The following is a 57,671-nucleotide window of genomic DNA, read 5'->3' as shown; positions in this document are numbered from 1 at the left end:
TCGATAAAGGGGCAGATCGTCATCAGCAACACCTGGCTGTTGACGCCCTTTATTTTTTTGATGAGCGTCGACAGGTTTTCGCGGTACTGCGGCAGCGGGATGTACTTGCGGCTGTTCATGTCGTTGGTGCCGATCATCAGCACGGTCAGGGCGGGTTTGTGGGCCAGGCAATCCCTGTCGATGCGCTTCAGCAGATCGGCGGTGGTATTGCCGCCTACCCCTGCATTGATGACCGTATAATTGTCCGCGGCCATGGCCGGCAGTTTCACTGCTGTGGCCAGTGCGCCTAATATCGACGTGGAGAGGAATGTTCTTCTTTGCACGGTACTGTTGTTTGATGCTACAAATTCACTTTGGCGGTTGCTGCCCTGAAGGTATCAATTGCATTCGGCACGGGCAAGTACAAAGTCTGGAATTCCACGCTGCCGGCCTGCACGGCGCCGGTGATCAGCGTTGTTTTTTCCGTTGCCGGCACGCGGCGCGTTTGTGGCTGACCGGCCGCGTCTTTATACCGCAGGTCCACGCCGGGCGAACGGGGATCGGATTCGTCCCAGTCGAGCTTCGTGTTGCCGCCCGTTATCACCGCGCTTTTCAGGGTGCGGTTCACGAGGTTGCTTTCGTAAAAGCTGCCATATACATCGCCGTTCGCTTCGGCTTTGATGGAGCGGTCGCCCTGTGCGTTGAATGTGTACACTTCAAACACATACGGCCCTTCGCCCATATCGCCGAGCGTGTGGCGAATGGTGTCTACGCCCGTGGTGCGGGTAACGTTGACGTCGGCGGAGTCCGCCCTTCTGTTCCAGTATATCCGGCATTTGACGATGCGCGAATCCGTTTTAAGCAGCCAGGTGAGCTGGGCGCGCTGTTTGCCGGGATTCACCTTGAGGGAATCCGCCTTGCCGGGATAGGTGATCTCACCGCCGGGCGCAAAGTCTTTGTAAGCTTTGTCTGTTTTATCGCAGGCTGCGAGGGCGAAGCCGGCGGCCAGTACGAAACAGATATATCGGATGCATTTCATGTTTGTTCGTTTTAAAATCTGCTACTGTATTTCACCGAAGAAGCTCATTTCCGCCATCCAGCAATAGTCCGCGTTGCCGAAGGTCTGCAGCATGCGGATGCGCAGGTAACGCACGGGCGGCGCACCGGCGGGGATCTTGAACTGGTGGCCGGCCTGGGCGCGGGCCACGTCTTCGTTGGAGTTAACGCCAATGGAAAGGCCGGATACTTTCACCACCTCGCAGTCGGCCAGTTTGGTCCAGCCGGTGTAGCTACCGTCCGGCGCGGGACTGGTGGCGCCCCAGATTTCATACAGCTGCGGGTCGCCGGCGCTGTAGAGGAGCGATTGTTCGTCCACCGCGCCGCGGGGAATTTCGATGAAGCGGCTGAGCCGGGCCGTTACGCCGAGGTCGAAGGTGACCTGGTGTGGCATACCCGAGCCGTTCACGGTGCGGAACCAGGTATCGCTGGAGCCCTGCCCGCCGGTGATCTTATTGTTCCAGAGGTTATGCAGCGCGCCGGCGGCCACGGTGGTGGCGTCAGTTGGCAGCTTCATGGTTTTGAAGAGTTTTTTATCGAGTTGCTGTTCGAAGAGCGGCGTTACTTTTTTCCAGAGCGTGTCCGAATAATTCAGCCAGCGGTCGCGCACATATAGTCCGAACCAGCGTTCCTTGGCATCGAAGCCCCTCACCGAAAACTCGCCCTGTTTCTGCGCGGTGTAATACATGTCGGCCGGAACCGGCGCGTCCTGCTGGTCGCGCGTCAGTACCCCGATCACGATGTTGGCGGAGTCTTCATTTTTGAAGGTCACCGAAATGCCGCCGAAGTCCGCATTAAAATCGAGCGAGTTGAACGCCGCTTCCACGGGGGGCGTGAGGGGTTTCACCTTCACGGGTACCGCGGCCGAGGCCGCTTCCGATTTGCTCACGGAATACAGTTTCACTTCGCGCTCGTCGGTGTTGCCGAAGCCTTCGAGCGTCATGGTGTTGTTGTAAAAGGTGGAGATCACTTCCATTTTGTTGCCCGGCCTTGTTTCATATACCGCTTTCACGTAGAGCAGTTCCGGATCATTGGGGATATCGTACCGCAGCACCACCCTGCCCCGCAGGTTTTCCACGGTCACATTGGAAACCGTGCCGGGTGCTTTCCCGCCTTTGGTGAGCGGCTCCAGTTTTTCTTCCTTACAGCCCATGGCCAGTAAGAAAATACCAAGTATGATGAATGAATATTTGCGCATTGTTGTTTCGTTAATTGGTCAGGTAAAAGATGATCACCAGCCCGGGCTCTGTACCAGCTGGTTGTTTTCAATCAGGTCTTCTTCCTTCACCGGCCACAGGTAATCGCGTTTCCGGAAAGTCTGCGTGTAGAGGTATTTCACCTGGTAATAAGCATCCGCGGTTTTACCGAAGTAGTTCCAGCCGGTGATCGGCTCGTTCATCACACGTTCCGCTTCTTTCCAGCGGCGGAGGTCCCAGAAGCGGGAGCCTTCGAAAGCCAGCTCTATCAGGCGTTCCTGGTGAATGATCTTGCGCAGGCCTTCTTTCGTATTCGGCGCGCCGGCGTTGATGGAAAACTGCGCCCAGGATTCGGCTACGCCTTTCAGCCCCGCACGCGCCCTCACCAGGTCGATCCATTTGAACGTTTCCACGCCGGGCCCCTGCGATTCGTTGAGCGCTTCGGCGTACAGCAGGTACAGGTCGGCCAGGCGCATCAGCGGCCAGGGATAATTCTGCACGGTGATCTCCGTAGCGGACGACACCGTCTGCGGGTTCACGAGTTTCTTCGGCCAGTAACCGGTGATGGAAAAGGCCCAGGCGTGGTTGTTGGCGATCTGCCCGAGCTTCGCTTCCACGTACACGTTATCGGCATCGTTAAAACGGCCCTGCCCGAACCAGCGGCTGCCGTCGAAACCCAAACCGGCGTAATAACGGGTCTCGCGGTTGAAGTTGAGGTTGGCCGTTACATAGTTCGGTTTCAGCCGGAGCGCATCTGCCGTGGTGGCGGTGCGCGTGGCGTAACGGGCGTTGTAGTTCCAGGTTTTGTCTTCCGAAATCGGTACGCCGTTACGGGTATAATATTGTTCCACCACTTTCAGCGGCACCCCGAAAGAGGCCAGCGTGGTGCTTTGTTTGTCGCTGGAATACAGGCGGGGCAAACTCTCCAGCTGCAGCGTGGTGGCGCGGTTGCCGGTACTGGTCCAGATCACTTCGGGATTCCACTTCTCGCACACGGCATTGCGTATGCTCATTTCCGTGATGGTTTCGGGCGAAGCGGGGAAAGGTAAAAAAGCAGGATTAAAATAGTACAGCCGGTGCCCGCCTCTCTCCGCTTCTTCAATAGCGGCCTTGCAGGCTTCCGCCGCCACCGTCCATTTGGCGGGCTCGTACGTGCTGTTGAACAGTTTGACGCCGCCTTTGCCGGTATAGGTAGCATAATCGCCGTTGCCGTTGAACAGCGGGCTGGCGGCGGTTACCAGCAGCTGCGCCTTCACGGCCAGGGCAACGGACTTCGTCACGCGGCCCATCTCCGTCGCTTCGGCCGTGATACGGTCCGGCAGGTCGGCCGCCGCTTCGTCCAGCAGCTGGGCGATATACGCCACGCAGGTATCCACGGGCTCCTGTTTCACTTTCACTTCCGCAGTGGTGCTGGTAATGGGGAGGTTTTTGCGGATAAGGGGAATGGGGCCGTACATCCTGAACAGGTAAAAATGATAAAACGCCTTCAGGAATTTGGCTTCAGCCGCCCAGCGCACTTTTTCATAATCGTCCATATCCGGCACCTTCCCGATGTTGTCGAGGAAAGTATTGCAGTCGCGGATGGCGACGAACATGCCGCGGCCGCCGTTGGCGCCGCCCCAGTAATTGGAGTACGGCTCCACCACATTCTGGAAACCTTTGGCGATCTGCCAGGCGGGCTTCACCAGGTTCACGGTAAATTCATTCGCCCACAATTCATCCCCGCCCAGAAAAGTGGGATAGTTGTAGGCATCGGTATATTTCGGCTGATAGCTGTAAATCGTGAACAGGTATTGTTCGGCGGTATTGCGCATGCGGAAAACATTATCGATGGTGGCGATGTTGTCCGGCACGATATCGAGGTAATGGCAGGAAAACAGGAACGGTCCCAGTAACGCTGCCAGCCATATTTTGATATGTTTCATAACAGTCTCTTTTAAATGCATGATCAGAACGACAATTGTGCGCCCATGTTAATCACCCGCTGTACGGGATATCCCAATCCGTTGCCTCCCATTTCCACGTCCCACAACTTGAACCGGCTCAGCAGCAGCAGGTTGACGCCGCTGAGGTAAAAGCGCGTTTTTTCCACTTTGATCCGGCGGGTGAGCGCTGCTGGCAGCGTGTAACCCAGCTCCAGCGTTTTCAGGCGGATAAAGGCGCCGTTGCGCATGAACCAGGTGCTGGTCTGCGAGTTGTTGCTGATGGGCCGGGTGCTGAGACGCGGCCAGGTGGCGTAGAGGTTCCGGTTGTCTTCAGACCAGTGGCTGTCTGCATACGCTCCCATCAACGCCCTGTTGTTCACGAACGGCGCGGTGGAGTCTGCATCGATCCAGAACGATTCCCGGGCCAGGCCCTGGAAGAAAGCGGAGAGGTCGAAATTCTTATACCCGATGGAGAACCCGAAGCCGTAAACGATTTCCGGCGTAGTGGGGTAACCGATGGGCACTTTGTCGCGGTTGGTGATCTGCCCGTCGCCGTTCACATCGCGGTATTTGATGTCGCCGGCACGGTATTCCCCGAACGATTGCAGCGGCGAATTGGCCACTTCCGCATCATCCGCGAACAAACGCTCGGCGATGAAGCCCCACTGCTTGCTCAGCGGGTAACCTACGCGCGAGAGGTATTTTTCGGTGTAGTCCGGCTCCTCGTACACGTCAAACGAGCTCGTGGCATAGGTGAAGTTGCCGCGCGCCTGTATCCACCAGTTGCGGTTGAAGCTGTGGTTGTAGTCGACCGACAGGTCGAAACCCTTCCCCGTCGCCTCACCGAGGTTGGCCTGGATGTCAGCATTGCTCAGCAGCCCCATGGTAACGGGGATGTAAGCGCGTTTCATCAGGATGTTCTTTCGCCTTTCCTTGTAGATATCGAGCAGGATATTGATCTTATTGAACAGGCTGAGCTCCACGCCCCAGTTGGTTTTCGCGGCGGTTTCCCAGGTGATGTCGTTATTGCCGTAGCGATGGATGAAGATGCCGTCGCGATAGTACGCATAATCGGTGCCGAAGGCAATTCCACGAACAGGGTCTTTCATGTTCACATCAGCCAGGTAAAGGAAACGCGTTTTCGGGTCGCCGATCGCATCGTTGCCCACCAGGCCGTATGTACCGCGGAGCTTCAGGGTGGTCACCACATCCTGGAGCGGTTTGAACCAGGGCTCGTTGGATACGAGCCAGGCGCCGCCTACCGACGGGAAGAAACCGAATCGTTTGTCCGCGTAGAACCTTTCCGTACCGTTGTACCCGAAGTCATATTCGAGGAAATACCGGTTGTCGTATGCGTAGGTCAACCTGCCCGATACACCGATGTTGCGATGCGGCAGCGAGAGCTGCAAAGAGCCGGCGTTGGCGTTCACCTGGTTGTTCATCAGGAACACCACCATGGCGCTCACATTGTGCCGGTCGTTGAACGTGCGGCTGTAGTTGGCCGTGGCCTGGATATACGTGGTGGAATTCACCTCCTTCGGCCCTTCCCCATAGTTCAGGTATTCCGTGCCTGAATTGGGGTTCAGCATGCTGAGGGTATACTGATCGGTATACTTGTCGTAGCTCCCCAGCTGGTACCAGAAAGGATTGTAAAAACGGTTGATGTCGTAATAGGATTTCCGGGTGGTGTTGAACAGTGCATGCAGGTTGAGGCCTTCGGTGATGAAGGAAAGGTTCTGCTTCAGTTCGAACTGCGCCAGCACCACGGAACGGTTGTATTCCTTGTATCCTTTCACCATTTCGGCGTAAGGGTTGATGTAGTTGCCGTCGCCGTAGTTGCCGAACATGATGTGTTTGACATAAGCGTGTTCGTCATCCACCGGGTAATAGGCGGGAAACAGCACGGGGTTGGACTGTATCACTTTTTTATACATCTCCGTGCCGCTGCTCACCGGGCCGTTGTAATCATCGAAGGTGCCCGACAGGCGGATGCCTACTTCCGTGGTTTTCGTCAGGTTGATGTTGACGTTGGAGCGCATGGAGTAGGTCTTGAGCTTGATGTTGTTGTTGAAGTTGTTGCGCTTGTCCACTTTCAGCATCCCGTTATCCTGGTTCATGGTGGCCGCCAGGTAATACCGCGCCACCTTGCCGCCGCCGCTCACGTTGAAGTTCACGCGCTGGTTCATCGTATAGTCCTTGAACAGCTCTCTGCGCCAGTCGGTAGCCGGATAGGCGTACGGATTGGTGCCGGCGACGGTGTTGTCGATTTTCGATTCGGGGTAAGGCAGCACGCCCAGCGGGTCGCGCGTGAGCACCGCTTCGTTGCCCAGCCGCATATACGTCACCGGGTCGGCGAGTTCCACGTTTTTGGTGGGGGCCGACATGGAATTTTCCAGGCGGACCGACACGCGGGCTTTGCCTTCCACCCCTTCCTTGGTGGTGATGAGGATCACGCCGTTGGCGCCGCGCGCGCCGTACAGCGCGGTGGAGGTTGCGTCCTTGAGGATGGAGAAACTTGCGATATCGTCTACCTGCATGCGCGACAGTTCCGTGGTGCTCACTTCGATGCCGTCGATGAGGATGAGGGGATCTTTTTTGTATCCGAAAGTGGTGACGCCGCGGATGAAGAAGTCCGCATTATCCGCGCCCGGCTCACCGCTCCGCTGATAGGCGATTACGCCCGCCAGCCTGCCCGCCAGTGCCGTGGTCAGGTTGCTGGAAGGAACTTTCAGTTCTTTGGGGTTGATGGTGGTCACCGCGCCCACCACTTCTTTTTTCTTCTGTTTGCCGAAGCCCACGATCACCGTTTCTTCCAGCTGGTTGGAGGCCACGGCCAGCTGCACGTTGATCACGTCGCGGCCGTTCACCGGTATTTCCTGTTTATCGTACCCGATCATGCTGTAGATGAGGGTGGTGGCGTTGGCCGGTAGGTCGAGCACGTACTTGCCGCTGAGATCGGTAGTGGTGCCTATGCTCGGCGCTTCCTTCACGGCGATGGTGACGCCCGGCAGCGGTGAGCCCGTGGTATCGGTAACCGTACCGCGCACGTCTTTCCTGACCGTCACCTCCTTTTCTTCTTTGGCGGTGATGGCGATGAGGTTGCCTTCCAGCAGCCGGTATTCCAGGTTGGCCATCGGCAGCACGGTTTCCAGCACTTTGAACACCGACTCGTCTTTTACGGAGAGGTCTATTTTTTTATCGATGCGCACTTTCCGTTCGCTGAAGATAAAGTGGTATTTCGTTTGCGCTTCGATCATCAGCAGCACCTTCCGCAGGTCGGCGGACTGCAGGTCGAGCGACACCTTATCCTGCGACCGGACCGCCGCTGATACATGCAGAAAAGACAGGAGCAGTAAGAAAAAGGTTAGTTTCATAATCACGATGGCCTTTATTAGCGCACGCGGCGGACTGTAAGCATGCGCTAAATGCTTTTTTTTCATAACTTACGTAGAATTAGTTGTTAAGAATCGGGCACAGCCATCCCACTACAGAGACTGTACCCATTGGAAACTAATGACGGGGAATGCTGCAACATTTCCCGTTTTTTGTTGCTGTTTACTTCAAGCGTTATCTGATTTTGGTGACTGCTTAATAAATCACGATAGCATCGTCTGCCTGCCTGTAATGAAATTTTTCCGTGAGCTGCAGCGCTTCCAGCGCCTGCATCACCGATTCGTTCCTGAACATCCCGGAAAAGCGCAAATGTCCGATGGCCGCATTCTCGAAGCGGATAGTGACATTGTACCAGCGTTCCATACGGGTGGCCAGGCTGGTGAATGATTCGTCGTGGAATATGAGTTTGTTATCTATCCAGGCTGTTTCGATGATCGCGCTGTCTTCTTTTGAAAAATACGTGGCTTTGCTGATGATGGGCTGGCCGGCGGCGGGCTCGGGCAGGGAATCTTTGCCGTTAGGCACTACCAGTTTTTCCGCCGGTTTCAGGCGGATCCGTTTATCCGCCTGATTTTTCAGCTGTACTTCCACCACCCCGCTGATGAGGGTGGCTTCGCTCACATGGTCGCCGGGATAAGCTTTGACGTTAAAGCTGGTGCCCAGCACGTTAATATGCATGGTTTCCGTATGTACGATAAATGGTTTCGAAGCGTCGGGCGCTACGTCGAAAAAGGCTTCTCCTTTCAGGTGAACTTCACGGGTGCCGCCTTTGAAGCGCAGGGGGTATTTCAGTTCGCTGTCCGCGTTCAGCCACACCGAGGTGCCGTCTGCCAGTTTGATATGGGAGCGGGTGCCGCGGATATTGTATTCCGCGCGGATGCCGTCTTCCTTACCCGGGAGCACACCGGCCCTGTCGAGCAGGTAATAGGTGCCCACCAAAAAAAATATCGCCGCGGCCATGCGCGCCAGCAGCATGTACCAACGGGTGGCGGGAGGCGATGGCCGCTCCGGCCAGAGTTGCGGATCCGTTGCCTGCATCTGCGCCGTGAGCCGTTCGAATGCTGCCTGCGTGCCGTTGCGGTCGTTCTGCTCCCTGTTATGGTCCCAGTAGGCCTGCAACAGCTCGTTTTCCTTGCGCAGTTCCGGGTGGGCACGGATGAGCGCATCCAGCTCCCGCTGTTCTTCCGGGTTTATTTCACCGGAGAGCATCCTCGACGCCAGCCATAAATACCTTTCTTTGTCCGTTTCCATAAGCGCAGCAATTTGCCTGCTGCTATATAAGACACATAAAAAAGCGGGGTTACGTATCGGGTTGAAAAAAAAGTTTTTGGGGGGTAGCGTTTCCTGGGAAAACAGACGCTTCGAAGGGAATTTACTTAACCAGCGGGCCGCGATCGGGAAGCATGACCCAATGCAGGAACACCGGTCTAAGTCATCATCCTGACCGTCCGTCAGCACAAGACCGCGTGTAAGCCACAGGAATAGCTATCCCGGAAAGAAGATTCGCGGAACGGTCTGCAAGCGGATAACAACAACCGGGAAAAGCGGGATAAACGGACAGACCCTTGATACGATGAATAACTTTAGCCCTGCGCGGAGAGCAGCAACGTCAATACCAGCGCCGCGTCCACTCCCCCGGCCGGTGCCGATTTGCGGCGGGCCGTCAGGTAAGGTTGTAATTCTGCGTGCAGTGTTTTGACCGCATTGAACAACTGGGTTTCTACGGTGCGGTGGGAAAGATTCATGATTTCGGCCACCTCTTTGGGTTTGAACCCTTCTTCGCGAATGAGTCGGAATATTTTGCGGCGGCGCGGCGGCAGCATTTCCACGGCGGCGTCGAGGCGGGCGAGAAGCTCCTTCCACTCCGAAGCTTTGTACGGATCGTGGCTGGATACGATATTCAGCTGGCCCGCTTCTTCCGTGGCCACTACCCTGTACCCGGAAAACTTGCGGAGATAGTTCAGCGACTGGTTGCGAACGGCCGTGAACAGGTATTTTTCGATATGCAGTACATCCTGGTAAGTATCCCGGCCGGCCCACAGCTTCATAAAAATGTCCGATACGATTTCTTCGGCCGATTCGTGGCTGTTGACATATTCCTCCGCAAACCGCACCAGCCGCTGGTAGCAGCCATGAAACAACTCTTCAAACGCCCGCTGATCGTTCTCCTGCCATACTTTTTGCCATAAAGTGTTCACGCTGGTTTTACCGGATCTCATACGAGGAATGTTTTTTCATGAACGCGTTCTCTGTAGACATAGCACCAGAGGGAAATTGGTTGATAAATCGAATCGTGGAATTGCGGCACACCGGTTCGCACCCCGGCAGCCGGCCAGAGAACCAAAGTAATGTTTAAAAATTAATTATGCAAGCAGGGGTGTGTTAAATGTAAGCCGGCTTATCTCATTTTCGTTGCTGCTCCATTCCGGCCATTGCGCATGCCGGGGCCGCTGTCTTATTTTTTTGCCACCACCGTTCTGGTGAATTTATCATGCCAAAGCGACCCGCCCAGCGCACTCAGGGGCTCAAAGGGAATTGCCCGGCAAAGGCCGCGCAGCAAGGCTTCTTTAAAGGTGATGCCGGTACCGTCTTCTTTTAACGCAACCGTTCCCGTCACCAGCTTTCCCAATGACCGTCCGCTGGTGAGGCCCTCCAGCATGGCGCAATAACCGCAGAAATAGAACCAGGCGGTCCAGCCGGTAGGCAGCAGCACTACAAGCCACAAATAAGGATATGGCATCACAAAGGGTTGCCCGCTATACCAAAAATAAGCCAGTACAAACAGGGCGTGCAGCACGCAGAAACCGGCGAAGTCGATCAGGTAATTGGCAAACCTTGCCCCCATGGAGGCGTATTGATAATCGGTTTCCGGTTCGAATCCATCCAGAACGTCGATGGGATTTTCATTCATACGGTATAGTTATGTCGGAAAGATAATGGAAAAACGCGAGCCTTGGCCCCAAACAGAAAAAAGGAACGCCGTTCGCAGCGTTCCTTTTTCCTTATCAGACTTGCAGGCCTATTTTTTCACGTATGCCTGTACGGCGCCGGGCGCCTTGTTCTTTTGCAGCTTCACATCTTTGCTCTCCGCGCCTTCCGCCTGCACGAACGATTGGAATTTACCGTCCGCCTTCACGCCGCTGATCACCGCTTTGCTCACATTCTCCAGCCTGATCACCGCTTCCGCGCCGTCGGTGGCGGGAATGTTCCAGTTGCTGAGGGAAACGTTCCGCCCGTCTTCGCACACAAACGCAGGGCGTAGGTCGTTGGCCGCGAGTTTGAACGTAATGTTGCGCAGTTGCAGGTTTTTCACATGCCGCGCCCAGATGCCGTATGCCGGCACCAGCGGGCCGAAGGTTTTTACCTCAGGGTATTTGTCGATCGCCTCCGGCACCACCTGCCGCGCATGCGTGGCATCGCCGCCGCCGGCCAGGTCGATCTCTATGTTTTCGAGGGTGAGGCCGGTGATGTAATGCCCCGGTACGCCGGTGATCAATATTCCGCTGGGAGGTTTCAGCTGCGCATTGGCGGAAGCCTGCGCCTTCACATTGCGCACCGTCACGTTTTCCATCGTACCGGTTGGTTGCTGTGTGTCTTTCCCTTTCCGGAATACGCTCAGGCGGGAGCCGAGGCGGAACAGCATGGGCGTTTTTACATTCACCATCGTGATGTTGGAGATGTCCACGTTGCGGAGATGCGCCCCGTCCACCGTCAGCAGTTTGATGCCGCCGTTGTTCGTATCGTAGATGTAACAGTCGGAGATTTTGATGTTTTCAAACGGCGCCATCGATTCGGTGCCCATTTTGATCGCGCCGTGCCCGCTTTTCAGGCGCATACCGGTCACCACGATATTTTTGCAGGCCATCTTGCTGGAAGTGGTTTTAAAACAGAGCGCGTCGTCACCGCTTTCGATGTCGCAGTTTTTGATGCGCACTTCCTGGCAACCGTCGATGTCGATGCCGTCGTTATGGGCTACACCGTGGCTGATGATTTTTACATTTTCGATGTCGACGTTTTTACACTGGAAGTAATGCGACGTCCAGGCGGATGCAAACTTCAAGGTGATGCCGTTCACCTTAACGCCCTCGCAGCGCACGATGCGCACGAGGAAGGGGCGGCGGCCCCAGCGCAGCGATTCGGAGCGCGTGTCCGTCAGAATGTGGGCGGCCTTCAGTTTGGAGCCCTGTCCGTCGATCTCCCCCCTGCCTTCGATGCCGATGTTTTTGGCGTCTACCGCTACCAGCAGGGCCCAGCCCACGTCGATGCCGAGGCCGTCTGTAAACGGATCCAGGTTTTTATAATCATTCACGTCGGTACTGCCCAGCAGTACGGAGCCTTTCTCGAAGTGAAGCGTCACATTATCTTTCATCGCAACGGTGCCGGAGAGGAAAGTGCCTTTCGGAAAAATCACCTTCCCGCCGCCGCTGCCGTGGCAGGCGTCTATCGCTTTTTGAATGGATGCGGTGTTGAGCGTTTGGCCGTCGCCTACCGCGCCGTGCGCCGTAATGTTCACATCGGCCGCCGCAACGCGCAGCGACAAAGCCGTGAGCATGCAAAGGAAAAATCGTTTCATCGTGTAGTCTGTTTGGTTGAATGCCTGCTTGTATCGCCAAAGGTGGAAGATGCCGCTAAAAGACGCCGCGGGCGCCCTTCCGCGAAGCAATACGCTGCTTTCATAACGTGTAAAATCATCCGCGCAACCTGTCAATTACAATCGGTTGCAGAAAATTAGGTTTTCACGATTGAATAATCAAAAGCAGAACGGCAAATGGATAAAATACATGCACTCTTTGATACGATGCCGTTAATGGAGGCTGACCACACGGGTGATTTTCCATTCGTTGTCAGCGTGCCGCCAGAGAACGATGAACTTGGACGGCCGGGATACGCCGGGCTCGGCAATGTTGCGGAACGAGTGGTAACCGATTTCCACCGCGCCGTACCCTGCGATGGGGTATACTTCGATGCTGCCTTTCACCAGTTCCCGCGTTACTTTACCGCATATGTTTTTGCGGATGGAGGCGAGGTTTTCCGTTTTGGAAGTGGACAGGCCGCCCCGGTCGTGGTAAAACTCGAGTGTATCGGACATCATCGACGCCATTTTTTCGATGTTGCAGTTGTTGTAGGTATCGAAATAGATGCTGTCGAGGCGGACGATGGTGGCATGCAACTCAGCGGATGGAGGGGTATACGGCTCAGGCTGGTAGCGTACTTCCGCGGGGAAGCTGTTCTTGACCATGTAATCCGTTTCGCGGGCGAGTTTCCACTCCGGCCCTTCCTTGCGCCAGGTACGGAAGAATTTGGACTCCTCCACCTGCCGTTCCGGCTGACCGGGAGGCGTCACGAAAAAACGCTGCACGCCGGTTTGGGTGGCTTCCCGCTCACTGACGGGGAATGTCTGCAAACTTTGCTGAACCACCTCCCGCCGCATCTTCACCGGTTTACTTTCACACGTTTTTTTGATGAACGCCAACAGGTCGGCGTACGGTTGGGCGGTAGAGGGATTCCCGTACCCGTTGTCGTGGTACATCACAAAATCTTTCGTGAAAATGTTGTCCAGCGCCTGCAGATTGCAGCTGCCCATGGCGATGGCGAAAAGCAGGCTGTCTTTCCGGGCCAGTTCGTTATGAAGAGGTGTTGTTTGGGCCATTGCACCGTTCGCCAGCAGCAAAGCCAGGATAAAAGTCTTGATACGCATAGTTGTCATGTTTAACATAGTAGTGTGTAATACTTACTACAAGGTAATAACAACTCTCTTTGCTGCCAAGTTATTTCTTTAAAAAATGTATTTTTATCGGTTAGGCAACATGGGGGCAACAGGCGCAAATACAGACACGGATGCAGTATTGCTGCATAGACTGAGAGAAGGCAGCAGGGATGCCTTCAACGCCCTCTATGACCGTTACTGGCAAACCGTGTATGCGGCCGCCTTCAAACGTCTGGGCAGCACCGACCAGGCTAAAGACATTACCCAGGATTTCTTTTTACAGTTATGGCTGAAGCGGCAGGACCTGCACATTCTCCACCTGCCGGCCTATATCCACACCGCGGTGCGCAACCGTGTTTTAAATGTACTGGAGGCGGAAAAGAAGTTTCTGCCTTTCGCCGGTCTGCTGCTGGAGGAATTGCCCGGCACGGAGGGCAGCGACGCGTTGGCGAGGCGCAACGAACTGCTGCAGGCGTATCACCGGCTGGTGGATGCCCTGCCGCCTGCACGCCAGGCGATTTTCCGGATGAAGTTCGACGAGGGCGCCAGCTCCGACGAGATCGCGCGGCAGCTGAACATTTCCCGCAAAACGGTGCAGAACCAGCTGGGGAAGGCATTAGCCAGGTTGCGGGCTTCACTGGCGCAGGTGTTCTGCTGGATGTTTGTCTGAAAAGAATGATCAGCGATCGCTCCGATAACCGGACATGACAATGATACCCCACCCCGACCGGTCAACAGGAAGGCCGGCCCACGCTCCTGAAAATATTTTTTCCCACACGATGGGGCTTTTTCTTTCCCGGCTGTCTTATCAGTATGGACACCGCCTATTTTCTGGAAATTCTCCAAAAATACCGGGAGGGCACCGCCTCCCCGGAAGAAGAACAATTCCTGCTTGCCAGCTACGAAGCATTCGAATCGCAGCCCGACATCGTGGCGCTGCTGACGGATGCGGAAAGGGAACGCCTCAAAAGCACCATGCATGCCGGCATCATGGAACAGATCGCGCGCCACGAAGGCGTACCGGCCAGACCGCGACGCGCCTGGCTGAAAGCAGCGGCAGCGGCGGCCGTGCTGGCAGGCGGCGTGGCTACCATATTGCTCTGGCCCGGCAAGGAACCTGCGGCGCCGGCAATTACCGCCAACCAGCAAAACATCCAGCCGGAACATGAGAATAATTTCATCGCCCTGCCCGACGGCAGCAGCGTGCTGGTGAGCGCGGGCAGCCGTTTACAATACCCGGCCAGTTTCGAGGGCGGCAAACGCGAGGTATACCTCGAAGGGAAAGCCCTCTTCACCGTGCAGCAGCAGTCTTCCCGGCCATTCATCGTGCATACCGGCGCGCTGCAAACCACGGTACTGGGCACCACCTTTGAAATCAACGCACCGGCCACGGGCGATATCACGGTGACCGTACTGAACGGCCGCGTACAGGTGGCCAGCGAAACAACAACGCTCGGCGTACTGTCTGCCAACGAACAGATGATCTACAACACGGCCAGCCGCGCCCACCAGCAGCTGCAACTGGCCACCCCGCCGCAGCCCGCCTGGCAGCAGCAGGACCTGCTGTTCGACGACGTGACGCTGCGCCAGGCCGCCGGCCTCCTCGAGGAACGATTTGACGTACACATTTCCATACCAGACGAAACACTGCAACAGCAACGGTTTACCACCACCTTCGCCAGGGAGGAAAGCCTGGAACAGGTGCTCAAAAGCATCTGCGATTTTAATCACGCAGCATACAAAAAAGACAAGGAGAACAACACGATTATCATTTACAGGCCGTAGTACCGCGGCACAGCCAGAATCACAACATGCAACGAACCAGCCAACCGCCGTAAAACAAAAAACCTCTGCGGAAGCAGAGGCTGCCGCCTTTTTCAACGGGAATTGAGAAAGGCCGGCTTCAGTTTCAAAAGCCCGCGCGAACGGGTACTTTCTTCACTTGCAATCACTAAATTATGATTTTTTCCGCACACGTGGCGGGGAGCGGGCGCGCTTTCCCTTCGCATGGCCTCACACTTTTCGTTTATCGATGTATGCGTATTTCGTTCCTTGCATTTTTCCTGGTCGTATTATCCGTACAGCTGCTGCCCGCCGCCTCTGCGAGCGCACAGCGGCTGCGCGACCAGGTGGTGCAGCTACCGCTGAAAGATGAGTCGCTGCTGGGCGCTTTCAAAAAAATCGAAAGCCAGACGGGATTCCGCTTCATGTACCGTAAATCGGACGTGCGCCACATCCTGCACCTCAACATGCCGGCCGGCCAACAATACCTGGCCGACGTGCTGGAGCACCTGCTCGCGCCCAATGCCCTCACCTTCCGGCAGGTCGATAACCGCATTCTCATAGAGCCCGCCGCCACGATCAAACCGGCGGCCGCTGCGGCCGACAGCACAACTTCCGTTACCGGCCGCGTAACCGGCGACGACGGCAACCCCGTGATCGGGGCCACCGTGATCGTAAAAGGCACCCGCAAAGGCGCCATCACCAATGAAGACGGGCAGTTCACCATCCGTGAAGTTCGGGAAAAAGCGGTGCTCGTGGTCACTTCCCTGGGGTACCGGCAAATGGAATTTCCCGTGAACGACCGCGCCTACCTCTCCCTGCAACTGCCCCTGCAAAGTGGCGGCGCGCGGTTGAATGAAGTGGTGGTGGTAGGGTACGGCACACAGCAGAAACGCGAGATTTCCGGTTCCATCGGTAAAGTGGGCGCACTCAAACCGGAAGAAAACATCGTGAGCAATTCCATCTCCGCCCTGCAGGGCCGCGTGGCGGGCCTGCAGATCACCAATACCAGCGCAGAGCCGGGCCGCATGCCCCACTTTTCCATCCGCGGCGTACAAACCACCCAAAGCAATTACACCGGCAGCGGCAACAACCCGCTGATCGTGGTAGACGGGCTGGTGATCGACGCGGGGCCGGAAGGGGAAAACGCCAACTTCAGCATGTTCAACCTCAACCCGCAGGACATTGCCTCCATCGAAGTACTGAAAGACGCCGCCTCCGCCGCCATCTACGGCGCGCGCGGCGCACAGGGCGTGATCATGATCACCACCAAAAAAGGCACCTTCGGCGCCAAACCGGTAGTCACCATCAACAGTTACGCCGGCACCACCCGCTCCCACTTCGACTACCGCCCCCTCAACACCGCGGAATACGGCGCGCTCTTCACCGAAGCACGGCGGAACCGGATGGGCGACATCGACCGCCTCATCAGCGCAGGCGGCCTTCCTCCCGCCGAAGAAGCACAGCTCAACGACGAAAAAGAACTGCTGGCGCTGCAGATCGATCAGCTCGATTTAGGCGCCTCCGACATTAACTGGTTGAAACGCGTGGTGCCCCGCAACGCGGCCACCCACAACATCCAGGCGAGCGTGAGCGGCGGCAGCAACCAGACGAGCTATTATCTTTCTTTCGGGAAATTCAGCGAAGAATCCGCCGTAGGCCTCGGACGCCTCGACCGGTACACCGGCAAGCTCGCCCTCACCCAGAAAGTGAACCGCTGGCTGAAAGCGGGCGCGGATATCAGCGTATCGAAGGTGAAGCGCGACGGTATTTTCGAAGCCATGGGCGCCGCCATCAAAGCGCGGCCGGACACGCCGGACTCCCTCAAAAAAACAGGCGCCGGTGCATGGGACTATTCATACGGTTACCAGGAACATCCCCTGGGCGCGCTGCATACATACCATAAAAACCTCAGGGAAACCTGGAACTATACCGGCAACTTTTTCGCGGAAGCCACCTTCAGCAAAAACTTCTCCCTGCGCTCTATGATCGCTGGCTCGCGGAGTGAAGACGAGCAGGAGTATTTTATGTCGCCTTTCAGCTACCAGGGTCAGGCCACCAGCGGCAACTACACCAGCGAAGGCAACAAGGGCCTGCGTTACACGCTCAACAACGTGCTCAGCTACCGCTTCAATTATGCGAAGCTGCATGCGGACGTGCTGCTGGGCCAGGAGTTCACCGGTAACCAGTACCGCACCGCGGCCTACAATTACCAGGGCTTCCCGCTGATCGAAGCGTTATGGCAGCCGGGCAATGCTGCCGTTGCGACGAACTTCTATGCGTCCGGTAACCGCTTTTACGAAGAATATTCGGAATCCTACTTCCTGCGTTCGAACATGAACTGGGAGGGCAAATACCTGTTGAGCTTCAGCCTCCGCCGCGACGGCACCAGCAAACTCTCCAACAACCGCTACGCCTGGTTCCCCGCCGTTTCCGGCGGCTGGATCATTTCAGACGAAGCGTTCCTGAAAGGCAACCCGCTGCTGAGCTACCTGAAAGTAAGGACCAGCTACGGCATCACCGGCAACATCCGCCCCATCGGCCTGTACGACACCCGCGACCTGGCGAACAGCGTGCTGTATCTCAACGAACCGGCGCTGCGCCTGCATACCATGCTCGGCAATCCCGATCTGAAATGGGAGCGCACGCGGCAGCACGACATCGGCCTCGAAACCCGTTTCTTCAACAACCGCCTCAGTATCACCGCCGAGTACTACGTGAAAAAAACAGACGGCCTGCTCACCAGCCGCCAGATACCTTTTTCCAGCGGCGGGTTCGTGTCGCAGCGCGTGAACGTGGGCGCCATGACCAACCGCGGCGTGGACCTCGCGGTATCGCTCGCCAGCCGGCCGGGTAATTTCCACTGGGAAGTCAGCGCGGTGGCCAACATCAACCGCAATAAAGTGACAGAGCTGCGCGACAGCATCATGGGCTACGGCATTTATTTCGCCGGCGGCCCGCAGGGATATGTGCAGATCGGGCAGCCACTGGGTTTGCTGCAATTGTATAATTCCCTCGGCGTGGACCCGCAAACCGGCGACCTGGTGTATGAAGACCGCGACAAAAACGGCATCATCAACCAGAAAGACATGGTGTATGTGCCCGTAGCGCAGCCCAAAGCCAGCGGCGGCTTCACCATCGACCTCGGCTGGAAAAACTTCAGCCTCAACACCCAGCTGGCCTTTACGCTCGGCAACAAGATCTACAACTTCAGTGAACAGGTGTACCGCAACTACGATTACGACATCTACACCGGGGTGGTAAACAACAAACCCACCTGGGTGCTCGACCGCTGGCAGAAACCCGGCGACCGCAGTTATTATCCGCGGGCTGTGGTAGGGCCGCACGGCGCCGGTCAGACCACCGACTGGAACGTTCAGCCTTCCACCCACTACCTGTTCAGCGGCTCCTATCTGCGCTGCCGCAACATCACCTTTGCATACAACCTGCCATCGGCGCTCATCGGCAAAGCCGGCATGCAACAGGTGCGCCTCTACGCCGCCGCGCAGAACGTATTTACGGTAAAAGACAAACGCCTGCTGGCCAACGACCCGGAGCAGATGATCGAAACGGGCATGCAGCAGGATGTGGCGCCGTTGCCCCGCACATTTTCCGCCGGCATCGACCTGCGTTTCTGATTCACTTAAAAACAACGACACATGTTACGTAACTATAAAAACATTTTACTGATCGCAGGTTTCGCAGGTTTGTCCGCCTGCGGGAAGTACCTCGACCGGCCGGCGCCCGACCAGGCTGTCGGCAAAGGTCAACTGACGGACGCGGACATTCCCCTGTTGCTGAAAGGCGCTTATTACAGCATGCCGGGCACGTGGCCGCCGCAGTCGTACCCGATGACGGATATTTACAGCGATGACGTGATTTCCATCCAGGGGGGCAATCCCACCCAGTTCAACCCGCAGGCTTACGAATCCTGCAATCCTTCGCCCACCGACGGTTTCGGTATCGGGCGCGGTTATTCCGCCGCGTACGCCGCCATCGGCAATTCGAATTTTATCATTGCGCTGATCGGCAACCGCACCACGCCCCCGCTGCAACAACCACTGGGCGAGGCATTGACCATCAGGGCCAACGCATATCTCACCCTTGCAGACGTTCATGGCGGCGTGGTGCTGACCACTACCCTGGAAACCGACATCAACCAGATACGCAAACCCAAAAGCACCGAACAGGAAGTGATGGACGCGGCGGAAAAAGATCTGCAGACCGCCATTCCCCTGCTGCAGAATTTCAGCAACGCAAAGACGGTATCCAAACAGGCGGCGCAGCTGCTGCTGGCGAGGTTGTACCTGCAGCGCGGCAAATACCCGCAGGCGAAAGAACTGGCGGAAGCGGTGATCGGTTCCGGCACCCGCAGCCTTTCCACGGCCGGTTTCTCCGGCATTTTCCGGTACAACAGCGCCGAAAAGGAAATGATCTGGACCATGGCAGAAGGCCCGCTGCAAAACGCGTACGACCGGTATGGGCTGTATACCTTCTATAGTCCGGGCGCACCGTTCAGGGGCACCGGCACCGGCCTCACCTGGCTCGATGAAACCCTCGTGAATTCATATGAAGCGGCCGATGTGCGCCGCAAGATCATCCGCAAACAGCGGAACAACGCCACCGGGCAGGAAGTGAACTACCTGCTCAAGTATTCGGGCGATACGCTGCAGCCCAGTTCCGCGGCATATGCCGTGTATCCTTTGCTGCGCGTCAGCGAGGCGTACCTCATTGCCGCGGAAGCCGCCGCCAGGCAAGGCTCCGTTGACGTCACCCATTACAACACGCTGCGCGCCGCCAGGAACGCGAGCACCAAAACCGCCGGCGATTTCGCAGGCGCCGCCGCCTTTCTTGTCGAAATAGAAAACGAGCGCCGCCGTGAATTCGTGGGCGAAGGCCGCCGCTGGCAGGATATGAAACGCTTCGGTAAGGCGCTGCCGTTCCTCGTCTCGAAAGGACAGAATAAAACGCGGCTGTATTTCCCGTTCACGACGACGGAGCTTTTGCGTAACAACAAACTCGTGCAGAATGAAGGGTATTAGCATCGTTACGCTGCTGTGCTGGAGCATGGCGGCACAGGCGCAAAGTTTCACCGTGCAGGGAAAGATAGACGGGCTGCAGGATGCGGTCATCTACCTGTACCATGATAAAACACATGATTCCACCGCCCTCCGGAACGGCGCCTTTACTTTCAAGGGCAGTGTGCCGCATCCGCAGGAAGCATTTCTTTTTACGAAGGACCATGGCTTCAGCATCATGTTATACCTTGAAAATACGGCGATGACGGTGAAGGGTCGGGCCGATGCGCCGGAGAAGGTGGCCATCGCAGGTGGCGCGGCACAGCGCGAATACGCGCAATTCCTGCAAACGGTCAAACCCGTGACGGACAGGATGGACCCGCTGTATGCGCTGCTGCAAAAAGACCGTTCGAAAAAAGACAGCGTGCTGGAGATCACCGGCCGCATGATCGAAGAAGAATACAACCCGCTGTGCGAACAATTCATACAGCAACACCCCGCCAGTTATGTGAGCCTCTATAAGCTGAAAGACCTGCTCCGCAGTAAGCCCCTCGCCGACATGGAGCAGGCTTTTGCACGCCTTGCCCCACAGGTGAGGGCGTCCGCCGCGGGGAAACTGCTGCAGGAGGAATTCGATATCATGCACAAAACCGAGCCCGGCCAACCGGCGATGGATTTTACCATGAACACCCCGGCGGGCAAACCGCTGCGCCTCGCATCCTTCAAAGGCAGTTATGTACTGCTGGATTTCTGGGCAAGCTGGTGCAAACCCTGCCGCGAGGAAAACCCGGCGCTCAAAAAGGCCTACGACCGTTTTAAAGACCGCAACTTCCGGATACTGGGCGTGTCGCTCGACCGTGATTCGACAGCCTGGGTGAAAGCCATCGCCACCGACGGGCTGCCCTGGGAACATGTGTCCGATCTCGGGCTGTGGGACAATAACGCGGCGAAACGCTACAACATCAAAAGCATTCCGTCGAACTTCCTGATAGGGCCCGACGGTGTGATCATTGCCAAAGACCTGAACGGGCAGCAGCTCGAAGAAAAGCTGTCCAAACTGCTTCAATAAACGGAGACATATGCTTGCCAGGCCGGGTGGATTTTTCCGCCCGGCTTTTTGTTTATATTTGGCCGGCCTATACAACAATGCCATGCAAAAACCGCTCATGTATCTCGTCGTTGCCGTTTGTTTAGTCATTTCCCTGTACATGGCTAAAAAACGGATCGACCGCAGAACGGCCGCACTTACCGCCAATGCGCCCACGGAAGGAAAAAGCCGGACGGACGTAGTCCGGCGCATCAAGGAAGGGGAAGCATTCGTGCTGAAGCTGGATGAGCTGGGTTATTTCAAATACACGGACTCACAACATCTCAGCGCCCTGCAAAACTACATGGCAAAAAACTCCGATCCCGCCACCGGGTTCCCAGGCTGTTTTACTGACGGCGACAGTACTTCTTATTCCGTCAGTTTCCGTTGCTTCGGTGCGGACAATGAAGATTTGTTCGAGGAAGGCGGTTTTACCGGTCTGCTGCGCGATATGCAACCTGTGTTCGATAAAATGGGCGTTGCCATGAAAGTGACCGCGCACCGGGAAGTATGGGACGATAAAAACCACTGGCTCAACCACAGCATTTCCCTGAACGGCAGGCCCTACACGATTTTCAAAAACTTTAAAGGATATGGTTGGGGGGAGGCGATGGCAAAGTTCACACAGATCGTCAATACCGAACTGGAGATACAGGGCTCCGACGAGCGGCTGTATCCCTGGCGGGCCGCCAACGACGGACTGGTGGCGCTGCTGACGGAACAACAGCTCCAATACATCCACAGCAAATTCCCCGGCAAACACGACAGACCTTTACCGCTGCGGGAATGGTGCGACCTGTACCAGGTCACTATCCCGGAATAAAAGAGGCTGTATCAAAAGTTTGATACAGCCTCTTTTTATTCAGACACCTGATGGAGACATGTAATCATTCAGGCGACTCCCGGCACCTTCTTTTCTGACACATCCCTTTTTTATCAGCTGACGGTCTTGATCACACCCCGGAAGAAACCCGCAGATTCTGCGATGCCCGGTAAAGGATCAGCCATGTCTTTTTCATATTCTATACTGGAAATACCGCTGTATTTCGCTTTGCGCAGCGCCTTGACGAGCGCCGCGAAATCGATCACCCCGCGGCCTATTTCCGTGGCCTTACCGGCGTTGGAGCCAGCCGTCACATCTTTGATATGGAGGTCGAAAATGCGCTCTTTATAGGCCAGTATCGCCTTGGCGGGGTCTTCCCCCGCCCGCTGGGCGTGCCCGATGTCGAGGCAGATACCCATGCGTGCATCGCGGTTTTTGATGAGGTCGTACACATTTTTCGGGCCGGGATAGAGTTTGTCTTCCGGGCCGTGATTGTGAATGGCCAGTTTGATATTGTATTGTTTGATCTTCGCTTCGGTGTAGTCCAGCAGCTCCGGGTTGGGCACGCCCACGATCAGCGGCACGCCTACCCTTTTGGCGTATTCGAAGGCTTCATCCACCGCCTTTTCGGACTTCATGTAAATCACCCCCACGCCGTATACGTGGATGCCGGCGGCGGCAAACTGCGCCAGTACGCCCTGGATCTTTTCCGGTGTGCTGTTCAGGGGAAGATGGATATCCTTGATGGAAATGTTCCTGATATCCACCCGCTTCATCATGGCGATGGCCTTTTCCAGGTCGAACTTGGCAAAGGTGTAGCCGGCCATCCCGATGGGCAGGTCTTTCCCGTCCGGGCGCGCTACGGCGGTACCGGCGGCTGCCGCCAGCGGAGCGGCCGTTACGGCTGCTATTCCCATGGCGGTTTGCAGTATAAAGTTTCTTCTCGACGACATGTATTACTTCATTATTTACACTAATGATAGTAAAAGATGCTGAAAACCGCAACTTCTTTATGCAAACGGTTTACTTCTTCTCCAGCCCGAGCTTATAGAGGGCCTTGATGTGTGCGTCGGTGAGGCAGGCGTTGTAGATGCGCACCTCGTCTATATTGCCCGTCATGGGTGCGAAACTCACGTCCGCATTCACCGTTTTGCCGGGGATGGTATTGTAATTCCCGCCGATGATCACCTCGTTGGGCTCATGCGATTTGAAGAAGTTGGCGCCGCGGTTCTGGAAAGCAGGCACCCCTACCCGCACCCCGTCGGCCCAGATCTGGATGTTGTTGTTCACCCCGTCGTACGTCACCACGATGTGCGTCCATTTCGTCATCCCGATCTTCGGCGACAGGAAAGGAAAACTCCCGTTGGCGGTGTTCAGGTTGTCCTGCATCCCGTTGTTGGCTGCGGTAAAGGTGGGGTGAATGGTGAGCTTTTCCAGTTCGGTGGCGGGATACCTGTTGGTTTCCAATACCACGTTGATGTTGCCGTTAAAGATGCCGGGCCGCGCAAGCTGCACGAGCATTGTTTTCTTGGAGCCATTGTTCAGGATCTGCACCCACTGGCTCACGGTAAAACTTTTCAGCGCATCGGTTTTGAATGCCGGGAACTGCGTGGCGTAATACACATAACCGGCGTTGAGGCTGAGCGCCTTGCCCAATACCCCGCCGTCTACATACGCGTCGCCTGCAGACGCAGTGGGCGCCGTACCGGAGATCTTTTCATTCTTCGATCCGTCGAAGGGCCAGTACGCCACGAGGGCGGCGGCGTACACCTCGTCGGAGCTGGAATAACCGTCTATTTTACCGGCATAGTTCCCGGGCGACACGTCCGGCAGGTTATGCGGGTTACCGTCTTTTTTGCAGGCGGTGATGGCGGCGGCCAGGCTGATGTATATCAAAAGTCGTTTCATGCTGTTTGTTTTAAGGGATCAATAACCGAAGTTCTGGGTGAGCACGCCTTTACTCAGGTCCAGCTGCGTTTGCGGAATGGGCAGCAGTTCGTGTTTGCCGGTCACGAAGTTTTTACCGGCGGCCTGCAACACGGGCCCTGCAATGCCCCAGCGCACCAGGTCGAAGAAACGTTCATGCTCCATAGCCAGCTCTACCCGGCGTTCGCGGCGGATGATCTCGCGCAGCTGGTCTTTATCGGTCACCGTGATCTGCGGGAGAATGGTAGTGCTGGCGCCTCGTGCCCTTTTGCGCACGAGCTCCAGTTTCGCGAGCGCTTCGGCGGTGTTGCCGGTTTCGTTGGCGGCTTCGGCGTACATGAGCACCACGTCCGCATACCGCAGCAGGCGCACGTTCATCCAGTAGCTGAAATTGTCGAGGATGTTGTTACGCATGGTAGGACTGCTGTGCGCTTTATGATTGTACCGCGGATTGGGCAATCCTGCGGGTACCGCTTCACCGTATACCGACACGCCGCCGGCGTACAGGATGGTACGGTCTTTCCGCGGATCGCCTGCTTCGTAGGCCGCTTCCAGCGCGGTGCTGGGCACGTTGAAACCCCAGCCGAGGTTCCAGATGCCGGTGCCTCTTACACCCTGCACGCTTGCGTACTGCGAGCCGTTCTTGCGTTTTTCGTTGAGGGTGGCCACGGCCTGTACTTCAAATATGGATTCGCGGCTGTTCTCGCCGTCTTCCCCGAATATTTTCGCGTACGGGGTAGACAAATCATACACGTTGGAACCGATCACCTGGTTGGCCGCGGCCATGGCCAGCGCCCACTTCTGCTGGGTGATGTACACTTTCGCCAGCAGTCCGTTGGCGGCGCCCTGGCCGGCACGGCCGACAAAACGGGCGTCCCAGGTCAGCGGCAGGTTGGCGGCGGCAAACTGGAGATCTTTTTCGATCAGCGCATAAATCGCCGCGGGCTGGCTTTGCGGCACGTTCGCCTGCGCGGCGGGATCGGTCAGCACGGAATCGATCAGCGGCACCCGGCCAAACAAACGCACCAGCATGAAATAACCATACGCACGGAAAAACTTCGCTTCCGCTTCAGCCTGCACTTTGGCTTCCTGCGAGGTGGACGGGCTCGGATCGGATTTGATCTGCGCCAGCACGATGTTGCTTTTGTTGACCAGGTTGAAATGCCCCAGCCACAATGAATTGCACATGCTGTTAGACGCGGTGATGGTGAAGTTGTCCATCTGTATGCTGTTCGCATCGTCGGCAGGGGTACTGCCCTTGTCGGCATCATCGCTGCGGATGCTCACGGCGCCCACAAAAGGCATCACGCTTACATCGAAGCTGCGCATCACGTCGTAACAGGCGAACAGGTACTGGTCGTACGGGCCGGAACCCGCGGGGTGCGGATAGGTATCTTCGGTGTACTCACCCTGCGGGTAACGGTCGAGGAAATTCCTTCCACAGCCGGCAGACAGCAGGGAGGCTGCGGCTGCGCAGATCAGGAAGGCGGTATATTTTCTGTATGCTTTCATCGTATCAGCATTTAATCGGTTCTGTTAAAAAGTTACGTTCAGGCCAAAAGTATACGTGGCCGGCAGCGGGTACACGCCATTGTCCGCGCCCGCGCCCAGGATTTCCCCGATCGGCGCTTCGGGCGAATAACCGGTGGTCCGGCTGAAGGTGTACAGGTTCTGCCCGCTCAGGTAAAAACGGCAGCCTTTCAAACCGGTTTTATTCAGCAGCCGCGGCCCGAAACTGTAACCCAGCTGCACCGTACGGATGCGGAAATAATCGCCGGGCTCCAGGAAATAAGTGCTGAACAGGTAATTGTTGCTGCGGGTATTGTCGAGGATGGGCTCCACGTTGCTGGTGCCGGGCGCCGACCATGCCCTGAGGCGGTTGCTTTCATAATTCACCGTAGCGAAGTTGGCCATCCGGCGCTGGGTATACACATAGTTGCCGGCTACGCCCTGCCCTTCCAGCACGGCATCAAACTGCCTGTACCGCAGCGACACGTTCACCCCGAAGCTGTAGTCGGGGAACGGCGAACCGAGATTGGTACGGTCTTTCGGCGTGATCACACCGTCGCCGTCGATGTCTGCAAAGGAAATATCGCCTGGCAGGGAGTTGGACATGCGGGGCATCTTGTCCATGTCGGCGGACGACTGGTAAATGCCCGTCTGCCGGTAGCCGAAGAAATGCCCGATGCTCTGGCCCGTGATCGTTCTGTTCGCTCCTGCGTTGCCCAGCAGCATGAAGTTGAAGTTATCGCCGATCGACTCCACCCTGTTTCTGTTGTAACTGAAGTTGGGGCTGATGCTGTAAGAGAAATCTTCGCCCACTTTGTCGTTCCAGCCCAGGGTGATCTCGATACCCTTGTTGGAAATGGTGCCCAGGTTGGTTTTGTAGCCATAGGAGCCGGCCGCGCCGGGCAAGGTCACCTGCGTGATGATGTCGGTGGTTTTGCGGTGGTACAGGTTGATCTCGGCGCTGAGGCGGTTGGCGAGTGCCCGCACATCCAGCCCGATGTCGGTCCCATGCACCACTTCCCATTTCAGGTTGGGATCGGGAATGTAGGCGGGCGCTACGGAGGTGTAGATGTTGTTGCCGAATATACCGGTGCCGGCCGTGGTCAGCAGCGGGCGGAAAATGTTATAGTCGATGCCCTGCGCGCTGCCGATGGTGCCCCAGGAACCGCGCAGTTTCAGGAAGTTGATGACGTTCACGGATTTGAAAAATTCTTCCGAACTGATCACCCAGCCTGCGCCCACGCCGCCGAAGTTGCCCCAGCGGTTGGCGGGACTGATTTTCGACAATCCGTCGCGGCGGTAAGAAACATTCAGCAGGTACTTATCGTCGTAAGCATAGTTCACACGCCCCAGGAAACCGATAGACGTGAACTCCTTGCCGCTGCCGCCGAAGCCGCCCGGCATATCGGGGCTCACAATGCCCACGTACCAGAAATCGGGATGGCGCGGTATTTTCAGGGTCGTATCCGTCCTGTTGGCGTTGAGCGACGTACTGCCTTCATAGTAGGTCGTAAAACCGGCCACGGCGCTTACTTTGTGCACCCTGTTGAAAGTTTCCTCGAAAGCCAGCGTATGGTCCTGCTGGAATTTGCGGAACTCCTCCTGCTTCTGGTTCACCCCTGTTTTGATATTGGTGTTGATGGTGGTATCCGTTCTGATAGCGCCTTCGCCCAGGTTGATGAAGGCATAAGGCAAAGGTGTATAGCCCCGGCTGTTGTTAAAACCAAGGTCTGTGTAGAAGGTGGAACGCCAGGTGAAGCGCTGCAGGAACTTCAGTTCCGCGAACACGCTGCCCACCACGCGAAAACCTTTGTTGATGGTATTCCCGTCCGCCCCGTTCAGCCGCGCGATGGGGTTGCTCACCTGCGTACGCTGGAACGACGGCATGCTGTAGTAAGTATTCGCATTGGCCTGCACCGGCACGATGGGCGCGGCCCATTTGGCGTTGTTGAGGTCCGCCGCGGTGGCGTCGAGGATCCAGTGCGTGCCGGTCACGTCGCCGCCCATTTTGAAATGTTTGTTCACCCTGATCTCCTCGTTCAGCCGGGCTACCAGCCGCTGGTATTTACCGTTGCGCAGCACGCCTTCATGCGTGTTGTATCCGAGGTTGATCAGCGTGGTGGTTTTTTCGCTGCTGTTGGAAATATTCAGGCTGTTGTTGCTCATAAAAGCCGTGCGCAGCACAAGGTCCTGCCAGTTGGTATTGGCGGTATAATTCGTATAATCGAACGGCTGTGCACCGAGATTTTTCAATTGTTCGTCGTACAGTTTACGAAAACCGTTTGCATCGGTCACGTCGATGAGGTTGTTCACTTTCTGCAAACCCACGGAGCTTTGCAGCGTTACCCGCGTTTCGCCTTTGGCGGCTTTTTTGGTGGTCACCACAATCACGCCGTTGCCGCCGCTCAAACCGAAGATGGCCATGGACGACGGGTCGCGGAGGATTTCGATGCTTTCTATTTCGGCCGGATTGAGGTAGTCGATGTTGGATTGGAACACACCGTCCACCACGTACAACGGGTTCGAGTTATTGGTGCTGTTCACACCGCGGATGCGCACGGTGGGCGCCGCGCCGGGTACGCCGCTGTTCACCACCGTGAGGCCCGCTACCTTGCCCTGCAACGATGAAATGGGATTCGTGTTCGGCATGCGGGCGATCTCTTCTCCTTTTACCGAGGTGATCGCGCCGGTGAGGTCGCGTTTCCGTTGTGTGCCGTAACCGACCACCACTACCTGCTCCAGGTCCTGCGACTTCGCTTCGAGTCTGATGTTGACCGAGGTCTGGTTGCCCACCACCACTTCCTGCGGTATGAACCCGATGTAGGAAAATATCAGCACGCCGTTGTCCGGCACGTTGATGCTGTAGTTCCCTTCCCCGTCGGTGAGCGTGCCCGTGGAAGTGCCTTTCACCTGCACCGTGGCGCCCGGCACGGGCGCACCCGCGGCATCGGTGACTTTACCGGTTACCCGCACGTCGCGGGCGCCCGCGTTTTTTCTTTTGATCACTACCAGCTGGTTGTCGAGCAGCTCATATCCCAGCGGGGTGGCGGCCAGCAGCCGGTCCAGCACCTGCCGCACCGGTTCGTCGCGCGCATCCACCGATACGCGGCCTACGCCTTTGAGCAGCGCCTGGTTGTAGAGAATACGGTAACCGGATTGTTTTTCGATGCGCTCAAATGCGGTCTGGATTTCCACATCTTTTACCTGCAACGTGATTTTCGCCTGCGAGAACCCTTTTGCCGACACGTAGAGGAATGCCGTGAGCAGCCAGACGGTTGTGAGCAGGTGCTTCCACCCATGTTTTTGTTTTTTCATAATCGTGCGTAGAATGATGAATAAATAGGAATCCCTTTCCGCGAAAAAGGTCTTCGCAAATTGCCCGCCTGCCATGCGGCGCGGCGTACCGATTGTAACCTGATTAGTGTTGAGAAATAATAATGTTCCTGCCGTTGACCGAATATTTGAATTCCGCCGTGATCTGTAACGCCTTTAATACCTGTTCTATGGTCTCTTTTTCAAACCTCCCCGTGAACCGCAGATCGCGCACGGCCGTGTCGCCGAGGGTGATCTCCACGCCGTACCAGCGTTCGAGCCGGTCGGCCAGGGTACTGAACGCTTCGTCGCGAAACACCAGCCTGTTCTCTACCCAGGCGGTTTCGAGGGGTTGCCCGTCCTGTTCGGTTACGTGCAGCGGGCGGATGACAAAGTCCCGCTGTTCTTTGGTTGTTATTTGTTGTTCCTGTTCATATAAAAAAAGCACCAGCTTTTCATGCGGTTTCAGAATAACGGGGGCGGCCCCTTCGCGGCTCACTTCCACGCTTCCTTTGATCAGCGCGGTTTCTGCCGTGCTTTCACCCGGGTAGGCCCGGATATTGAACGTGGTGCCCAGTACTCTTACCTGCATGCGCGCCGTGCGGATAACGAACGGTTTGTTGCTGTTCTTCACCACGTCGAAATACGCTTCCCCTTCGAGCTGCACCTCGCGGCGGGCCTGGTTGAAATCGTCGTTGTATGTGAGGCGGCTGTCCGCATTGAGCCATACCACCGAACCATCCGGCAGGGTCACCCTGGTGCGGGTGCCTTTGGCGGCATGCAGCGCTTCGGCTACTGCCGGCGCCGTTGTTTTGCGCGGCATCCACCACCAACCCGCCAATGCCGCCAGCAGCAGCACGGCGGCTGCGGCGGCCGTCATCCATTTCATGGATACCCGGCGTCCCTTTTTCTCCGGCTGGCCCCAGTCGATGCCCGCCTGCCGCATACGGTCGAGGTGGTCGGCAAAAGACTGTTCGCGCTGATGCTCCGGAACGGGCGCTTCCTGCGCCCACAAATCCGTCAGGTGCTCCGCCGCGTAATGGATGTCGGGCTCCTGCCGCAACAGCGATTCCAGCTCTTCCAGCTCGGCCGGGGTGGCTTCGCCGGAGAGTTTTTTGGACAGTAATTCCCATATGACGTCGTTGCGGTCGGGCATGTGTTCGGTTTGTTGGTACTAGGGACAATGCAAAAGGTGAAATACCCCTAAGCCTTGTGAAAAAAATTTCCGATAAAGCCAGTTAAAGCAGTTCGCCGGGTAAATCCGCCAGGAGCAATGTGCTTTGCTGCCGGCCACACCGGCGTCTCTCGGCACCACCTGGCAATGCACCCGCGGCTCGTATCGGCAGCTTCATGGTGTAAACTTAGCGGAACCGGGAACACGGAAACGGAATATTATGTAAAGTCCCTGTTTGCGCTGATGAAACCACCCGCTGCGGTGTTGAGTTCTCTGAAATGGCCGCGGCAGTCACATGGGGCGGCCGGGCGCCGGGCGTTCTGCCGGAAAATGTGCATGAGTGCAGATTCCGGGTAAAACCGGCCATGGCCGTCATGACCTCTCCCCCCGGCCGGAAATTGTACGCGAATGGACAAAAATTTGATCTGAGTGGAGATTCTGAGGGCAAAAGACGAAGCTACAACGAACCTACACTGGGGGATTAACGAACCTACGCCCAAAAGGGAAGATTCGTTGTAGGTTCGTTGTAGCTTCGTTGTAGGTTCGTCTTTTACGGAGCGTACACTTTGGCACGCCCTGAAAATAGGTGTACACCCTGGTGAGATAAAAGGGAAAGCGCATCAATCCCCCGGGTTGCTGTTCAGCGGTGTGGAGCGGCCGGCCTCAAACCGGATGGTGTTTCCCAGCTTTTTCACGGCCAGGGTGATCTGGGCTTCCACGGTTTTTACGGAAATGCCCAGCAGTTCCGCTACTTCGCGGTATTTCAACCCATCTTCCTTCACCAGCTTGAAAATCATTTTGCAGCGGAGCGGCAGCTGGTTCACGGCCAGCGTCACCCGGTCGTGCATTTCTTTGGTGATCAGGAGCTGGTCGGGGCCGGCCTGGATGCTGGTGATCTCCACGCTCAGTTCGTCGAGACTGAAGGAGCGGTTGCGGCGCATTTTCTGGAGATAGTTGAGCGCGTGGTTCTTGGTGGATACGTACAGGTACAGCCGCAGGTTTTCGACGCCGAGCAATTGCGTCCGTTTCTGCCACACGCGGATGAATACATCGGAAACGATTTCTTCGGCCAGTTCGTGCGATTTAATGAACGAATAGGCGAACTGGTATAACCAGGGCTGGAAATGCAGGTAAAGGGCCTTATAAGCCTGCTGATCGCTTTCGGCTGCTATCCGCTGCTGCAATGCACTGATATCGTTGGCGTGTAATGTCATAACCCGGCAGGCGCCTGTGGAAATTATCAACGGCAAATTAAGGGAAAGAACGATACGCGCGGTCAACCGCCCCTGTTAATTTAATGTTTCCGGGCATAAAAAAGCGGATGAGCATCGCTGCCCATCCGCTGTATACAAAGTGACTGTCTATTGTTTTACGATCCGGAGTATTTCCGTCTTCTTCGTGCCTTCGAGTTTGATCAGGTAGAGGCCACCTTTGAGGAAGCTGAGGTCTTTCTGGAGCCTCACTTCACCCGGCTGTATCATCCATATCCGGATGGCGCGGCCCTGCATGTCGAACAGGGTGGCCGTGCGGAAGCCTTCCGGCAGGTCGATGGTGACCTGGCCCGAAACGGGGTTCGGGAAAGCTTTGGCGGCCGTTACCGTTGCGGTAACCGGTTTGGGAGATATTGCCATCAAGGGGGCGCCGCCGCCCTGCAGACTGTCGGGTATGCAGTTGTCGATGCTGAACCAGTTGAACTTGAAGCTGCCGGCTTTCACACCGATGGTCGCCGTGGTGAGGGCAGGCAGTGTTACGGTATCCCTGAACGTTTGCCAGGTACCGCCCGTGCTCGGCATATCGATCAGCCCGTACGTAACGCCGCCCGCGGTGATGCTGGCCTGCGACGCCACCGTGCTGTTAATACGCAGGCTCACCGTGTACAGGCCCGCGGAAGGTACCACCAGGTTGTCGTACGTGAACCAGTGACCCGTTGCCAGGCCGGCGAAGTTCTGCCCGCCGCCCACGTCCGTACAGGGTTGCAGGTACGGACCGGAGTGACGGATGGAGAAACTTTCCGCTTCGTAGCGGTTGCTCACGGAGCAGTCTCCGGCAGCAAGGTTCACCTGCGCCGTGGCCGTCAGGTTGCGTACCGCCACCGTTACGGTGTAGTTGCCCGCGGTGGGGCCTGCGGTATAGAAACCGGACTGGCTGATGGTGTTGCCTGTTCCGGTGGCCGTCCATTGCCCCTGCGGCAGTATCACTACGTTGTTCGCGGAATCATAACCGGTAACGGTAAACTGCCGGAAGTTGCCGCTGCTGATGTTCAGCGTATCGGGCGAGAGGGTGATGCGCGCAATTTCCGGCGCACAGTTCTCGATGCTGAACCAGTTGAACTTGAAGAAACCGGATGCGATGGTGATGCTCGTGGAGGTGAGCGCCGGCATCGTCATGGTATCTGAAATCGTGCGCCACTGCCCGTTGGTATTCGGGATCTTGACGGTGCCGAACACCATGCCGCTGTGCCCCACCTTCACCGACGAAGGATAGGTGGATGATACGCGGATGCGGAAGATGTAGCGGCTGTAAGTAGGCACGTTAAGATTGGAGTACGTGAAACGGTGACCGCTGGCCAGGTTGGTGTAATTCTGTCCGCCGCCCACATCGGTACAGGCCTGCAGCGTAGCGGTGCCGGACACGGAAGAAGCGCTTTCCGCCTCGTATTTATCGTTCACCGTGCAGGTGTAAGCCGTAGTGGCGTACACGGTATCTTTCACGGTACCGCTGGCGAACGTCACCATGAAGGTGCCGATCGAATCGCCGGCTGTGAACACGCCGTTGGTGCTGATGCTGTTGCGGCTGCCGCTCACTGCCCAGGTTTTCTGCGCCGGCAGGGCCATCACGCTGTCGAACTGGTCGTAGCCGATCACGGTGAACTGTTGCGACGCGGCTACGGGTACGATGGCCGTATCCGGAGAAATGGCCACACGCGTCAATACCGGCACCGGCACTACTCTCACCATGGCCATGCCCGTCACGCCTTCGTCCCTTGCCTTCACTTTGAACCAGCCGGTGGAATCGCCGGCGGTGAAGAGCCCGGTGGCGCTGAGGGTATTCACCGTATCACCCGCCGTCAGTTTCCATTCGGGCGTGAACGATACGATGTCTCCGCGCTGATCGAATGCTTTTGCGGCGTATTGTTTCGACTGGCCGTTCTGGAGCGTCAGCGAATCGGGTGTGACCGCCACACTGGTGACCACCACGCTGTCTGCATCCACGATCCGCAGCCAGTTGAAGTTCCAGCCGGATGCGTTAGACACTACCCTGATGGTCTGTTGGCCCACCCTCAGGCGGATCTTGGTGGAGGAAACGGTGATCCATTTCTGCCATCCCCCGCTGGCCGGCAGGTTCACCGTAGCCAGCAACGTGGTATCGAGATAGATGCTGGCGCTGGAGGCCGTGCTTACCGCCGCCCTCAGCTGCACGCGGTACTTGTTGGTATCGGGCACGTCTATATCGTATTCCCACCAGGTCCCCTTGCCGATGTAACCGATATTCTCCACGCCACTGGTGTCCTGCGTGGGCTCGGTGCGCCCGCCGTTGGAGTTATCGAACGCTTCCGCCTCGATCCTCCCGGGCACGGGTTTATAGTTCGGTACGCGCACATTCGCATATGCCGTTCCGTTGACGGAGATGGAATCCTGCACAACCGTAGCTGTGACAACGCCGGAGGTATCGAGAACCGCCAGACCGGTGCCGCTGATGGTGTTGCCGTTGCCGGAAACGCTCCACTGCGGCGTGAGGCTCATAACGTGCCCGTTCTGGTCCATTACTTTGGCGGTGTATTGAATCGACTGCCCGGCGAGCACCAGCTGGTTGGCTGGCGTTACGATCACCGTGTCCGGGTAGGGTGTGCCGAGCCCCTTCTGGTACACGCGCACATAATCCACGTTCATGCTGTCCGGCCAGTCGCCTTCCACGATGGTACCACCCATGCCGCCGCCGATGGCCACGTTGAGGATGATATGGAACTTCTGGTCGAAAGGCCAGTCTTTCCAGTCGGTGTGCGGGTTGCGGTACGTGTACAGGTGCACGCCGTCTACCGTGAACATCAGCGAGTCCGGCGACCATTCGAGGCCGTACACGTGGTAAGCGGTATGCGCATCGGTGAGGGAGCGGGTAGCGGAAAGATGGCCGCCGTTCGTCCAGTTGTTGTTCTGGGTGTGCACGGTCGACATCACCTTGCCGAGGTTGTTCCCGACGTGCTCCATGATATCGATCTCGCCGCTCTTCGGCCATCCGCCGTAAGCGCTGGTGGTCGGCATCAGCCAGATGGCGGGCCAGGAACCTTTCGCCTTCGGCAATTTCGCCCGTACTTCCACCTTGCCGTACACAAAATCCATCTTGTTCTGCGATATCACGCGGGCAGACGACCAGGGCTCGGTAGTGGTGCCGTTCGGGAAATCCTTCTTGCCGGTGATCACCAGGTCGCCGTTGCGCACGCGCGCATTGTCGTGCGTGGTATCGGTGTACACCTGCTGTTCGCCGTTGATCCATCCTTTCGGTTTGGGATCCACCGTCCATTTGGTGCGGTCGGGTATTCCCGGAACATTAAACTCGTCGTTGTAAATCATCGTCCAGTTGGGATTGCCGTCAAAAATGGCGTTCCCTTTTGCCGTATAGGCGGCTACGTTGGCCCCTTCCACTTCCACGCCCGCCACCGTCAGTTTCAGGGCGGTACGGGAATAGTTAGCCGGGGAGTTGCCGGCCAGCACGATGTTGGCCAGTGTGTCGTTCACGCGCTGCACACTGTCGATGCTCACGCCCGGCGGCAGGTTTTCCGCGTACCAGTTGTGTTTCTGCAGGGTGTCGTTAAACACTGCGCCGTTCAATTCCGCCGTGATCACCGCCCCGTGCTCCTGCCCCATGGGGATGCTGGCATTCAGGAAGGTGATGTTGATGGGGTTGGGCGCCTGCACCAGGTCGAAGTACAGGATGCCGTTGGCTTTACGGCCGTCGATGAACTGCACCGAAATGCGGTTCAGATCGGTGCGGCTGGCCACACTTTGAAAGTTAAACGTGGCTTCTTCCCAGGTGTTGATGTTTTTGATCTGGTAGGTAAAAAATACCGCTTTGGTGTAGTCGTTGCCGGGCTGGAGCTTGAACATCACTTCTTCCCGGACGTTGCTGTACACCAGCATTTTGAACAGCCCGCCGCCGGTGAGGTCGAACGGGGTGGACATACCCACGCTGGTGCTCATGTACTCGAAGCAGGAAGTGTCTTTCGTGAACTTCGCCACATGCGAGCTGGGGTTAACGGATGAAGGGGCCGGATTGGGTACGTTGAACAGTACGCTGCCGGTAGCGTTGGCCCCGCCGGCGTAGTACGTCCACCTGCCTGAACAGAGGCCGTGGCCTTCCATGTCATCCAGCAGCAGGAACTGGGCGTGGAGCATGTTGCAGCACAACAGTGCGCCCAGCAGGAGCAGTAAAAGTTTTTTCATAACGGGTGTTTTTCATGAGAGGTAATTATTCAATATTCAATGGTCTGATGCGACCGGGCATGACGGACTTCCCCTGTCAGGGACATTGCTCATGCCCGGTTTCATGTGGAATTGTATCGTGGAAACTATCAGAGATTCGGATTCATCTGCGCATCCGCACCGGGGATGGGCAGCCAGTATTTGGCTTTGGTGATCGGGCCGGGCACGAGGTCGCCGGGGTCTTTGGAGGCATTGGCCGCTTCCACCTGTTCGAGGCGCACCAGGTCGAACCAGCGGCTCCATTCGCCCGCGAATTCCCAGGCCCTTTCCTGCACCACGGCATCCGCAAAGGCTGCACTGCCGAGGCCGCCGGCCAGGTTGCCCAGGCCCGCGCGCTGGCGCACGGCGTTCACGGCGGCATAGGCTTCAGGAGAAGGCGCGGCGGCCGATCTGGCCTGCGCTTCGGCATAGATCAGCAGCACATGCGCGTAGCGGATCATCACCACCGGGTTGTTCGACATATAGGTGTCTTTCTTGCCGCTCTGGATGGTGAACTTTTTGTAGTAAGGGTGTTTTGTTGTAACATTCTGCCAGGGGATAGTGACGTTGTTCACCACGAAGGAAGTAGAGAAAGTAGCGTCTTTCCGGCTGCCTGCGGGGAAATTATTGAAGAAGTTAAGCTCGGGAAAAAAGTCGGACCAGCCGCCTTCATCTTCCGGCATGGTGGACAGGCCGTAGAAGGAGTTGTAAGTAGACCACTGGCCGCGGGTGAACAGCGTGAACACATCTTCCACCGTACCGCCCGCGAATATTTTCAGGAAACCGGCCTGGTAGAGATCGAACCCGTAAGCGGCTTTACCGTCGATCACTTCTTTCGCCTTCGCCGCCGCCAGCGCGTATTTGCTCTGGTCTTTCAGCGGCCATCCGGCTTCGGTGAGGTACACATCCGCCAGCAGCGCTTTCACGGAGCCTTTGTTCGGCCTTCCCGGATCACGTTTGGCATTGGGCACCCACTCTTCCGCTTTCAGCAGGTCCGCTTCGATCTGTTTGTAGATATCCGCCGGCTGGCTTTTCTGCATGCTCAGCTGGTCTGACGTGAATTTTTCAGACAACACCAGCGGCACCGCGCCCCAGTAGCGTGTGAGCCAGTAGTAGCTCAGTGCGCGCAGGAAATACGCCTCTCCTACGATGGCGCGCACGGTGGCTTCCGTGCCGTCTTTTACGGAACCGTAGTTGTTGATGATGTTGTTGGTGGACTGGATCACTTTGTAACAGCCGCGCCAGATGGGCGTCATGCGGCTGTTGAGCGACGATACGTTAAAACGGTCGAACTCCCGGAACTCTTCCTTGTTGGAGCCCGGATGCGTGGTGAGGTCGTCTGCTCCCATGCTCATGGCGATCTGCGACACGGTGGTGAAACCGCTTTCCCAGGGAACCAGGAGACTGCCGTATGCGCCGGTGAGGGCCGCTTCGAGGCCGGCCTGGCTGCTCAGGCCCTCGCTGCCTACCACCAGCCCGCGGGGCTGTTCTTCCAATGCTTTGCTGCAACCTGCCAATGCTGCGATGAGTGCGAAGAAATATATCTTTTTCATCTGTGTATGTTTTGCGGAGGAGGGCTCTAGCCGTACGCCCTCCTGCCGTGATGGATCAATGATTAGAAATTAAGCGTCAGCCCTCCGGTAATGGTTTTCGCATTCGGGTACGAGCCATAGTCTATCCCCTGCCTGAAATCGCCGGAAGAAGAACTGGCCTCGGGATCGATGCCGGAATAATCGGTGAAAGTGAGGATGTTGGTGGCGCTCACGAACACCTTCAACCCCGCATATTTCAACACGGATTTGGGCAGCGTATAACTGAGGCTGATGTTCTTCAGCCGCACGAAATCGCCTTTTTCGAGGAAGCGGGTCGACTGCGTGAAGTTTTTATTGGTGGTGCTGAATGCAGGAATGTTGGACGTTTCGTTCCTGCCCGGGATGTAACGGTCGAGAATGTCGCGCAGCGTGGCTTCACGGGCGTCGCCGCCGAGGTACATCGCCGCGGCGTTGTTGTAGTTCAGCTTGTCGAACCCGAACATGCCCTGGAAGAAAATGTTCAGCGAAAATGCCTTGTAGTTGATGGTGTTGTTCCAGCCGAGGGTGGTCCTCGGGATGCCCGTGCCGATCACGGCATAATCGCCCGCGTCGATCACGCCGTCTTCCTTCACGTCGCGGTAGCGCGCATCGCCCGGTTTGGCGCCGAACTTGGCCGCCAGTGATTCTTCACCCGGCTTCCAGGTGCCCTGGTATTGCAGGCCCCAGATGGCGCCCAAAGGCTGGCCGGCCATCACCACAAATTCGGATTGCGGCGACATACCGCCACCGATGCGGCGGTTGTTGGGGTCGAAGATGATGGATTTGGAGCCGGTGTTCTGCACGTTGTTTTTCACGAACGATACGTTCACGCCGGTGTTCCAGGTAACATCGCTGCCGGCGAGCACATCACCGTCCACCGCAAACTCCCAGCCCTTGTTCTGCACGGCGCCGATGTTGCGGGTGATCACGTTGCCGCCGAGATAGATCGGCAGGTTTTCGTTGAGCAACAGATCGCGGGTATTTTTCACGAAATAGTCCGCGCTGATGTTGATGCGGCCGCGGAGCAGCGACGCATCAACACCTACGTTCTGCTGTTCGGTGGTTTCCCATTTCAGGTCGGGGTTGCCGATCACACCGAGAATGATGCCGTTCTGGAAAGTGGAATTGGTAAACGATGCAATGCGGTTGGAATAAGCGGAGAACGTAGCATACGGCCCCACTGCCTCGCTGCCGGTAAAGCCCCAGCTGCCGCGCAGTTTCAGGTTGCTGAACAGCTGCTGGTCCTGCATGAAAGGCTCCTGGCTGATCACCCAGCCCGCGGAGAACGAGGGAAAATAGCTGAATTTGTTGTTCTCTTCGAATTTGGAAGAACCGTCGCGGCGCAGGGCGGCCGACACCAGGTAACGGTCTTTGTAGCCATAGTTCACACGGCCCACGAGCGAAAAGAGCGCCCATTTCGAATAGCCGGAACCGGGACTGCCGGGTGTGCCCAGCCCGAGGTTGTTCCAGTGGAACGATTCATAAGTGAGGTTGGAAGCGCCGGCGGACATGTAGTTGTAAGTCGACTGCTGGTATTCCATCACACCCGTTACATCGAGGCTGTGGCCGTTGAATATTTTTTTATAGTTGATGGTGTTCGTGTTCTGCAGCCTGATCTCCTTGTTGGTGCGCAGGGAGGCGGTAGTGGTGCCGGAGTTGATCACTTTGCCGGCGAATGATTTGTCCTGGTACTCGAGATAATTCGCGCCGTACTGGATATTCAGCGAAAGGCCCGGCACCGCGATGTCATCGAATTTGAAACCGCCGATGAGGTTGGCCAGCATGCGTTCCCTTACCGCCAGCTGTTCCGTCGTCAATGCCACCGGGTTAAAGAACACGGAGCCCACAGGGTCTGCGGCCGTATAAGTACCATCCGCCTTGCGCACCGGCACGGTGGGCGACCAGGTGGTGGCCTGTGCGAGCGGGCTGTGGGGCCCGTCTGCCGGGATGTCCACATTCTGCGCCGTGCTGTAGGAGCCGGTGATATTGAGGAACGTAGAAATTTTATCCGTCAGCCTGGAGTTGATGTTGGAGCGGATGGTGTAACGTTTGTAGGAAGAATTATTGATCACACCGTCCTGGTTCAGATAGTTGCCGGAAATGAAATACCCGCTTTTGTCGTTGCCGCCTGCGAGGCTCAGCATGTATTCCTGGCCGAGTGCGTTGCGGAAAATCTCATCCTGCCAGTCGGTGCCCCCGTTTTTGCGGAAGCCGTCGATCTGTGCGTCCGTAAACGGTTTGGTGGTGCCGATGGCCGTGGCGCGTTCGTTCACGGTGGTGGCGAATTCCGCTGCGTTGAGCAGGTCCATTTTTTTGATGACCTGCGAGGAGGAGAGGCGGCTGGTGAAGTTCACTTTGAGGCCGCCTTTGTTGCCTTTTTTGGTGGTCACGAGGATGACGCCGTTGGAGCCTCTGCTACCATAGATAGCGGTGGCGGCGGCGTCTTTGAGCACCTGTATCGATTCGATATCGTCCGGGTTGATGGAGAAAAACTCCGCGCCGATGAATCCGTCCACTACGTAGAGCGGTCCGTTGTCGCCGTTGATGGAGTTGGCCCCGCGGATGCGGATGCGCACGGCGCCGCCCGGCGAGCCTGCCGAGTTGGTCACCTGTACGCCGGTCACGCGGCCCTGCAACACCTGGTCGAGGCGGTTCACCGGCTGCGCTTCAAAGTCTTTGGCGGAGAGTGAGGAAATGGAACTGGTGAGGGAGGCTTTCTTTTGTTCACCGTAACCGATCACCACCAGTTCCGCCATTTTCGAGGCCGAGGTTTCGAGGGTGATGTTGAGGGTGGCATTGCCGCTCACCGGTACTTCCTTGCGGTTGAAGCCGATGGAAGAGACGATCAGCACCGCATCCGGCCCCGGTACTTCAATGCTGTACTCGCCGTTTCCATTGCTCGTTACCCCGCGCGCCGTGCCTTTCACCTGGATGGTGACGCCGGGCACCGGTTGTCCTTTATCGTCGGTGATCTTTCCCTTCACCACCACATCCGCTGTTGCGGCGGCGGTATTGGAGGTGGCGGGCTTGCGCTTCACCACGATGGTTTTATCTTCGATGGTATAGTGCAGCGGCTGGTTTTCGAAACACTGGTCGAGCGCCTGGCGCAGCGGCACGTTTTTCAGTTCGAGGCTGAACGCGCGGGCGTGGAACAGTTGCTCGTCCGTATACAGGAAGGTATAGCCGGTCTGTTTTCTGATCTCTTTAAATACCTTTTCCAGAGAAGTGCTGCGGGCGGAAATCGACACCGTCTGTGCGAATCCTGCCGCATGTACCTCCAGTAAGGCGGTGGTCATCAAAAGCACTATCAATTTCATGATCAGTAACGTTTTTGCTGATAATCGCGGAATCCTTGTTCGCCGCCGGGCATACCGGGGCCTGCTTTGGGAAAAAAGCATACATTTGTACGGTTATGGGTAATTAAATAATAATTGCGAAACGATTGTTGCTTGATGCACCCAAAACCCGCCGGGAGCGGTGCGAACGCTTCCGGCTTTTATTTGGGCCATCACGGTATCATAGATCAGGGACTCATAACGTCGGTAATTGGTTGATCGTTGTTTTATGGTGATACAATAATCTGTTTGTTGCCTATCTCGAAATGCACTTCTCCTGTCAGTTCCAGCATTTTTAATACCTGCGATACGGGCACATTCCGTGGGATGATACCTCTGAAGTGCGCGGGCACATTGCCTTTATAGATCACTTCCACATCGTACCAGCGCGCAACCTGGCGCATGGCGGAGCGGATGTCGTTGCCTTCGAACTGGATGTACCCGTTTTTCCAGGCCACCGCTTCTTCGGTATTGACTTCAGGCAATACTTCCAGCAGACCGCTGCTGCGGTGCAGGCTGGTGCCCTGGCCGGGTTTCAGCTTCTTCGCCACGCCGCTTTTTTTCACTTCCACCGCCCCTTCGAGCAGGGTGGTTTTCACGACGGCTTCGTCGGTGTACGCCATGATGTTAAAATGCGTGCCGAGCACTTTTACTTCCATCTCGTCTACTTTCACCACAAACGGTTGCCCCGCCTGCTTCGCCACTTCAAAATATGCTTCGCCGGTAAGCTCCACCGTTCTGGCGCTGCCGTTGAATGCGGCGGGATAACGCAGGCTGCTGGAGGCGTTGAGCCAAACGCGGCTGCCGTCCGGGAGGGTGATGGTGTATTGCCCGCCCCGGGGCGTGGCGATTTTATTGAATACGGGCTGGCCGCCGTTTTGAGGCGCTTCATATTGTATCTGGCCGTTGCCGGATTTGATCACTCTGGTATGGCCCTGTTGGGCGAGCATGCCGTTACCCGCGCTGTCGAGCGAAATTTCGGTGCCGTCTCCGAGCGTGAGCACGGCGCGGTTACCGCCGGGGGCGATATCTTTTACGGGTTGTGCCGCCAGGGTGGTTTCTTTTACGGGAGCGGGGCGGCGCAGCAGCCAGAAAGCGGCCGAAGAGGCGACCAGCAATATAACCGCGGCGGCCCATGCGCGGCGGCGCCAGGGTATTACTTTGGCCGGCTGCGGGCGGTCTGCCTGCAGGATGTTGTCAGCCAGCCTGTTCCAGTGCGCATGATCGTATGCCGGTGCGGATTTCGCCTCTTTCCGCAGGAGCGCTTCCATGTCGAGGGCGTGTTGCCCGGACGGGTCGTGCTCCGCCAGACCGGCGAGTTCCTGCAGTTCTTCCACCGTGGCCGTGGCGTCTGCAGCCTTCTTCAGAAGGATGGCTAAACGTTCTTGGGTAGTCAATTCGTATCGTTTTTCAGTTTTACGTGGCGCTTTCAGATAAACAGACGCGTTACCGGATATTTAGGACCCATTGGTCTGAAAAAAAAATTACGGGGGAAGGAAATGGCGGCCCGGAGGAGGCGTTTTAATTTAGCGAGTCCCACAAAAAAGAAACCATGGCCGTGCCTGGTAGCCGCAATGGCATTCGCCCCGGGAGAAAACAGCCAGCCAATTGCAGCCCTTCGCCCGTCCAAAGCGATGATTACTACGGCTGAATACAACAGATGCGGGTCGCTTTACCGCCTGAACGAAATACACAACTACCTCCTACCCTCCCAAAACACCCGGTATCAGCCATAACAGTGCTACCGGCAGCCAGTGCCCGCCCGCTTCGATATGCCGGCGGATGGCCTGCAGGGAACGCACCAGGGAGTTTTTGACGGTGTTGGGGGAAAGGCCCAGCTGTTCCGCGATTTCCGGGATGCGGAGGCCGCTTTCGCGGCTGAGGAGATAAATCCGTTTGGCCTGCGCGGGCAACTGCTGTACCGCCTCTCCCACCAGCCGCACTACGGCGGCGTAGGCTACGGCCTCTTCAGTGCTGCTTCGCATGGCGGCATCGTCGTGCCCCTGCGCCATGGCGCCCATCGCCTTTTGATGCACGGCCTGGCGGCGCAGCCAGGTGAACGACTGGTAAAAAACGATGCGCAGCAGCCAGGAGCGGGGATTTTCGATGGCGGCCAGTTTGTCGCGGCTCAGCCACACGCGCAGGAACGTTTCCTGGATGATGTCTTCGGTAACGGAAGCGGTTTTGGTGAGGTGCATCACCAGCGGCTGCAACTGCGGCACGTACGCGTGGAACAGCTCGCGGAAAGCGGTTTCGTCGCCTTCAGCAATCAACTGAAATAACGCTATGTCGGTGTGTGAACGGTCGTACATGCCTGGAACGCGGATGCTGTATGCTGGTTGAATTACCGCCCAATGTAATAAAATTATTGAAAAGGGATTTTTTGTTTCACGGGCGGCCGGTAATCCGTGCACCGGTACACGAGGAAAGTGCGCAGCACCCGGTCGCCTTTCCTGATGACGATAGGCGGCAGCGATGACACGGTGGAAAAATACCGCCGCAGCACCTCCGTAAACGCCTGCTCGTCTTTAAAACCGGTATTGTCCGGCACGGAATTGATAAAAATCGCGTTGCGCCCGGCAAGGGCCTGCACATCTTCCCGGATATAATCGAACTGCAAGGCGGGCATGCCCAGCACATTGCGGGAATACACAAGGCTGTCGAGGTAAAAAGTCAGTACCGCGCTCGTTTTATAATCGTCCGCGGAAAAGATGAAGTCGCCGGGATATTGCCGTTCCAGTGTTCCGGCCTGCACAGCGAGGCCGTCCCACCCTACCCATACGTCATCGGAATTGACCGGCACCGGGTACCAGATGATCTCCACCGCCAGCGCAAGGTGCACCACCAGCGAGCAGATCCATTGCCAGCGGAGATATTTTTCACGGAACCATACCGCCACCCAGATAATACCGCTGACGTAGGCCGGCATCATCCAGTTCAACTTCACCCAGTATACCGGGGAGATGATAAAAAAGCCGAGAAACACGGGCAGGAAAAAACACAGGAGGAACAGCTGCGGTGAAGGGAGGCGCCCGATATGCCAGCGGTATTTGCGGACCATCCGGTAAATAAAATAGACCAGGGCGAACAACAGCACCGGCATCAGGATGGCCGCCTGGTGACCGATAACGCCCAGCACGTCGAGCGGGTTCAGCTGCAGGCCGCTGCTCACGCGGGCCGACGACTGGAAACGGAACGACGCGAAACCATGCTGCACATTCCAGATCACCACAGGCAAACTCACCACCCCGAAGCCGCACAGGCTCAACCAGGGCCACGGTGAGAGCAGCAGCGGGCGGTGCGGGCGGCTGAGCACGAGGTACAACATCATCCCGAACGGCAGGAACAGGGCCGTGTATTTGCTGTTAAACGCCAGCCCCATGGCGATGCCCGTCCACAGCCAATACCATTTCCGCTCCAGGAATATGGCGCGATAGAGACACAATAACGACAGCGCCCAGAACAGGAGCAGCGGCGTATCGGGCGTAGATACGAGGGAGAGGATGGTCACCATCAGCGTGGAGTACAGGAGCAGCAAGGCGTTCCGGCTCCCGGCGCGACTGAGGACATGCAGCGAAAGGCGGTAAAACACCAGCAACGTGCCCAGGGTCACGACGGTGTCCGCCAGTTTGATGGCGAATACTTTTTTGCCGAATATGGAGGTGGCTGCCTGCAGCACCCAGGCGATGGCGGAAGGATGATCGAAGTAGGATAGCGCGGGATATTCCCCGTAGAGGTGGTAATACGCATCCTGCGGCATCAGGCCCATTTGCCAGATGAACGCGAGGCGCAGCGCGGTGATGATGATCACCGCGGCCCATATGGCGTTGCCGATGCCCTTTGCGTGTGACAGTTGTGTGCTGAATCCGGAGCCGCTCATTCATCAGCCTAGCAGCAAAAAATCAGCCAGAACCGCGAACGCTTTACTCCGACCGCAGACTTTCGACGGGATTGATCACAGCTGCCTTGATACGCTGGTATCCGACGGTGAACAGGACGATAGCCAATATGCCAAATCCGGGTAGCGACTTACTCAGACCGCAAACTCTTCACAGGGTTGGCGGTAGCGGCCTTGATACTCTGGTAGCTGACGGTGAGCAGGGTAATGGCCAATGTGCCGAAACAGATGATCGCGATCAGCCACCAGGAGATGTTGGTGCGGTATTGATACCGCTCCAGCCAGCCGCTCATGAAATACCATGCCAGCGGCACGGCAATCACCAGTGCGATGGCCACCAGTATCACGAAGTCTTTCGACATGAGTCTCCAGAGATTGAACACCGAAGCCCCCAGTACCTTGCGCACACCGATTTCCTTCACCCGTTGTTCCGCCATGAAGGAAGCCATGCCGAAGAGCCCCAGGCTGCTGATGAAAACGGCCAGAATGGCGAAGAAGCTGGAAAGCCGGCCGATGCGCTGTTCGGCTTCGAATTTTTTGGCGTACGCCTCGTCGGCGAACTCATAGGAGAAAGGAGCGCCGGAGGGAACGAATTTTTTATAAATGCTTTCGATTTGCGAGAGCGCATCGGCCGTGCTGCGGGCCGGGTTGATGCGCACGCTGAGCAGGCTGGTCTCATTTCCCTTCAGGGTAAAAGCGGTACGGAACGCCGGCTCGTAGGGCGATTCCATCACCATGTCCCTGACCACCCCGATGATCGTAAACGGCTCGCCATTGATCCGCATGGTTTCACCTACGGGATTGCCGATGTTCATGAATTTGGCGGCCGACTCGTTCACTACCATGGAAGCGGAGTCGTTGAACGCTGCCGAAAAATCGCGGCCGGCCACGATCTGCCAGCCAATGGTCTTACCGTAATCATGGGTGATGGTCACGGCCCCGAAGTTGCCCGTTTTGCCCGGCTCCATGTTCTTCCAGGTATAACCGTTGTTGATGATGTTCAGATCGGTAACAAAGGAGCTGGCGCAACCGGTGGCGGCTACAGCGCCGGAGGCTTCCATTTCGCTCCGCATGGCTTTCACGTTTTTCCTGGCTTCGGCCGTATTGAGCTTCAGGGTCACCAATCCTTCACGGCTATACGCAACGGGCCGGCTTTTGGCGTGCCTGATCTGCAGGAATACCACCACCGTGCCGATAATCAATACGACAGATACGGCGAACTGCACCACCACCAGTACCTTGCGCGGCATGGCGGCAAAGCGGCCGGCGCGGAAGGTGCCTTTCAGCACTTTCACCGGTTGGAAGGAAGACAGGTACAAGGCAGGATAACTGCCGGCTATCAGGCCGGTAAAGACCGTAAAACCGGTCACGGCCAGCCAGAAGGCCACGCTGTCATAGGGAATGCCCACCCGTTTGTCCGCCACATCATTGAACACCGGCAAAACGAGCTGCACCAATACGGCCGCCACTATCAGACCGATGGCGGCAAGCAGCAGGGATTCGCTGAAAAACTGCGCTACCAGCTGCCCGCGTATGGAGCCCACCGCCTTGCGGATGCCTACTTCTTTCGCCCGCTTTTCGGAACGCGCGGTGCTCAGGTTCATAAAGTTGATGCAGGCCAGCAGGAGGACGAATACGCCGATGATACCGAACAGCCATACGAACTGTATCCTGCCGCCCACGTTATTCCCGTCTTTCCACTCCGCGTGCAAATGCCAGGAAGACATCGGATGCAGGAATACTTCCGGCTGGAAAACCTTCTGTTCCGGGCGCACCCGTTTCAACTTCAGGTCTTTCATCTTGGCAGACACCATGCCCAGGTCGGCATGATCAGCGAGGCGCGCATACACCATACTGAAATTGGAACGCCAGGGGTTTTCCAGCGTTTCGATCCAGGGCTGCGTGATCAGGAACAATTTCCATGGCGCAATAAAATCCCGGTTGCGGAATTCGGAGTTATACGGCAGGTCTTCATACACACCCGTCACTTTCACATCCAGTTCCTCATCCATCCGCACGATTTTATCAAGCGGATCCACCTCTCCGAACAACGCCCCGGCAGCGGAGGCCGACAGCATGATGGAATAAGGCTCCTTCAACCCGTCGCGCGTGCCTTTCAGCATTTTGAGCGTCAATATTTCCGGGAATTGCGGGCCGTTGAAACTGCCGTGTTTGATGACCGCATTATTGTTCACGCTGAGCACATGATCTTCGTCCCACGACCCCTCGGCGATATATTTGAAATCCGCGCCGAAGTCTTCGCGCATGGCCGTGGCCGTCAGATACGGCAACGCGGCCTGGGTGGTCTTGACCCCGTTGAAAGTCTGATGCTGCATCACAATCGCGACACGGTCATAGCTTTCATGATTCCTGTTGAACGTCACTTCATCCCTGATCCACAAACCGATCAACAGGGCCACAGCCATCCCTACCGATAATCCCGTGATGTTAATCAGCGAGAACGTTTTATTTTTGAGGAGATTCCTCCAGGCGATTTTAAGATAGTTCCTGATCATGTGTTTTCCCGCTGCCAACAAAATGCCAGAGTAAGGGGCGGCTCCAAAATAATAAATTACACATTAATAAAATAATACAACTGTTCGGTTTCAGTACACCGCCTGTTCGTTTCCGCCGGACGCCCCTTTTTACAATTCATGGGCCCAACTCAACAGCTCATTGGAAAATTGGCGGCGGGGCGGATAAATGCCTTCATTTTTGTATCCATATCGAACAACGCCATGAACAGCAAACAATATACAATGATCACCGGGGCCAGTTCAGGACTGGGCAAAGCGTTCGCCATCGAATGCGCGTCGAGGGGCATGCATATCATCCTGATCGCCCTGCCCGGCTCCAACACCGTATCGCTCGGCCAAAGCATCGCCCTGCAATACGGGGTGGACGTGCAGGTGTTTGAGTTCGACCTCACCGACCGGGATGCCCTGCACCGGCATCTCGCCCACATCACCGGACATTACAACGTCAGTTTCCTCATCAACAACGCCGGCATGGGCGGCACTTCGCATATGGCGGAAACGACGGTGGAGAAAATAGACCAGATCATCCAGCTCAACGTGCGCGGCACCGTGCTGGTGACGCGCCTGCTGATACCGCACCTGCTGAAGAACGAAAAGAGTTATATCATGAACATTTCGAGCATGGCGGCCTTCACGCCCATCGCATTCAAAACGGTGTACCCCGCCTCGAAGGCGTTCATCTCTTCGTTTTCGCTGGGCCTGAAGGAGGAATTTTCCGGTACCGGGCTGTCTGTGAGCGTGGTGTATCCCGGCCCCATGATGACCAATTCCCATACCTCCCGCCGCATTATCGGGCAGGGTTTCAAAGGAAAGATGGGCCTGCTGTCCGCCACCGCCATCGCCCGGCTGGCCATGCGCAAAACGCTGGCCGGCCAGCCCACCATCATACCCGGTTTCATGAACCGCGTCAATCACCTGCTGATGAGCGTGCTGCCGGTGGAATGGAAATCGCGCATCGTATCGCGGGAAGTAAAAAAGGAGATTCAATATGCATAAAGTTTTAGTGACCGGCGCCAACGGGTTTCTGGGCGCCAATCTTACCCGGGAGCTCTACCGGCTGGGATACGACGTAAAAGCCATGGTGCGCCCCTCTGCCGACTTAAAGAGCATTGCAGACATTCCCTGCGAGATATTTTTCGGCCGCATAGACCGGGTGGAAGATGTGCTGCATGCCATGGAAGGCTGCAACATCGTGATCCATGCGGCCTGCATCACGGAGCAGTGGGCCATTTCATTCGAAGAATACGAACAGATCAATTATATCGGCACCCAGTATGTGGTGGAAGCCTGCCTGCGGCAGAAGGTGGAGAAACTGATCTATGTGAGCACCGCCAACACCATCGGGCCCGGCAGCAAAGAGCAGCCCGGCAGCGAACTGAACGGCTTTACGCTGTTCAACGCCAACTCCGGCTATATCAACAGCAAATACCTCGCGCAGCAGTATGTGCTCGAGCAGGTGGAGCGGCGGCGGCTGAATGCGGTGGTGGTGAACCCCACGTTCATGATCGGGCCGAACGACAGCAAACCCAGCTCCGGGAAGCTGCTGCTGTACGGCCTTGGGAAAAAAGTATTGTTTTACCCGCCGGGGGGTAAAAACTTCGTGCATATTCACGATGTCTGCCAGGGCATTTTGAATGCCATAGAGATGGGCAAACCGGGGGAATGTTACCTGTTGGCCGGCGCCAACCTGAGCTACCGGGAGTTTTTTAATATGCTGTACGCCCGTACGCGCAAACCGGCGCTGATGATCAGGATTCCCCCGTTGCTCCTCAAAGTGGGCGGCGTGATCGGCACCATTGCCGGCAAAATCACCGGCACCACGCAGAAGCTCAATTATTCGGCGGCGTTTTTACTGTGCCTGCAAAACTATTACACGGGCAAAAAGTCGGAACGCGAGCTGCAAATCCGCTACGCTCCCATCGAAACCGCCATCGCCGACGCGCTCAGCTGGTTCGAGGAAAATGCCTACATTTAATCCGGTAACCAAACGAGCGAAATGGATTTCCAAAAGAATGAAAGATTATTTTCTAGCGGCGTGTTCAAATACCTGACCCGGGCGCTCATCCTGTACATTTTCAGCACCATTTTCAAATCGTTCGATCTCACTTTTACGCACGACATCGGCATCCTCAACCTGCGAGGCCAGGTGTTCAGCGTTTTTTACGTGCTCTACGGCCTGCTGGCCTGGGAAGGCGCCACTTTCATCGCCCGGCTGATGGAAAAGAAAGTGGCCGACCGGCAGTCGCCCGCCCGCATCGTGGCGCTGGGCGTCGCGCTGCTCCTGTACGGCCTGCTCGTATCGGTACTGTTCAGCTTTCTGTACGCCGGCACCGATGTGCTGCTCTTCCACCGCTACGAAGCCTGGGAAAGCGCGTCTTCCTTTGCCTACGACCTGAACTTCGGCACATTCATGTTTTACCTGCTGCTGCTCACGTTCAACGGCATCATCTATTATTACAAAGGCTGGAAGGAGTACCAGCTGCAGACGGAACGGCTGATGCGCGAGAACATACAGGCCAAGTACGACGCGCTCCGCAACCAGATCGATCCGCATTTCTTTTTTAATTCCCTCAGCGTGCTCACCAACCTGGTGTATAAAAACCCGGACGTGGCGGCTGATTACATCACCCAACTCGCCAAAACCTACCGTTACATACTCGATAAAAAATTCGAAAACCTCGTGCCCATCCAGACGGAGCTCGACTTCCTCGAATCATATCTTTTCCTGATCCGCATCCGCCACCGCGACAGTATCCGGTTTACGGCGGAGCTCGACGACAAGGTGGTGCAGAAAGGCATGATACCGCCCGCCACATTGCAGCTGCTGGTGGAGAACGCCATCAAACACAACCGCTTCTCCGGCAACGACCCGTTACTGATCACGCTGAAGAGCGAAGACAACTTCCTGGTGGTGAGCAATAAGGTGAACATGCGCGCCCTGCCCGAAAGCCCTTCCAGCGGCATCGGGCTGGAGAATATCCGCAAACGTTACGAGCTGACGATGGGAAAGGGGATCGACGTGGCGCACGAAGGAGATTTCTTTATTGTTAAAGTACCTGTTATTTACACATTATGAGAGTGGTCATTTTTGAAGACGAGATGCACAATGCGGAGCGGCTTATCCAGCTGCTCCAGAAATACGATGCCGGCATCACCGTTGCCGCCATCATCGAATCGGTGGCGCAGGGGCTGGCCTGGATGGAACAGCAGCAGCCGGTGGACCTCATGCTGATGGACATCCAGTTATCTGACGGCAACTGCTTTGAACTGTTCAGCCAGAAAGAGGTGCACACGCCCATCATCTTCACCACCGCATACGACGGCTTTGCGCTGCAGGCGTTCAAAGTCAACAGTATCGACTATCTGATGAAGCCGATCGACTTCAAAGACCTCAGCAAGGCGCTGAAAAAATACGAGCAGTTCAAACCTGCGCCGCAATACAACCTCGACCTCTCGCAGATCGCCGAGGCCTTTATGCGCCGCGATCATACCCGGTTCATCGGCCGCCTCAACAACCAGCTGATTTACGTAAAAGCGAAAGAGATCGCCTACCTCCAGTTCGCCAAGGGGGCCACCTGGGCCACCACTTTCCAGGGGCAGCGCATGCCGCTGGACTATTCGCTCGACCAGGTGGAGAAGCTGCTCGACAAACACGTGTTTTTCCGCATCAACCGGCAATTCATCATCCACATCGACGCCATCAAAAAGATCACCGCCTATTACAACAGCCGGCTGATCCTCCAACTGCAACCCGCTATAGAAGAGGATGTAATTATTTCACGGGAAAGGGTGACGGACTTCAAGAGCTGGCTGGAGAACAGCCATGTATAGTATACTGCAACCAAGTGACGGACTTCAAGAGCTGGCTGGAGAACAGCCATGTATAGTACACTGCAACCAATTGCTAAAAAGGAAAGGATTTCACAAAAGCTGGCGTTTCACCAGGGCACAGGCATGCCTGAGCCACCAAACATGGTGTGGTCAAAAATTACCGGGATTCAGTAACTGCCCGGGAAACCGTCACGTGCATCAATTGATTCTCCATGCCAACCGGGTGCGGCACATTCTTACTACTGGCATTTCTCGCGCCCGCTTTGTAAATTACAGGTATGAAAAAGCCGGTTTCCACGTTCATTCTTCTCCTGCTCTGCACAATGGCCTCCTATGCCCAGCCCAGATTCAGGGCAGTGGCGTTTTTCACCGGCAAACACGACCAGGCGCACATCAGTTTCATCCGCGAGGCGCATCCCTGGTTTTCCGCGCTGGCGGCCCGGGAGGGGTTTGTGTATGATACGACCAGCAACTGGGATAATATGAACGATACGTTCCTGTTGAGGTACCAGGTGGTGATATTCCTCGATTCGCGGCCGGACGGCGCGGCGCAGCGGGCGGCATTTGAGAAATATATGCGGAATGGCGGCGGCTGGCTCGGGTTTCATTTTGCCGCGTTTGCGCTTACGCCTTCGCAATACCCACAGAACTGGGACTGGTACCACGAAACATTCCTCGGATCCGGCTCCTACGCCAGCAATACCTGGCGGCCTACCGCCGCCGTGCTGCAGGTGGAAAACAACACCCATCCCGCCACGCGGCACCTGCCCGACACTTTCCGTTCCGCACCCAATGAATGGTACCGCTGGAGCAACAACCTGCGCAGAAACCCCGATATCAACATACTGCTCTCCGTTCACCCGGCGAGCTTTCCTTTAGGCACCGGCCCCAAACCGCACGAAATATGGCGCAGCGGCGATTACCCCGTGGCCTGGACGAACACGAAGTACCGCATGCTGTACATGAATATGGGGCACAACGATATCGATTACGAACATCAAACGAAAGCGACGCTTTCTTATACCTTTGGGAATGCCATACAATCAAAGCTGATTGCCGATGCGCTGTTATGGTTGGGCGGGCGCTGAATCATCGGGCTTCCGGTCTGCATGGCCCAGGCTTTTACCGGGGTTGACGCGGTCGCGCACGATCTGTTTCAGTTCCTTGATTTCAGGGAAACGTCCTTCCCTTTTGCGGTCGAAGATCACTTCCCCATCGAGCAGGATCTGGTAGCTGCCGTTGATGGCCGCGGGGCGGAGGGTTATGCCGCCGAGGTCTTCTTCAAATGTGGTGAGCAGTTCCTGCGCCATGTAGGCCGCGCGCAGCAGCCATCCGCATTTCGGGCAATATGAGATGGTGATATCTGGTTTCATGATTGTAAATGTACTATTCAGCCGTTAAAAATCTTCACTTCCTCTCCTACCCCCATAATCACGCGGGAAGCGATGCCGATGAACAGGCCGTGCTCCACCACGCCCACGATGTTATTGAGCTGCGTGTCGATGCGATGGGGATCGGCGATCAGCCCGAAATCCACGTCGATGATATGATGGCCTTCATCGGTCACGAAGGGTTTGCCTTCCTGCATCCGCACGGCGCCTTTGCCCGTCAGTTCTCTCAGCACATAATTCGCCGCGTCGGGGATCACTTCCACCGGCAGCCTGAATTTCCCCAGGCGTTCCACATATTTGGAAGCATCCGCTATAATTACCACCTGCCGGGACTTCACGGCCACGATCTTTTCTTTCAGCAATGCGCCGCCGCCACCTTTGAGCAAAGTCAGGTTGGCGGTGAATTCATCGGCCCCGTCGATGGTGAGGTCGATCATCTCCACCTCGTTGATGGCCATGAGCGGGATGGCGTATTGTGCCGCCAGTGCGGCGGTCCGGGCCGAGGTGGCCACCGCTTTGATGCGCAGTCCTTCCCGTACCATGCGGCCGATTGCATGAATCGCATATTCGGCGGTGGAACCGGTACCCAGTCCCACGGTCATATCCTGCCGGACGAGTTTCACCGCTTCGAGGGCGGCATTTTCTTTTTCGAGGTTTGCCTGCATGGATTAAAAATACAGAATAAAAAAATGTCCGGCTGGTGCAGGTAACCCGGCCGGGCGACACATTATTCCATCACCACATACTTATCGCTGCTCAGTTTCTCCTGCGCTGCGGTTTTGCCGTTACCGGCATAAGTGTTGCCGCCAACCGTCAGTTGTTTGGCGGCGTAGGCTTCCACACCAAATCCACCGTTGTAGTGAATGAGATTATTTTTAACCGTCACGCTTTCAGAACCGCTGTGTAAAAACTCCAGCATCACCCCGCTGCGGTCGTTGCCTTCGATGAGGCAGCCGGTCACGCTTACCTTTTGGCAGGCATTCACCTGCACACCATAATAGGCGTTGCGGGTGATTTCGCATTTGCTCACCGCCACGTCCGTACAGGCATCCAGCGCAATGCCGCTGCCGTGAGGCGAACCGGCCATGCGGCTATCGTCCATCCGGATATCGCTGCAATGGGTGAGCCGCACATTGTGCTGCAATTTCGGGCCGGGCACGATATAGCTGCCGTTCTCGTTAAAGTCGCAGCGGTTGATAACGATGCCCGTAGCGCCGCTGATAAGCAGGCCATTGAAGGTGCCGTTGCGGATGGTCACCCGGTTGAATTGCAGGTTCTTCATTCCGCCTTCTTTTTCGGTACGGAAAACGATGCCGGCCCTGTTGCCGGCTTTCCGGCTGTGGGAACGGTTACCATTTGGATCCCGGCCGGGAACGGCGCTTTGCGCCACTTCGATCACCAGGTCGCGGATCGTTACATCATGCAGGTCGGGCGTTGCATTGAGCATCGCTTCACGCATGCCGGACGCCGTGTCGAGAAACAATACCGTGCCCACGCCTTCACCGGCCAGCGTAATATTGCTTGGGATCTTAAGCGTAGCAGGCAGGATGTGAAGGCCTTTCTTCAGCACCACCCAACGGCCATTGGCGCCATCCAGCGCCTGCTGGATATTTTCGCCCGGCTGCACCGTCAATGCCCCGGCAGGTATGGCCGGCGCATCGGTGGCACCGGCGATATAACCGATGGTGGAAGCTGTGGGCGGCGATTGCGGCGTAACTTTTCCCTGGGGCGCGCGCACGGCCGTGAGCACACTGCGGGAAGCTTTCGGCCGCACCGAATCCGCCGCCTGTTTCGTGTAGGGCAATACCATGCCGTGCGCGGCATAATGGCGGTATACCGCCTCGAAATTATCGCGCAGTTCTTTCACCCTTTCCGACAGCGTGCCGTAACAGTGGGGTGTACGGCCCATCAGGAAACCGGCGGTGTATTCATATCCCAAAGCCAGGCGGTTGCCGGCGATGGAAAAAAGATCCACTCCCTGCGTATAAGCGATCTGCGCCGCTCCGGCAAATTCACCGATGCCCAGTTGTACATGCCCCTGGTCACGCTGGCTTTCCTGGCACTGGCCGCTGGGGTAAATATATTTGAAAAGGCTGCCGTTGAGCGGCCCGTGCAGGTAATGCCCGATGGCATTATTGAACATCTCCCGGTTGTCGAGATAAATGCCCATGGCGATGATGGTATGAATAATAGCACCGTCCCAGTTGCCGTTGGCGGAAGGATAGTAATACCTGATGATCGGGTAATAGACGTTCATCAGCATACCGGCGAAACGGTCCATGTCAGCCTGTTTCCAGCCGGCGTTGCTATGCCGCATGATTTCGGCGGCATTACAGAACACGTGTCCGCTTAACCCGGCAAAAAGTTTCGCGTCGTTGTAATCGAAATCCCATAGGGTAGCCGACCATGCATTGAGCGTTTCGATCGCTTTGCCGGCATACGCCCGGTCGCCGGAGATGTACCACACCAGCGCACAATTGTAAGCCGTGGCCGCACCACCCATCAGCTCACCGGCGCCGATATTGGGCCGGCCCGAAGGCCCCCGCAGCACATAGGTAACCGGCCTGGCGGGCGCCTGCAGGTCGATCGACTGTTTAAGCCGCTGATAGGCACCGGCGTAAGGCTCTTCGCCACTTAATACAAGTTTTTTCATGTGGGCGAGGTCGGCGGCCGACTGGTTGATACCGGGATGTTGGAAGGGTTGCGCCGAAACGGCGACACTGATGCATGATAACAGGATAATAAGCAGTTTCCTCATAACGTAATATTGTAAAAAAGGGCCGTGTTGTCCACGGCCCCCGGATATTAATTCAAACGGTACCGTTTGATGCTGACGGTAGCGCTTTTGGCGGTGTTGTTGACGGCGTTGACAAATACATATGCTTTGTATTTGCCGTCGGCCGTGAGCACCCACAGCCCTGCTTCCGCTTTGGTGTTGATGGCCGCGTCGGTAGCCGCATCAAAACGCTGTTTTTCAAAATCCGCATCGTCGATGAACACCCCGAACTGCAACCGCGCCAGTTGCTGATCGCGGAGGTTCCAGGTGCGTATCAGTTTGGTGGCCCTGTTCACGCCATTCGGCAGCGTTACGCCCGGCAGGTACTGGGCATTGGCGCTGGGCGCTACGAATGAATGCAGGTAGTTGGAGGTGGTGCGGTACACGTACACGAGATCGATCTTATCGGGCCGGGTGGCGGCCTCCGCGGCGGTATACACCGCCATGTCCTCGATGGAAATGTAACAGGCCGCGGCATCTACCGGTTTCAGGTCGAGTTTCATATCCTGCACGGAAATGTTGTACGGCCCGAGATTGTAAGTCACCGTTTCGCCGTTGCTGCTTTTACCGGTGAAGGTGAATTTCACGGACTTGCCGCGGGCTTCTTCCGGCACCACGTAGTAATAACGGAGGGTGGCCGCCATCGTGTCTTTGGTGAAGGTCACGGTAGTGGCGTTGTCTTTGTTCACGGATGGCGAGCCTACCTCCACGCCGACATCCACCCCGCTGGAGTTGGTATAAAACGACCGGTGCTCCAGGAAAGTGGCCGGCGCCCCCGCGATGGACGCATCCACCTGGGCCGACACGAGTTTACCTCTTGCCGCCGGCAGCGCCATGGCGTAGGTGAATTCAATGCGCTGGCCTACCAGGTTGGGCCCGATCGAACGTTTGATCGCATCGTTCTGCATCACGCCTTTCGGTTCGGGGATGGCGTAATCTTTTTCCTTACAACCGGCCATGGCCAGCAGCAAAGCAAAAAGGAACACTGTATGCTGATGATATTTTGCTGACATGATTATTCGTTTAAGGCTTTACGGTAATAAAAATTTTGTACGTTTTTCTTACCTGGCGGTTCCCGGACACCACGGTGTATTGTTTGGGATTGGCCAGATCGGAAAAATCAACCTTGCCGGTAATCTTCGGATCGAGCTTGGCGTCCGTTACCAGTGAGAATTGCGGCCAGAGGTTCTTCAGGTCCGTCCCGAAAAACACTTCCACGTTAATGGTGCAGGCCGTGGTGTCGATCACGGCGTTTTTGGTGCGCACCGTCTGAAAATCCGCGCCGAGCAATTCGAAGTTGCTCACGTAACATTCCGCACGGGTGGTGATCAGTAAACCGTCTTCATCCACCGGCTGGTCTTTCTTACAGCCGAGCCACGTCATAGCGGCCAGGAGCACGGCGGCGGTGATGGAGATATATCTTTTCATCTTGTTCTTTTTTTAGGTGAGGATTCTTTTACAGCCAGGGCGTGTTTTGCGTCAGGTTCGGGTTGCGGTCGCGCTCCGATGGCGGAATCCTGAAAATATAGTTCTGCTGGTACGTTCTCTCGGGCACGTTCTGGTAATAGCGCGTCTGGTTGGCGCCATGGGTGTCTATCCTCCATATGCCGGCGCTGCCGGGTACGCCCCACACTCTTTCGAGCGCTCTCCATCTGCGGAGGTCAAAACCACGATGACCTTCGCCCAGCAGTTCTATGATACGCTCCTGCTCGATGGCGGAGAAGAAGGTGGCCTTGCTGGCGGTTTTAGCAGCAGCCAGCGGCGGCAGGTTGCCTCGGCGGCGCACTTTGTTCACCAGTTCGATGGCATCGGCCTGCGGACCGTTTACCGCGTTGGTGGCTTCCGCGTACATCAGGAACACATCCGCCAGCCGGATCACCGGCCAGGCATAATCGCCGTCGCTGCGGCCCTGGCCCGGGTAATTACGGAGGAATTTACGGAACACGTAACCGGAGTTGTTACCATCGGTATTGTAGGTGATATAACGGATACCGTCGATGGTGACGCTGCCGCCCCAGTTTTTGTAGATGAAGGGGCACCAGCCGGTCGATTTCAGGCTGTTGAGCCCGATGCTCATTTCGTAATCCCACATGATGGACGCCTTCATGCGATAGTCGCGGTTCTGGTAGCTCTGCGGGTTCAGCGCCGAGTTGGCCCTTGTTCTGGCATCCGGCACATCCGCCGGGTTGAGGGGGATCAGTTTGGTGGCAAAGTCGCCGGTAACGGTGCTCTGATAACGGTCTGCAATCTCGTAGCGCGGCATCACCCACAGCTGCGAGCCTTCGTGTGAACGGCCAGCTACATCACGCATCAGTTCCTCACCCTGGCCGGTGTTGGTACCGCCATGGGGGAACGACATCACCATTTCCGGGCTGTTATTGGCGACGGGTTGAAACAGGTAATAGTAGTTGGGCAGCGTATCCGCCTGACCCGGCCCGTCGATCGCGCCGGGGTCGCCGTTCCTGAAAAGCGTAAGCCCGTAGTCGTTGATCACGCTGCGGAAGTCGGCCGCGGCCGCATTGTACGCCGTAGTAGCGGCAGCAGCGCTGGGTTGGAAACCTGCCAGTTCCGGCCAGCCGAATTCATTCCAGCAGGCCCAGTACAGTTGCAGTTTGCCACGCACCGCGAGCGCCGCCGGCTTGGAAGCGCGGCCCAGCTCGGGCGATTTCTGCGGCAGCTTCTCGAAAGCATAATTCAGATCGCTGATGATGGAATCTTTCACCTGGCCGATGGGCAGGCGGGCCAGGGTGGCTACCTGGTCATTGCTCGTCACCGTCCTGGAAAAATACGGCACGTCGCCCCACATGGAGATCAGTTTAAAATAACACATGGCGCGCAGCAGGTGCGCTTCCCCGAGCAGGCGCTCCATATTGGTGCGGGAGATGCCTTCTTTCTCCATCAGTTTGTTTACGTTGTCGATCACATAGTTGCAACGGTTCACGCCGCCGTAGAGGTAGCGGTACATTTCATCCCATTTGTCGGCATAACC

General features: G+C 56.6%; 40 protein-coding genes (2 of these 40 cut by a window edge). 11 read left to right on the top strand and 29 right to left on the bottom strand.

What is annotated here, in order from left to right:
• The 10 genes from EGT74_RS23550 to EGT74_RS23505 form a co-directional block, all read right to left on the bottom strand.
• Nucleotides 1-323: the 5' end (the start) of an SGNH/GDSL hydrolase family protein gene (locus tag EGT74_RS23550; protein ID WP_123849074.1), read on the bottom strand. 394 nt of this gene lie to the left of the window's left edge; 323 of the gene's 717 nt are visible here — the first part of the coding sequence; the start codon lies at nucleotides 321-323; its stop codon lies beyond the left edge, outside the window.
• 17 nt (nucleotides 324-340) lie between these two features.
• Nucleotides 341-1,018 carry a DUF4998 domain-containing protein gene (locus EGT74_RS23545; RefSeq protein ID WP_123849073.1) on the bottom strand — a complete coding sequence of 226 codons (678 nt, stop codon included), beginning with the start codon at nucleotides 1,016-1,018 and terminating at the stop codon, nucleotides 341-343.
• Between the two features lie 21 nt (nucleotides 1,019-1,039).
• On the bottom strand, nucleotides 1,040-2,233 hold the full coding sequence (locus EGT74_RS23540) for a DUF5000 domain-containing lipoprotein (protein WP_123849072.1): 1,194 nt from the start codon (nucleotides 2,231-2,233) through the stop codon (nucleotides 1,040-1,042).
• Between the two features lie 33 nt (nucleotides 2,234-2,266).
• Nucleotides 2,267-4,156: a RagB/SusD family nutrient uptake outer membrane protein gene (locus EGT74_RS23535; RefSeq protein WP_123849071.1), complete on the bottom strand. Its 1,890-nt coding sequence runs from the start codon at nucleotides 4,154-4,156 to the stop codon at nucleotides 2,267-2,269.
• A gap of 23 nt (nucleotides 4,157-4,179) precedes the next feature.
• The gene (locus tag EGT74_RS23530; protein ID WP_123849070.1) at nucleotides 4,180-7,530 is read right to left on the bottom strand and encodes a TonB-dependent receptor; all 3,351 of its coding nucleotides are present in this window, start codon (nucleotides 7,528-7,530) and stop codon (nucleotides 4,180-4,182) included.
• 214 nt (nucleotides 7,531-7,744) lie between these two features.
• On the bottom strand, nucleotides 7,745-8,800 hold the full coding sequence (locus EGT74_RS23525; protein WP_123849069.1) for a FecR family protein: 1,056 nt from the start codon (nucleotides 8,798-8,800) through the stop codon (nucleotides 7,745-7,747).
• A 332-nt stretch (nucleotides 8,801-9,132) separates the two neighbouring features.
• On the bottom strand, nucleotides 9,133-9,768 hold the full coding sequence (locus tag EGT74_RS23520) for an RNA polymerase sigma-70 factor (RefSeq protein ID WP_123849068.1): 636 nt from the start codon (nucleotides 9,766-9,768) through the stop codon (nucleotides 9,133-9,135).
• Nucleotides 9,769-10,004: 236 nt separating this feature from the next.
• On the bottom strand, nucleotides 10,005-10,460 hold the full coding sequence (locus EGT74_RS23515; RefSeq protein WP_123849067.1) for an RDD family protein: 456 nt from the start codon (nucleotides 10,458-10,460) through the stop codon (nucleotides 10,005-10,007).
• 108 nt (nucleotides 10,461-10,568) lie between these two features.
• Nucleotides 10,569-12,122: a glycoside hydrolase family 28 protein gene (locus EGT74_RS23510; RefSeq protein ID WP_123849066.1), complete on the bottom strand. Its 1,554-nt coding sequence runs from the start codon at nucleotides 12,120-12,122 to the stop codon at nucleotides 10,569-10,571.
• A gap of 231 nt (nucleotides 12,123-12,353) precedes the next feature.
• Nucleotides 12,354-13,247, bottom strand: a complete 894-nt coding sequence (locus tag EGT74_RS23505; RefSeq protein ID WP_158618279.1) for a nuclear transport factor 2 family protein — start codon at nucleotides 13,245-13,247, stop codon at nucleotides 12,354-12,356.
• A gap of 85 nt (nucleotides 13,248-13,332) precedes the next feature.
• Between EGT74_RS23505 and EGT74_RS23500 the strand changes: the two genes are divergently transcribed.
• The 6 genes from EGT74_RS23500 to EGT74_RS23475 all read left to right on the top strand — a co-directional run bounded on the left by EGT74_RS23500 (nucleotide 13,333) and on the right by EGT74_RS23475 (nucleotide 21,966).
• Nucleotides 13,333-13,926 (top strand): RNA polymerase sigma factor, encoded by a 594-nt coding sequence (locus EGT74_RS23500; protein WP_123849064.1) that lies wholly within the window; start codon nucleotides 13,333-13,335, stop codon nucleotides 13,924-13,926.
• 143 nt (nucleotides 13,927-14,069) lie between these two features.
• Nucleotides 14,070-15,041: a FecR family protein gene (locus tag EGT74_RS23495; protein ID WP_123849063.1), complete on the top strand. Its 972-nt coding sequence runs from the start codon at nucleotides 14,070-14,072 to the stop codon at nucleotides 15,039-15,041.
• Nucleotides 15,042-15,292: 251 nt separating this feature from the next.
• The gene (locus EGT74_RS23490) at nucleotides 15,293-18,676 is read left to right on the top strand and encodes a SusC/RagA family TonB-linked outer membrane protein (protein ID WP_158618278.1); all 3,384 of its coding nucleotides are present in this window, start codon (nucleotides 15,293-15,295) and stop codon (nucleotides 18,674-18,676) included.
• A 21-nt stretch (nucleotides 18,677-18,697) separates the two neighbouring features.
• Nucleotides 18,698-20,080, top strand: coding sequence for a RagB/SusD family nutrient uptake outer membrane protein (locus EGT74_RS23485; protein ID WP_123849061.1), 1,383 nt, complete (start codon nucleotides 18,698-18,700; stop codon nucleotides 20,078-20,080).
• Nucleotides 20,067-21,125 carry a TlpA disulfide reductase family protein gene (locus tag EGT74_RS23480; protein ID WP_123849060.1) on the top strand — a complete coding sequence of 353 codons (1,059 nt, stop codon included), beginning with the start codon at nucleotides 20,067-20,069 and terminating at the stop codon, nucleotides 21,123-21,125. Before EGT74_RS23485 ends, EGT74_RS23480 begins: the two co-directional genes overlap by 14 nt.
• An 82-nt stretch (nucleotides 21,126-21,207) precedes the next feature.
• Nucleotides 21,208-21,966: a hypothetical protein gene (locus EGT74_RS23475; protein ID WP_123849059.1), complete on the top strand. Its 759-nt coding sequence runs from the start codon at nucleotides 21,208-21,210 to the stop codon at nucleotides 21,964-21,966.
• A gap of 113 nt (nucleotides 21,967-22,079) precedes the next feature.
• On the opposite strand, the gene EGT74_RS23470 is transcribed toward EGT74_RS23475, so the two are convergent.
• The 13 genes from EGT74_RS23470 to EGT74_RS23410 all read right to left on the bottom strand — a co-directional run bounded on the left by EGT74_RS23470 (nucleotide 22,080) and on the right by EGT74_RS23410 (nucleotide 46,663).
• Nucleotides 22,080-22,919, bottom strand: coding sequence for a sugar phosphate isomerase/epimerase family protein (locus tag EGT74_RS23470; RefSeq protein WP_123849058.1), 840 nt, complete (start codon nucleotides 22,917-22,919; stop codon nucleotides 22,080-22,082).
• Nucleotides 22,920-22,989: 70 nt separating this feature from the next.
• Nucleotides 22,990-23,874 carry a LamG-like jellyroll fold domain-containing protein gene (locus EGT74_RS23465; protein WP_123849057.1) on the bottom strand — a complete coding sequence of 295 codons (885 nt, stop codon included), beginning with the start codon at nucleotides 23,872-23,874 and terminating at the stop codon, nucleotides 22,990-22,992.
• An 18-nt stretch (nucleotides 23,875-23,892) separates the two neighbouring features.
• Nucleotides 23,893-25,404, bottom strand: coding sequence for a RagB/SusD family nutrient uptake outer membrane protein (locus EGT74_RS23460; RefSeq protein ID WP_123849056.1), 1,512 nt, complete (start codon nucleotides 25,402-25,404; stop codon nucleotides 23,893-23,895).
• A gap of 24 nt (nucleotides 25,405-25,428) precedes the next feature.
• Nucleotides 25,429-28,716, bottom strand: coding sequence for a TonB-dependent receptor (locus EGT74_RS23455; RefSeq protein ID WP_123849055.1), 3,288 nt, complete (start codon nucleotides 28,714-28,716; stop codon nucleotides 25,429-25,431).
• Nucleotides 28,717-28,819: 103 nt separating this feature from the next.
• Nucleotides 28,820-29,869, bottom strand: coding sequence for a FecR family protein (locus EGT74_RS23450; RefSeq protein ID WP_123849054.1), 1,050 nt, complete (start codon nucleotides 29,867-29,869; stop codon nucleotides 28,820-28,822).
• A 638-nt stretch (nucleotides 29,870-30,507) separates the two neighbouring features.
• Nucleotides 30,508-31,101 (bottom strand): RNA polymerase sigma factor, encoded by a 594-nt coding sequence (locus EGT74_RS23445; RefSeq protein WP_123849053.1) that lies wholly within the window; start codon nucleotides 31,099-31,101, stop codon nucleotides 30,508-30,510.
• 147 nt (nucleotides 31,102-31,248) lie between these two features.
• Nucleotides 31,249-35,325, bottom strand: coding sequence for a carbohydrate-binding protein (locus EGT74_RS23440; RefSeq protein WP_123849052.1), 4,077 nt, complete (start codon nucleotides 35,323-35,325; stop codon nucleotides 31,249-31,251).
• A gap of 128 nt (nucleotides 35,326-35,453) precedes the next feature.
• Nucleotides 35,454-36,896 (bottom strand): RagB/SusD family nutrient uptake outer membrane protein, encoded by a 1,443-nt coding sequence (locus tag EGT74_RS23435; RefSeq protein WP_123849051.1) that lies wholly within the window; start codon nucleotides 36,894-36,896, stop codon nucleotides 35,454-35,456.
• 62 nt (nucleotides 36,897-36,958) lie between these two features.
• On the bottom strand, nucleotides 36,959-40,231 hold the full coding sequence (locus EGT74_RS23430) for a TonB-dependent receptor (protein ID WP_158618277.1): 3,273 nt from the start codon (nucleotides 40,229-40,231) through the stop codon (nucleotides 36,959-36,961).
• Between the two features lie 245 nt (nucleotides 40,232-40,476).
• Complete coding sequence (locus tag EGT74_RS23425; RefSeq protein ID WP_123849049.1) at nucleotides 40,477-41,646, bottom strand: FecR family protein; 1,170 nt, start codon at nucleotides 41,644-41,646, stop codon at nucleotides 40,477-40,479.
• A 306-nt stretch (nucleotides 41,647-41,952) separates the two neighbouring features.
• Complete coding sequence (locus tag EGT74_RS23420; protein WP_123849048.1) at nucleotides 41,953-42,561, bottom strand: RNA polymerase sigma factor; 609 nt, start codon at nucleotides 42,559-42,561, stop codon at nucleotides 41,953-41,955.
• A gap of 53 nt (nucleotides 42,562-42,614) precedes the next feature.
• Nucleotides 42,615-44,129: a glycosyltransferase family 39 protein gene (locus EGT74_RS23415; protein ID WP_123849047.1), complete on the bottom strand. Its 1,515-nt coding sequence runs from the start codon at nucleotides 44,127-44,129 to the stop codon at nucleotides 42,615-42,617.
• A gap of 149 nt (nucleotides 44,130-44,278) precedes the next feature.
• Nucleotides 44,279-46,663, bottom strand: a complete 2,385-nt coding sequence (locus tag EGT74_RS23410) for an ABC transporter permease (protein ID WP_123849046.1) — start codon at nucleotides 46,661-46,663, stop codon at nucleotides 44,279-44,281.
• Between the two features lie 222 nt (nucleotides 46,664-46,885).
• Here EGT74_RS23410 and EGT74_RS23405 point away from each other — a divergent pair, with 222 nt between their 5' ends.
• From EGT74_RS23405 to EGT74_RS23385, 5 genes are all read left to right on the top strand, one after another.
• Entirely contained in the window at nucleotides 46,886-47,680 is a 795-nt protein-coding gene (locus tag EGT74_RS23405; protein WP_123849045.1) for an SDR family NAD(P)-dependent oxidoreductase, read from the top strand.
• The gene (locus EGT74_RS23400) at nucleotides 47,673-48,659 is read left to right on the top strand and encodes an NAD-dependent epimerase/dehydratase family protein (protein ID WP_123849044.1); all 987 of its coding nucleotides are present in this window, start codon (nucleotides 47,673-47,675) and stop codon (nucleotides 48,657-48,659) included. Before EGT74_RS23405 ends, EGT74_RS23400 begins: the two co-directional genes overlap by 8 nt.
• Before the next feature lie 21 nt (nucleotides 48,660-48,680).
• Nucleotides 48,681-49,760, top strand: coding sequence for a sensor histidine kinase (locus EGT74_RS23395; protein ID WP_123849043.1), 1,080 nt, complete (start codon nucleotides 48,681-48,683; stop codon nucleotides 49,758-49,760).
• Nucleotides 49,757-50,515: a LytR/AlgR family response regulator transcription factor gene (locus EGT74_RS23390; protein WP_123849042.1), complete on the top strand. Its 759-nt coding sequence runs from the start codon at nucleotides 49,757-49,759 to the stop codon at nucleotides 50,513-50,515. Before EGT74_RS23395 ends, EGT74_RS23390 begins: the two co-directional genes overlap by 4 nt.
• Nucleotides 50,516-50,793: 278 nt before the next feature.
• Nucleotides 50,794-51,603 carry a ThuA domain-containing protein gene (locus EGT74_RS23385; RefSeq protein ID WP_123849041.1) on the top strand — a complete coding sequence of 270 codons (810 nt, stop codon included), beginning with the start codon at nucleotides 50,794-50,796 and terminating at the stop codon, nucleotides 51,601-51,603.
• On the opposite strand, the gene EGT74_RS23380 is transcribed toward EGT74_RS23385, so the two are convergent.
• The 6 genes from EGT74_RS23380 to EGT74_RS23355 form a co-directional block, all read right to left on the bottom strand.
• On the bottom strand, nucleotides 51,583-51,888 hold the full coding sequence (locus EGT74_RS23380; protein ID WP_123849040.1) for a SelT/SelW/SelH family protein: 306 nt from the start codon (nucleotides 51,886-51,888) through the stop codon (nucleotides 51,583-51,585). The genes EGT74_RS23385 and EGT74_RS23380 overlap by 21 nt on opposite strands.
• A gap of 17 nt (nucleotides 51,889-51,905) precedes the next feature.
• A complete protein-coding gene (gene rpiA / locus EGT74_RS23375) occupies nucleotides 51,906-52,571 on the bottom strand; it encodes a ribose-5-phosphate isomerase RpiA (protein WP_123849039.1) in 666 nt (221 codons plus the stop codon).
• Between the two features lie 62 nt (nucleotides 52,572-52,633).
• Nucleotides 52,634-54,664, bottom strand: coding sequence for a right-handed parallel beta-helix repeat-containing protein (locus EGT74_RS23370; protein WP_123849038.1), 2,031 nt, complete (start codon nucleotides 54,662-54,664; stop codon nucleotides 52,634-52,636).
• Between the two features lie 47 nt (nucleotides 54,665-54,711).
• Nucleotides 54,712-55,695 (bottom strand): DUF4466 family protein, encoded by a 984-nt coding sequence (locus EGT74_RS23365; protein WP_220392960.1) that lies wholly within the window; start codon nucleotides 55,693-55,695, stop codon nucleotides 54,712-54,714.
• A 10-nt stretch (nucleotides 55,696-55,705) separates the two neighbouring features.
• Nucleotides 55,706-56,110: a hypothetical protein gene (locus EGT74_RS23360; RefSeq protein ID WP_123849037.1), complete on the bottom strand. Its 405-nt coding sequence runs from the start codon at nucleotides 56,108-56,110 to the stop codon at nucleotides 55,706-55,708.
• A gap of 28 nt (nucleotides 56,111-56,138) precedes the next feature.
• Nucleotides 56,139-57,671 carry the 3' portion of a RagB/SusD family nutrient uptake outer membrane protein gene (locus EGT74_RS23355; RefSeq protein WP_123849036.1) on the bottom strand. 315 nt of this gene lie beyond the right edge of the window, so 1,533 of the gene's 1,848 nt are visible here — the last part of the coding sequence; its start codon lies off the right edge, out of view; it ends in the stop codon at nucleotides 56,139-56,141.

The sequence above is a fragment of the Chitinophaga lutea genome, from assembly GCF_003813775.1.
GTDB lineage: Bacteria > Bacteroidota > Bacteroidia > Chitinophagales > Chitinophagaceae > Chitinophaga > Chitinophaga lutea.
The sequence above is the reverse complement of the archived record's forward strand: the minus strand, read 5'-3'. Positions and strand labels throughout refer to the sequence as shown.

Excerpts from the sequence above, each read along its gene's own strand:
- EGT74_RS23530 (WP_123849070.1), bottom strand. The coding sequence starts at position 7,530 with ATGAAACTAACCTTTTTCTTACTGCTCCTGTCTTTTCTGCATGTATCA.
- EGT74_RS23380 (WP_123849040.1), bottom strand. The coding sequence starts at position 51,888 with ATGAAACCAGATATCACCATCTCATATTGCCCGAAATGCGGATGGCTG.
- EGT74_RS23400 (WP_123849044.1), top strand. The coding sequence starts at position 47,673 with ATGCATAAAGTTTTAGTGACCGGCGCCAACGGGTTTCTGGGCGCCAAT.
- EGT74_RS23465 (WP_123849057.1), bottom strand. The coding sequence starts at position 23,874 with ATGAAACGACTTTTGATATACATCAGCCTGGCCGCCGCCATCACCGCC.
- EGT74_RS23460 (WP_123849056.1), bottom strand. The coding sequence starts at position 25,404 with ATGAAAGCATACAGAAAATATACCGCCTTCCTGATCTGCGCAGCCGCA.
- EGT74_RS23455 (WP_123849055.1), bottom strand. The coding sequence starts at position 28,716 with ATGAAAAAACAAAAACATGGGTGGAAGCACCTGCTCACAACCGTCTGG.
- EGT74_RS23415 (WP_123849047.1), bottom strand. The coding sequence starts at position 44,129 with ATGAGCGGCTCCGGATTCAGCACACAACTGTCACACGCAAAGGGCATC.
- EGT74_RS23395 (WP_123849043.1), top strand. The coding sequence starts at position 48,681 with ATGGATTTCCAAAAGAATGAAAGATTATTTTCTAGCGGCGTGTTCAAA.
- EGT74_RS23405 (WP_123849045.1), top strand. The coding sequence starts at position 46,886 with ATGAACAGCAAACAATATACAATGATCACCGGGGCCAGTTCAGGACTG.
- rpiA (WP_123849039.1), bottom strand. The coding sequence starts at position 52,571 with ATGCAGGCAAACCTCGAAAAAGAAAATGCCGCCCTCGAAGCGGTGAAA.
- EGT74_RS23365 (WP_220392960.1), bottom strand. The coding sequence starts at position 55,695 with ATGTCAGCAAAATATCATCAGCATACAGTGTTCCTTTTTGCTTTGCTG.
- EGT74_RS23510 (WP_123849066.1), bottom strand. The coding sequence starts at position 12,122 with ATGAAACGATTTTTCCTTTGCATGCTCACGGCTTTGTCGCTGCGCGTT.
- EGT74_RS23515 (WP_123849067.1), bottom strand. The coding sequence starts at position 10,460 with ATGAATGAAAATCCCATCGACGTTCTGGATGGATTCGAACCGGAAACC.
- EGT74_RS23370 (WP_123849038.1), bottom strand. The coding sequence starts at position 54,664 with ATGAGGAAACTGCTTATTATCCTGTTATCATGCATCAGTGTCGCCGTT.
- EGT74_RS23505 (WP_158618279.1), bottom strand. The coding sequence starts at position 13,247 with ATGCGTATCAAGACTTTTATCCTGGCTTTGCTGCTGGCGAACGGTGCA.
- EGT74_RS23480 (WP_123849060.1), top strand. The coding sequence starts at position 20,067 with ATGAAGGGTATTAGCATCGTTACGCTGCTGTGCTGGAGCATGGCGGCA.
- EGT74_RS23435 (WP_123849051.1), bottom strand. The coding sequence starts at position 36,896 with ATGAAAAAGATATATTTCTTCGCACTCATCGCAGCATTGGCAGGTTGC.
- EGT74_RS23470 (WP_123849058.1), bottom strand. The coding sequence starts at position 22,919 with ATGTCGTCGAGAAGAAACTTTATACTGCAAACCGCCATGGGAATAGCA.
- EGT74_RS23535 (WP_123849071.1), bottom strand. The coding sequence starts at position 4,156 with ATGAAACATATCAAAATATGGCTGGCAGCGTTACTGGGACCGTTCCTG.
- EGT74_RS23420 (WP_123849048.1), bottom strand. The coding sequence starts at position 42,561 with ATGTACGACCGTTCACACACCGACATAGCGTTATTTCAGTTGATTGCT.
- EGT74_RS23500 (WP_123849064.1), top strand. The coding sequence starts at position 13,333 with ATGTATTTTTATCGGTTAGGCAACATGGGGGCAACAGGCGCAAATACA.
- EGT74_RS23490 (WP_158618278.1), top strand. The coding sequence starts at position 15,293 with ATGCGTATTTCGTTCCTTGCATTTTTCCTGGTCGTATTATCCGTACAG.
- EGT74_RS23495 (WP_123849063.1), top strand. The coding sequence starts at position 14,070 with ATGGACACCGCCTATTTTCTGGAAATTCTCCAAAAATACCGGGAGGGC.
- EGT74_RS23525 (WP_123849069.1), bottom strand. The coding sequence starts at position 8,800 with ATGGAAACGGACAAAGAAAGGTATTTATGGCTGGCGTCGAGGATGCTC.
- EGT74_RS23545 (WP_123849073.1), bottom strand. The coding sequence starts at position 1,018 with ATGAAATGCATCCGATATATCTGTTTCGTACTGGCCGCCGGCTTCGCC.
- EGT74_RS23440 (WP_123849052.1), bottom strand. The coding sequence starts at position 35,325 with ATGAAAAAACTTTTACTGCTCCTGCTGGGCGCACTGTTGTGCTGCAAC.
- EGT74_RS23410 (WP_123849046.1), bottom strand. The coding sequence starts at position 46,663 with ATGATCAGGAACTATCTTAAAATCGCCTGGAGGAATCTCCTCAAAAAT.
- EGT74_RS23485 (WP_123849061.1), top strand. The coding sequence starts at position 18,698 with ATGTTACGTAACTATAAAAACATTTTACTGATCGCAGGTTTCGCAGGT.
- EGT74_RS23450 (WP_123849054.1), bottom strand. The coding sequence starts at position 29,869 with ATGCCCGACCGCAACGACGTCATATGGGAATTACTGTCCAAAAAACTC.
- EGT74_RS23520 (WP_123849068.1), bottom strand. The coding sequence starts at position 9,768 with ATGAGATCCGGTAAAACCAGCGTGAACACTTTATGGCAAAAAGTATGG.
- EGT74_RS23390 (WP_123849042.1), top strand. The coding sequence starts at position 49,757 with ATGAGAGTGGTCATTTTTGAAGACGAGATGCACAATGCGGAGCGGCTT.
- EGT74_RS23445 (WP_123849053.1), bottom strand. The coding sequence starts at position 31,101 with ATGACATTACACGCCAACGATATCAGTGCATTGCAGCAGCGGATAGCA.
- EGT74_RS23360 (WP_123849037.1), bottom strand. The coding sequence starts at position 56,110 with ATGAAAAGATATATCTCCATCACCGCCGCCGTGCTCCTGGCCGCTATG.
- EGT74_RS23540 (WP_123849072.1), bottom strand. The coding sequence starts at position 2,233 with ATGCGCAAATATTCATTCATCATACTTGGTATTTTCTTACTGGCCATG.
- EGT74_RS23430 (WP_158618277.1), bottom strand. The coding sequence starts at position 40,231 with ATGAAATTGATAGTGCTTTTGATGACCACCGCCTTACTGGAGGTACAT.
- EGT74_RS23475 (WP_123849059.1), top strand. The coding sequence starts at position 21,208 with ATGCAAAAACCGCTCATGTATCTCGTCGTTGCCGTTTGTTTAGTCATT.
- EGT74_RS23385 (WP_123849041.1), top strand. The coding sequence starts at position 50,794 with ATGAAAAAGCCGGTTTCCACGTTCATTCTTCTCCTGCTCTGCACAATG.